Source organism: Panacagrimonas sp. (genome assembly GCF_965216805.1).
GTDB lineage: Bacteria > Pseudomonadota > Gammaproteobacteria > Nevskiales > Nevskiaceae > Panacagrimonas.
The window spans coordinates 1,700,005-1,755,317 of the sequence record NZ_CBDCGN010000002.1; the positions used below are offsets into that span (position 1 = coordinate 1,700,005).

General features: G+C 66.4%; 57 protein-coding genes and 1 pseudogene (2 of these 58 only partly in view). 21 read left to right on the forward strand and 37 right to left on the reverse strand.

Annotated elements, in window-relative coordinates:
• Positions 1-1,102, reverse strand: the 5' portion of a protein-coding gene (thiC, locus tag ACOOHP_RS08070; RefSeq protein WP_420465937.1) for a phosphomethylpyrimidine synthase ThiC. It extends 791 nt beyond the left edge of the window; the window shows 1,102 of its 1,893 coding nt (coding positions 1-1,102); it begins with the start codon at positions 1,100-1,102; the stop codon falls past the left edge of the window.
• 393 nt (positions 1,103-1,495) lie between these two features.
• On the opposite strand from thiC, the gene ACOOHP_RS08075 reads away from it, so the two are divergent.
• The 4 genes from ACOOHP_RS08075 to ACOOHP_RS08090 all read left to right on the forward strand — a co-directional run bounded on the left by ACOOHP_RS08075 (position 1,496) and on the right by ACOOHP_RS08090 (position 5,133).
• On the forward strand, positions 1,496-2,548 hold the full coding sequence (locus tag ACOOHP_RS08075) for a S1C family serine protease (protein ID WP_420466959.1): 1,053 nt from the start codon (positions 1,496-1,498) through the stop codon (positions 2,546-2,548).
• A 205-nt stretch (positions 2,549-2,753) separates the two neighbouring features.
• Positions 2,754-4,064 (forward strand): ammonium transporter, encoded by a 1,311-nt coding sequence (locus tag ACOOHP_RS08080; protein WP_420465938.1) that lies wholly within the window; start codon positions 2,754-2,756, stop codon positions 4,062-4,064.
• Entirely contained in the window at positions 4,064-4,753 is a 690-nt protein-coding gene (locus ACOOHP_RS08085; RefSeq protein WP_420465939.1) for a hypothetical protein, read from the forward strand. The genes ACOOHP_RS08080 and ACOOHP_RS08085 overlap by 1 nt, the downstream gene beginning before the upstream one ends.
• A gap of 35 nt (positions 4,754-4,788) precedes the next feature.
• Positions 4,789-5,133, forward strand: coding sequence for an MGMT family protein (locus ACOOHP_RS08090; protein WP_420465940.1), 345 nt, complete (start codon positions 4,789-4,791; stop codon positions 5,131-5,133).
• A gap of 441 nt (positions 5,134-5,574) precedes the next feature.
• Here the strand turns inward: ACOOHP_RS08090 and ACOOHP_RS08095 are convergent, their stop codons facing one another.
• The 4 genes from ACOOHP_RS08095 to ACOOHP_RS08110 are packed head-to-tail and all read right to left on the reverse strand — an operon-like array spanning position 5,575 to position 9,402.
• Complete coding sequence (locus ACOOHP_RS08095) at positions 5,575-7,629, reverse strand: M13 family metallopeptidase (protein ID WP_420465941.1); 2,055 nt, start codon at positions 7,627-7,629, stop codon at positions 5,575-5,577.
• A gap of 47 nt (positions 7,630-7,676) precedes the next feature.
• Complete coding sequence (locus ACOOHP_RS08100) at positions 7,677-8,219, reverse strand: NUDIX hydrolase (RefSeq protein ID WP_420465942.1); 543 nt, start codon at positions 8,217-8,219, stop codon at positions 7,677-7,679.
• Positions 8,220-8,840, reverse strand: coding sequence for a carbonic anhydrase (locus ACOOHP_RS08105; RefSeq protein ID WP_420465943.1), 621 nt, complete (start codon positions 8,838-8,840; stop codon positions 8,220-8,222).
• 10 nt (positions 8,841-8,850) lie between these two features.
• Positions 8,851-9,402 (reverse strand): cytochrome b, encoded by a 552-nt coding sequence (locus ACOOHP_RS08110; RefSeq protein WP_420465944.1) that lies wholly within the window; start codon positions 9,400-9,402, stop codon positions 8,851-8,853.
• Between the two features lie 117 nt (positions 9,403-9,519).
• Between ACOOHP_RS08110 and ACOOHP_RS08115 the strand changes: the two genes are divergently transcribed.
• Positions 9,520-10,449: a DUF808 domain-containing protein gene (locus tag ACOOHP_RS08115; RefSeq protein WP_420465945.1), complete on the forward strand. Its 930-nt coding sequence runs from the start codon at positions 9,520-9,522 to the stop codon at positions 10,447-10,449.
• 342 nt (positions 10,450-10,791) lie between these two features.
• Here ACOOHP_RS08115 and ACOOHP_RS08120 read toward each other — a convergent pair whose 3' ends face one another.
• Entirely contained in the window at positions 10,792-12,435 is a 1,644-nt protein-coding gene (locus tag ACOOHP_RS08120) for a flavin-containing monooxygenase (protein WP_420465946.1), read from the reverse strand.
• 303 nt (positions 12,436-12,738) lie between these two features.
• Here ACOOHP_RS08120 and ACOOHP_RS08125 point away from each other — a divergent pair, with 303 nt between their 5' ends.
• A complete protein-coding gene (locus tag ACOOHP_RS08125; RefSeq protein ID WP_420465947.1) occupies positions 12,739-14,469 on the forward strand; it encodes a sigma 54-interacting transcriptional regulator in 1,731 nt (576 codons plus the stop codon).
• Between the two features lie 235 nt (positions 14,470-14,704).
• On the opposite strand, the gene ACOOHP_RS08130 is transcribed toward ACOOHP_RS08125, so the two are convergent.
• The gene (locus ACOOHP_RS08130) at positions 14,705-15,952 is read right to left on the reverse strand and encodes an acyl-CoA dehydrogenase family protein (RefSeq protein ID WP_420465948.1); all 1,248 of its coding nucleotides are present in this window, start codon (positions 15,950-15,952) and stop codon (positions 14,705-14,707) included.
• Positions 15,953-16,106: 154 nt separating this feature from the next.
• On the opposite strand from ACOOHP_RS08130, the gene ACOOHP_RS08135 reads away from it, so the two are divergent.
• Together ACOOHP_RS08135 and ACOOHP_RS08140 are read left to right on the forward strand one after the other, a co-directional pair.
• Entirely contained in the window at positions 16,107-17,054 is a 948-nt protein-coding gene (locus ACOOHP_RS08135; RefSeq protein ID WP_420465949.1) for a helix-turn-helix domain-containing protein, read from the forward strand.
• 163 nt (positions 17,055-17,217) lie between these two features.
• Positions 17,218-17,955 (forward strand): Crp/Fnr family transcriptional regulator, encoded by a 738-nt coding sequence (locus ACOOHP_RS08140; RefSeq protein ID WP_420465950.1) that lies wholly within the window; start codon positions 17,218-17,220, stop codon positions 17,953-17,955.
• Positions 17,956-18,271: 316 nt separating this feature from the next.
• Here the strand turns inward: ACOOHP_RS08140 and ACOOHP_RS08145 are convergent, their stop codons facing one another.
• From ACOOHP_RS08145 to ACOOHP_RS08210, 14 genes and pseudogenes are all read right to left on the reverse strand, one after another.
• Positions 18,272-19,564, reverse strand: a complete 1,293-nt coding sequence (locus ACOOHP_RS08145) for a PQQ-dependent sugar dehydrogenase (RefSeq protein ID WP_420465951.1) — start codon at positions 19,562-19,564, stop codon at positions 18,272-18,274.
• A gap of 138 nt (positions 19,565-19,702) precedes the next feature.
• Positions 19,703-20,578, reverse strand: coding sequence for an OmpA family protein (locus ACOOHP_RS08150; RefSeq protein ID WP_420465952.1), 876 nt, complete (start codon positions 20,576-20,578; stop codon positions 19,703-19,705).
• Positions 20,575-21,003, reverse strand: a complete 429-nt coding sequence (locus ACOOHP_RS08155) for a DUF4398 domain-containing protein (RefSeq protein ID WP_420465953.1) — start codon at positions 21,001-21,003, stop codon at positions 20,575-20,577. Before ACOOHP_RS08155 ends, ACOOHP_RS08150 begins: the two co-directional genes overlap by 4 nt.
• Before the next feature lie 58 nt (positions 21,004-21,061).
• On the reverse strand, positions 21,062-21,628 hold the full coding sequence (locus tag ACOOHP_RS08160) for a YSC84-related protein (RefSeq protein WP_420465954.1): 567 nt from the start codon (positions 21,626-21,628) through the stop codon (positions 21,062-21,064).
• A 194-nt stretch (positions 21,629-21,822) separates the two neighbouring features.
• Positions 21,823-22,692, reverse strand: a complete 870-nt coding sequence (locus ACOOHP_RS08165) for a MipA/OmpV family protein (protein ID WP_420465955.1) — start codon at positions 22,690-22,692, stop codon at positions 21,823-21,825.
• Complete coding sequence (locus ACOOHP_RS08170; RefSeq protein ID WP_420466960.1) at positions 22,680-23,429, reverse strand: class I SAM-dependent methyltransferase; 750 nt, start codon at positions 23,427-23,429, stop codon at positions 22,680-22,682. Before ACOOHP_RS08170 ends, ACOOHP_RS08165 begins: the two co-directional genes overlap by 13 nt.
• A gap of 72 nt (positions 23,430-23,501) precedes the next feature.
• A pseudogene (locus ACOOHP_RS08175) lies at positions 23,502-24,800 on the reverse strand (polysaccharide deacetylase family protein); the annotation flags it as partial.
• A 101-nt stretch (positions 24,801-24,901) separates the two neighbouring features.
• Positions 24,902-25,630, reverse strand: a complete 729-nt coding sequence (fabG, locus tag ACOOHP_RS08180; protein ID WP_420465956.1) for a 3-oxoacyl-ACP reductase FabG — start codon at positions 25,628-25,630, stop codon at positions 24,902-24,904.
• The gene (locus ACOOHP_RS08185; RefSeq protein ID WP_420465957.1) at positions 25,627-26,232 is read right to left on the reverse strand and encodes a DUF3261 domain-containing protein; all 606 of its coding nucleotides are present in this window, start codon (positions 26,230-26,232) and stop codon (positions 25,627-25,629) included. Before ACOOHP_RS08185 ends, fabG begins: the two co-directional genes overlap by 4 nt.
• Positions 26,229-28,526, reverse strand: coding sequence for an MMPL family transporter (locus ACOOHP_RS08190; RefSeq protein WP_420465958.1), 2,298 nt, complete (start codon positions 28,524-28,526; stop codon positions 26,229-26,231). The genes ACOOHP_RS08185 and ACOOHP_RS08190 overlap by 4 nt, the downstream gene beginning before the upstream one ends.
• A 43-nt stretch (positions 28,527-28,569) precedes the next feature.
• Positions 28,570-29,181 carry an outer membrane lipoprotein carrier protein LolA gene (locus ACOOHP_RS08195; RefSeq protein WP_420465959.1) on the reverse strand — a complete coding sequence of 204 codons (612 nt, stop codon included), beginning with the start codon at positions 29,179-29,181 and terminating at the stop codon, positions 28,570-28,572.
• Entirely contained in the window at positions 29,178-29,972 is a 795-nt protein-coding gene (locus ACOOHP_RS08200; protein WP_420465960.1) for a glycosyltransferase family 2 protein, read from the reverse strand. The genes ACOOHP_RS08195 and ACOOHP_RS08200 overlap by 4 nt, the downstream gene beginning before the upstream one ends.
• Complete coding sequence (locus tag ACOOHP_RS08205; protein WP_420465961.1) at positions 29,969-30,817, reverse strand: lysophospholipid acyltransferase family protein; 849 nt, start codon at positions 30,815-30,817, stop codon at positions 29,969-29,971. Before ACOOHP_RS08205 ends, ACOOHP_RS08200 begins: the two co-directional genes overlap by 4 nt.
• Positions 30,814-31,752, reverse strand: a complete 939-nt coding sequence (locus ACOOHP_RS08210; RefSeq protein WP_420465962.1) for a hypothetical protein — start codon at positions 31,750-31,752, stop codon at positions 30,814-30,816. The genes ACOOHP_RS08205 and ACOOHP_RS08210 overlap by 4 nt, the downstream gene beginning before the upstream one ends.
• Before the next feature lie 293 nt (positions 31,753-32,045).
• Here ACOOHP_RS08210 and ACOOHP_RS08215 point away from each other — a divergent pair, with 293 nt between their 5' ends.
• The 9 genes from ACOOHP_RS08215 to ACOOHP_RS08255 all read left to right on the forward strand — a co-directional run bounded on the left by ACOOHP_RS08215 (position 32,046) and on the right by ACOOHP_RS08255 (position 38,753).
• Positions 32,046-32,324 (forward strand): phosphopantetheine-binding protein, encoded by a 279-nt coding sequence (locus ACOOHP_RS08215; RefSeq protein ID WP_420465963.1) that lies wholly within the window; start codon positions 32,046-32,048, stop codon positions 32,322-32,324.
• Entirely contained in the window at positions 32,324-33,073 is a 750-nt protein-coding gene (locus tag ACOOHP_RS08220; protein ID WP_420465964.1) for a class I SAM-dependent methyltransferase, read from the forward strand. The genes ACOOHP_RS08215 and ACOOHP_RS08220 overlap by 1 nt, the downstream gene beginning before the upstream one ends.
• Entirely contained in the window at positions 33,070-34,518 is a 1,449-nt protein-coding gene (locus tag ACOOHP_RS08225) for an AMP-binding protein (RefSeq protein ID WP_420465965.1), read from the forward strand. Before ACOOHP_RS08220 ends, ACOOHP_RS08225 begins: the two co-directional genes overlap by 4 nt.
• Positions 34,511-34,810 carry a hypothetical protein gene (locus tag ACOOHP_RS08230; protein WP_420465966.1) on the forward strand — a complete coding sequence of 100 codons (300 nt, stop codon included), beginning with the start codon at positions 34,511-34,513 and terminating at the stop codon, positions 34,808-34,810. The genes ACOOHP_RS08225 and ACOOHP_RS08230 overlap by 8 nt, the downstream gene beginning before the upstream one ends.
• Before the next feature lie 239 nt (positions 34,811-35,049).
• The gene (locus ACOOHP_RS08235) at positions 35,050-35,964 is read left to right on the forward strand and encodes a lipid A biosynthesis acyltransferase (RefSeq protein ID WP_420465967.1); all 915 of its coding nucleotides are present in this window, start codon (positions 35,050-35,052) and stop codon (positions 35,962-35,964) included.
• Positions 35,942-37,123, forward strand: a complete 1,182-nt coding sequence (locus ACOOHP_RS08240; RefSeq protein WP_420465968.1) for a beta-ketoacyl-ACP synthase — start codon at positions 35,942-35,944, stop codon at positions 37,121-37,123. The genes ACOOHP_RS08235 and ACOOHP_RS08240 overlap by 23 nt, the downstream gene beginning before the upstream one ends.
• On the forward strand, positions 37,120-37,926 hold the full coding sequence (locus ACOOHP_RS08245; RefSeq protein ID WP_420465969.1) for a beta-ketoacyl synthase chain length factor: 807 nt from the start codon (positions 37,120-37,122) through the stop codon (positions 37,924-37,926). The genes ACOOHP_RS08240 and ACOOHP_RS08245 overlap by 4 nt, the downstream gene beginning before the upstream one ends.
• Positions 37,923-38,369: a phosphotransferase gene (locus ACOOHP_RS08250; RefSeq protein ID WP_420465970.1), complete on the forward strand. Its 447-nt coding sequence runs from the start codon at positions 37,923-37,925 to the stop codon at positions 38,367-38,369. Before ACOOHP_RS08245 ends, ACOOHP_RS08250 begins: the two co-directional genes overlap by 4 nt.
• A 105-nt stretch (positions 38,370-38,474) precedes the next feature.
• A complete protein-coding gene (locus ACOOHP_RS08255) occupies positions 38,475-38,753 on the forward strand; it encodes a collagen-like protein (RefSeq protein ID WP_420465971.1) in 279 nt (92 codons plus the stop codon).
• Positions 38,754-38,839: 86 nt separating this feature from the next.
• Here the strand turns inward: ACOOHP_RS08255 and ACOOHP_RS08260 are convergent, their stop codons facing one another.
• Positions 38,840-39,583, reverse strand: coding sequence for a Crp/Fnr family transcriptional regulator (locus ACOOHP_RS08260; protein WP_420465972.1), 744 nt, complete (start codon positions 39,581-39,583; stop codon positions 38,840-38,842).
• A gap of 203 nt (positions 39,584-39,786) precedes the next feature.
• On the opposite strand from ACOOHP_RS08260, the gene ACOOHP_RS08265 reads away from it, so the two are divergent.
• Positions 39,787-40,179, forward strand: a complete 393-nt coding sequence (locus ACOOHP_RS08265; RefSeq protein WP_420465973.1) for an HU family DNA-binding protein — start codon at positions 39,787-39,789, stop codon at positions 40,177-40,179.
• A 65-nt stretch (positions 40,180-40,244) separates the two neighbouring features.
• Here ACOOHP_RS08265 and ACOOHP_RS08270 read toward each other — a convergent pair whose 3' ends face one another.
• The 15 genes from ACOOHP_RS08270 to ACOOHP_RS08340 all read right to left on the reverse strand — a co-directional run bounded on the left by ACOOHP_RS08270 (position 40,245) and on the right by ACOOHP_RS08340 (position 52,274).
• Positions 40,245-40,424 (reverse strand): rubredoxin, encoded by a 180-nt coding sequence (locus tag ACOOHP_RS08270; RefSeq protein ID WP_420465974.1) that lies wholly within the window; start codon positions 40,422-40,424, stop codon positions 40,245-40,247.
• A 25-nt stretch (positions 40,425-40,449) separates the two neighbouring features.
• Positions 40,450-41,346: a fatty acid desaturase gene (locus ACOOHP_RS08275; protein ID WP_420465975.1), complete on the reverse strand. Its 897-nt coding sequence runs from the start codon at positions 41,344-41,346 to the stop codon at positions 40,450-40,452.
• A gap of 50 nt (positions 41,347-41,396) precedes the next feature.
• Entirely contained in the window at positions 41,397-42,029 is a 633-nt protein-coding gene (locus tag ACOOHP_RS08280) for a TetR/AcrR family transcriptional regulator (RefSeq protein WP_420465976.1), read from the reverse strand.
• A gap of 150 nt (positions 42,030-42,179) precedes the next feature.
• Positions 42,180-42,500, reverse strand: a complete 321-nt coding sequence (locus tag ACOOHP_RS08285; protein ID WP_420465977.1) for a helix-turn-helix domain-containing protein — start codon at positions 42,498-42,500, stop codon at positions 42,180-42,182.
• Entirely contained in the window at positions 42,497-42,841 is a 345-nt protein-coding gene (locus ACOOHP_RS08290; protein WP_420465978.1) for a toxin, read from the reverse strand. The genes ACOOHP_RS08285 and ACOOHP_RS08290 overlap by 4 nt, the downstream gene beginning before the upstream one ends.
• Positions 42,842-42,871: 30 nt before the next feature.
• On the reverse strand, positions 42,872-44,023 hold the full coding sequence (locus tag ACOOHP_RS08295; RefSeq protein ID WP_420465979.1) for a thiolase family protein: 1,152 nt from the start codon (positions 44,021-44,023) through the stop codon (positions 42,872-42,874).
• Positions 44,020-44,421 (reverse strand): Zn-ribbon domain-containing OB-fold protein, encoded by a 402-nt coding sequence (locus ACOOHP_RS08300; RefSeq protein WP_420465980.1) that lies wholly within the window; start codon positions 44,419-44,421, stop codon positions 44,020-44,022. The genes ACOOHP_RS08295 and ACOOHP_RS08300 overlap by 4 nt, the downstream gene beginning before the upstream one ends.
• Entirely contained in the window at positions 44,418-45,893 is a 1,476-nt protein-coding gene (locus ACOOHP_RS08305) for a carboxyltransferase (RefSeq protein WP_420465981.1), read from the reverse strand. Before ACOOHP_RS08305 ends, ACOOHP_RS08300 begins: the two co-directional genes overlap by 4 nt.
• Positions 45,890-46,393: an acetyl-CoA carboxylase biotin carboxyl carrier protein gene (accB, locus tag ACOOHP_RS08310; protein ID WP_420465982.1), complete on the reverse strand. Its 504-nt coding sequence runs from the start codon at positions 46,391-46,393 to the stop codon at positions 45,890-45,892. The genes ACOOHP_RS08305 and accB overlap by 4 nt, the downstream gene beginning before the upstream one ends.
• A 135-nt stretch (positions 46,394-46,528) precedes the next feature.
• Positions 46,529-48,004, reverse strand: a complete 1,476-nt coding sequence (locus ACOOHP_RS08315; protein WP_420465983.1) for a class I adenylate-forming enzyme family protein — start codon at positions 48,002-48,004, stop codon at positions 46,529-46,531.
• The gene (locus ACOOHP_RS08320; RefSeq protein ID WP_420465984.1) at positions 48,001-48,321 is read right to left on the reverse strand and encodes a 2Fe-2S iron-sulfur cluster-binding protein; all 321 of its coding nucleotides are present in this window, start codon (positions 48,319-48,321) and stop codon (positions 48,001-48,003) included. The genes ACOOHP_RS08315 and ACOOHP_RS08320 overlap by 4 nt, the downstream gene beginning before the upstream one ends.
• 14 nt (positions 48,322-48,335) lie before the next feature.
• Positions 48,336-49,622 (reverse strand): cytochrome P450, encoded by a 1,287-nt coding sequence (locus ACOOHP_RS08325; protein ID WP_420465985.1) that lies wholly within the window; start codon positions 49,620-49,622, stop codon positions 48,336-48,338.
• A gap of 32 nt (positions 49,623-49,654) precedes the next feature.
• Positions 49,655-50,074, reverse strand: a complete 420-nt coding sequence (locus tag ACOOHP_RS08330; protein WP_420465986.1) for a nuclear transport factor 2 family protein — start codon at positions 50,072-50,074, stop codon at positions 49,655-49,657.
• Positions 50,075-50,122: 48 nt separating this feature from the next.
• Positions 50,123-51,103 (reverse strand): phosphotransferase family protein, encoded by a 981-nt coding sequence (locus tag ACOOHP_RS08335; protein WP_420465987.1) that lies wholly within the window; start codon positions 51,101-51,103, stop codon positions 50,123-50,125.
• A 7-nt stretch (positions 51,104-51,110) separates the two neighbouring features.
• Complete coding sequence (locus ACOOHP_RS08340) at positions 51,111-52,274, reverse strand: hypothetical protein (protein WP_420465988.1); 1,164 nt, start codon at positions 52,272-52,274, stop codon at positions 51,111-51,113.
• A gap of 206 nt (positions 52,275-52,480) precedes the next feature.
• Here ACOOHP_RS08340 and ACOOHP_RS08345 point away from each other — a divergent pair, with 206 nt between their 5' ends.
• The 3 genes from ACOOHP_RS08345 to ACOOHP_RS08355 all read left to right on the forward strand — a co-directional run.
• Positions 52,481-53,383 carry a helix-turn-helix domain-containing protein gene (locus ACOOHP_RS08345; protein WP_420465989.1) on the forward strand — a complete coding sequence of 301 codons (903 nt, stop codon included), beginning with the start codon at positions 52,481-52,483 and terminating at the stop codon, positions 53,381-53,383.
• Between the two features lie 38 nt (positions 53,384-53,421).
• A complete protein-coding gene (locus tag ACOOHP_RS08350) occupies positions 53,422-54,786 on the forward strand; it encodes a TrpB-like pyridoxal phosphate-dependent enzyme (protein WP_420465990.1) in 1,365 nt (454 codons plus the stop codon).
• A gap of 118 nt (positions 54,787-54,904) precedes the next feature.
• A protein-coding gene (locus ACOOHP_RS08355; protein WP_420465991.1) for a molybdopterin-containing oxidoreductase family protein crosses the window boundary here: on the forward strand, positions 54,905-55,313 show its start. Its footprint extends 1,721 nt past the window's final position; the window shows 409 of its 2,130 coding nt (coding positions 1-409); its start codon is at positions 54,905-54,907; its stop codon lies off the right edge, out of view.

The following is a 55,313-nucleotide window of genomic DNA, read 5'->3' on the forward strand; positions in this document are numbered from 1 at the left end:
GGAACGATTCCTGGTGATGTGCCAGGCACCACTTGGCCATGATGCTGCCGCCGCGGGAGACAATGCCGGTCAGACGGTTTGCGGTGAGCGGGATATAGCGCAGCAGCACGCCGGCGTGGATGGTGAAGTAGTCCACACCCTGTTCGGCCTGCTCGATGAGGGTGTCGCGGAAGATCTCCCAGGTCAGTTCCTCTGCCTTGCCATTGACCTTCTCCAGCGCCTGATAGATCGGCACGGTGCCGATGGGCACCGGGCTGTTGCGCAGGATCCACTCGCGCGTCTCGTGAATGTTCTTGCCGGTGGACAGGTCCATCACAGTGTCGCCGCCCCAGCGGGTGGACCACACCATCTTTTCGACTTCCTCGGCAATGGAAGAGGAGACGGCGCTGTTGCCGATGTTGGCGTTGATCTTCACGCGGAAGTTGCGGCCGATAATCATCGGCTCGAGTTCCGGGTGGTTGATGTTGGCCGGAATGATGGCGCGGCCGCGCGCAATCTCGCTGCGCACGAATTCCGGCGTGATCGCGCCGTGCGGAATCGCAGCACCGAGGCTGTTGCCCTTGTGCAGGCGGCGCAGGTAGCCGGCTTGTTCGTAGCTTTCGCGCAGTTCCTCCATGCGCGCGTTTTCGCGAATGGCGACGTACTCCATTTCCGGCGTGACGATGCCGCGACGCGCGTAATGCATCTGGGTGACGTTCGCGCCAGTCCGGGCTTTCCGTGGCGCGCGGATGTGCTCGAAGCGCAGGTTCGCGGTCTTGTCGTCGGCGGCGCGGATGCGGCCGAAGATCGAGGACGGCCCGCGCAACTGCTCGGTGTCGCCGCGCGCGTCGATCCATCGCTCGCGAATACCGGGCAGCCCGGCGCGCAGGTCGATGGTCGCGGCTGGGTCGGTATAGGGCCCGCTGGTGTCGTATACGGTGACCGGCGCGTTCGGTTCCAGGCCGTCGGCGCCGCGGGTGGCGCTCAAGGAGATCTCGCGCATCGGCACGCCAATGCCGTGCGGCCCCTCCACGTAAATCTTGCGCGAGGCGGGGAAGGGCTTGCAGACATCCGCCGACAGTTCGTCGGCCTGACGGAACAAGGTCTGAGGTACGGCGTTCATGGCAAGGCTCCTGCATGCCGCACGAACGTCCGCACGGTGGATCATTGCTCCACCCGGGCCTTCCGTTCGCCGGCGTCTCCCAGTGTGGGCGGCTACGTTCCAAGGGTTTGATCTCAGCTTTGCTGTGCACAAAGCACCCCCGGCCAAGTGCACAGGTTACGCGCTGCTTGGGGCAAACCCCAAGTACGATCTTCGAGATTTGTGTGCCACCTCCAGGGCTTGCGCACCACCGTTGGCAGCCATCGCGGTTTGCGTCAGATTGCGCGCATGAACCGTTCCCGACCCAATCCGATCCAGCGCTTGCATTGGCGGCGCGTCGTGCCCCGGTACCAGCGTGGGCGCATGCTGCCGATGGCCGTGGCCGGCTTTGCCGTGGGCGCTCTGTTTTTCTGGATGGGCCGGCAATCGCAGGACCAGACGCCGGTAGCGTCGACCGTGGTTGCGGAGGCGCGCGCCATTGTGGCGCGTGGCGATCTGAGCGCCGGCGAACAGGCCAATATCGAAGTGTTCCAGCGGGTGTCGCCCTCGGTGGTGAACATCGCCAGCGTCGAACACCTGTCCGGCCTGTTCTCGAGACGGGTGATGGAGGTGCCCCGCGGCACCGGCACCGGCTTCATCTGGGACGCAAACGGCCACGTGGTGACCAACTTCCACGTGATCCAGGGCGGTACCAGCGTGCGGGTAACCCTGGCCGATCAGACCACGCACCCGGCCGAGGTGATCGGTGTGTTCCCCGATCGCGACCTTGCCGTGCTGCGCATCGACGCCAGCGCTGCGCAGTTGCCGCCGATCATGGTCGGGACCAGCAGCGATCTGCGGGTGGGGCAATCGGTGTACGCCATCGGCAATCCCTTCGGCCTGGACCAGACGCTGACCACCGGCATCGTCAGCGCACTCGATCGCGAGATCGATTCGATCACCCGGCGGCCAATCCGCGGCGTGATCCAGACCGATGCGGCGATCAATCCGGGCAACTCCGGCGGCCCGCTGCTGGATTCTGCGGGCCGTCTGATCGGCGTCAACACCGCCATCTACAGTCCCAGCGGCGCCAATGCGGGCATCGGCTTTGCCATTCCGGTGGACGAGGTCAATCGGGTGGTGCCGCGCCTGATCCGCGACGGCCGGCTGGTACGCCCGACCCTGGGCATCTCCGGCGCACCGCCGGATCTGAACCAGGCGCTGGGGCTGCCGCCCGGCGTGGCGATCGTGGCGTTGGAGCCGGGCGGTGCGGCCGAGCGCGCGGGGCTGCAGGCATTTCGTCGCGAGCGCAGTGGTGCCATCGTGGCGGGCGACATCATCACCGCCATCGACGATCAGCCGGTCACCAGCTTCGATACCTTGCTGGATCAGCTGGAACGCCATCAGCCGGGCGATACGGTGGCGCTGACCGTGCGACGCGCCGAGCGCGAGCGAAAGGTCGAGGTCCGGCTCGGGTCACCTGAGTAAGGCCTGTTTGCGCTACGCCGTTCGCCGCCCGCACCGGTGCAGGCGGCGACTCGCCCGAGCCCTTCGTTCCGCGGACCTTCCGCGGCGAGACGCTCGGCGTTCGGGCCGTGGCGCGAACCCATCCATGCACCCAAGCGGGGCGAGCCTGGACGTCTTTGGCCCCCTTCTTGCAGCCGCAGGCCCGACGCCCCTTTTGTGTGCACGAATGAGAACGAAAAACGCGCATCGCCTCCCGACCCTGGCACTGCTGGCGCCCGGATTTCTGCTCGCCACTCCGGCCAGCGCACAGGGCACGCTCGAAGCCCCGGCGGACATCGCCTGGGTGGTCGTGGCGGCGGCCCTGGTGTTCTTCATGCAGGCGGGTTTCGCCCTGTTGGAAGGTGGTCAGTCGCGCGCCAAGAACAGCGTCAACGTGATCATGAAGAACTACGCCGATCTGTGTTTCGGCGTGCTGGCGTACTGGTCGGTCGGTTTCGGCCTGATGTTCGGGGCCAGCGTTGCCGGGTGGTTCGGCGCCAGTCATTTCTTTCCGGAACTCGACACCGGGCCGGATGCGACGTTCTTCTTCTTCCAGGCCATGTTCGCCGCCACCGCAGCCACCATCGTGTCCGGCGCGGTGGCCGAGCGCATGCGCTACAGCGGCTACGTGCTGGCTTCGCTGGTGATTACCGGTCTGATCTATCCGGTGTTCGGCGCCTGGGCCTGGGGCAGCTTCTACAGCGGCGAAGGCTGGTTGCGACAGATGGGCTTCGTCGATTTTGCCGGCTCCACTGTCGTGCATTCGATCGGCGGCTGGTGCGCTCTGGCCGGCATCATGGTGCTGGGTCCGCGCCTCGGGCGCTTTTCCGCATCCGGCGTTGCTCGCCCCATTCCGGGGCATAACCTGCCGCTGATCGCGCTGGGTGGCTTTATCCTATGGCTTGGCTGGTTCGGTTTCAACGGCGGCTCGACCCTGGCGGCCAACGGCGATGTCGGCATCATCAGCGTCAACACCCATCTGGCCGGCTGCGCGGGATTCGTCGGCGCGCAATTGGCGCAGCGCATCCTGCGCCAACCGCTGCTGATGACCACCAGCGTCAACGGCAGCATCGCCGGGCTGGTGTCCATCACCGCCGGCTGCGCCACCATGTCGCCGGGATTCGCCCTGCTCAGCGGTGTTGTCGGCGGGGTGCTGTCGGTGGTCGGGGTGAACCTGCTGGAACGCTTGCGCCTGGACGACGTGGTCGGCGCGGTGTCGGTGCATGGCATCTGTGGCGTGTGGGGCACTCTTGCCGCCGGCCTGTTCTATCGCGGCGATCTGTTCGATCCGGTGCGTGTGGGCATCCAGCTCGTCGGTATTTCCGCCGCCTTCCTGTGGGCCTTCCCGGTGGCTTGGCTCACCTATTGGTTGTTGTCGCGCATCGTCGGCATCCGCGCACCGACCCTGCATGAACAGCGCGGTCTGGACTTCACCGAGCATTACGAGATCGGCTATCCGGAGTTCCAGAAAGACCTGACGCACGGAGGCAAGAACTGATGGCTGCCGACCCGGCGCGCCGCCGCGAGGCGCTCAGGATCGGGTTGCAGGGCCTGAAGCTGCCCGAGTCGCAGGTCCTGGCGGCGCTGAACCTGTGGGACCAGGACTACGCGGTGACGCAGCCGGCAGCGCTGGCCGAATACGTCAAGGATCTTTCGCAGCGCCTGGCCTATTCCATCGAGGAGCGCCACCAGTTGCGCGTGGCGCTGTACGTGGCAATCGCCCGCCACGACGGCCGCATGATTCCCAGCGCGCCACCGCCGATGCCGGCGCCGCGCAACGGCACGCCACCTGCGACGGCCGCCGCGCCGGTGGCCGCGGCCAGACCGCCGTCGCCGCCGGCGTACACCGTTTTCGCGTTCATGGCCGGCGAGATGCTCAAGGCTGTGAACCGCGATGGGCTAGGCTCGGTGGACGATTTCACCCTTGCGCTGGAACAGCATTGCAGCGCACAGCGCCTGCCGGTGGATATGGTGGTGGCGCTCAATCGCTGGTCGCGCCAGGTGGCCGGTCTGGAAACCCTGAGTACGCACCCAGCAGGCGGCTTCGGCGCTGCCATGCACGCCATTTACGCCGCGGCCGCCGAGGCGATCGGGCCGACCGAGGCCGATCGCCAGTTGGCGCGCGCCGTCAACAGTGCCGAGACGCTGCCGGAAGCGCAGGCATTTTCGCCGCGCCGGCTGTTGTAGGCTGTTGCGGGCCCTGTTCCCGCCGTCGTCGTGTCATGCCTCCACTGCCCGTCACCACCGATCAGGCTTACCCGCTGATTTTCGCGGTGGTACGTCGCATCCCGCGCGGCAAGGTGGCCAGCTATGCGCAGGTGGCGTTCGAAGCGGGTCTGCCCGGGCGTGCGCGCCTGGTGGGGCGCGCGCTGGCCGATGCCGGCGACGGCAAGCTGCCGTGGCACCGCGTGGTCAACGCACAAGGTCGCATTGCGCTGCCCAAATCCAGCCTTGATTACGTGGAGCAGCAAACGCGGCTGGTTGCCGAAGGCGTGATCTTTGACGGCGATCGCGTGAGCTTCGCGCGCTACGGCTGGAAGCGCAGCCCGGCGCCGGTGATCGATTGAACCCGCTGAAGCAATTGCCATGGATTGGCGGACGACACGGATCGAAAATCCGCCGCTGGCGCGGGCTGGCCGGGTCACCGGATCGGTTTAGCGACGATCCCCAAGTTGTGCCTAGCCCGCATTTCTCACAGGTGGATCGAGCGATGGCCGTAGGTCGAGGACGTGCAGGGCGCCGGGGTGGAGCGAACCCCATAGTGGTTCTATGGGGTGAGTGAGCCCCAAGCTCTGCGCGCCGCAGACAGGCCAAACGCGCCGAGAATCCTCCGACGGTCTGTTTCTGAAGCAAGCGTGAAGAACGCTGTGAGTATAGAAACTGGCAAGGGATTCTCCGGCGACCTGTGAGAAATGCGGGCTAGATCCGTGCTTGTCGGTGTTCATGTTTATACGTGTCATCCGCGGCCAACGGCCGATGCCAACCTTCCGCTACGTCGCTCCCCGGATCTACCAGATCTTGATCCGCATCTGCGGCGCGGAGTAGAGGCCATCGCCGGGCTGCACGCCGAAAGCTTCGTAGAAGGGCGGCAGATTGGTCACCACACCGTTGCAGCGGAATTCGCTCGGCGAATGCGGGGCGGTCTTGAGCAGGGTGAGCAGGTTTTCTTCTCGGTACAAACGACGCCAGACCTGCGCCCAGCCCATGAAGAAGCGCTGATCAGCGGTCAGACCGTCGATGACCGGCGGCTCGGCGCCCTTGAGCGACAGGTGGTAAGCCTGATGCGCCACGGTGACGCCGCCGAGGTCGGCGATGTTCTCGCCCAGGGTGTAGCGCCCGTTGACCTTGTAACCGGGCACCGGCTCGTAGTCACCGTACTGTGCTGCGAGTTGCGCGCCCAAGGCCTCGAAGCGTTCGCGGTCCTCGGCCGTCCACCACATGCGCAGGCGGCCATCACCGTCGTACTGCGAGCCCTTGTCGTCGAAGCCGTGGCTGATCTCGTGACCGATCACCGCGCCGATGCCGCCGTAGTTGACCGCGTCTTCGGCCTCCACGTTGAAAAACGGCGGTTGCAGAATGGCCGCGGGGAACACGATCTCGTTCTTCTCGGCGTTGTAGTAGGCATTGACCGTTTGCGGGGTCATGCCCCACTCCTGGCGGTCGATGGGGCCGCCGAGCTTGGCGATATTGCGGTCGTACTCGAAGATCGTCGCGCGGCGGCGATTGCCGTAGAGGTCGTCGGCCTTCACGTCCAGACTGGAGTAGTCCCGCCAGCGATCCGGGTAACCGATCTTGTAGGTGAACTTGGACAGCTTTTCGCGGGCCGCGAGCTTGGTCTGCGGACTCATCCAGGTCAGCTCGTCGATGGCGATCGCATAGGCGCGGATCAACTGCTTGACCATGGCTTCCATGCGCCGCTTGGAGTCGGCGGGAAAGTGCCGTTCCACGTAGATCTGTCCCACCGCCTCGCCTAGCGCGCTTTCCACCGCGCTCACGCCGCGCTTCCAGCGCGGACGGTTTTCCTGGATGCCGTTGAGCACGGTACCGAAGAACGCGAAGTCCTCGTCGACGAAAGCAGGTGGCAGGATGTCGGCATCGCTGTGCAGCACCTTCCAGCGCAGCCAGGTCTTCCACTGCGTCAACGGCACGGTCTGCAGCAGCCGGTCCAGGCCTTGCACATAGCTGGGCTGGCTGATCAGTACGGTGTCCAGTTCGCCGTAACCCACCGCTTCCAGATAGGCCGGCCAGTCGATGAAGGCCGCCAGGCCGGCGAGCTTGGCGCGCGGGTACGGGTTGTAGCGTTTGACTGGATCGCGCAGTTCCACCTTGTCCCATTGCAGTCTGGCGATCTGCGTTTCGAGATCGAGGACGGTGTCCGCAGCAGCGTCGGGCCGGTCCAGCTCGGCCAGGGCGAGCATCTTCTCGACGTGGTCGCGGTAGGCCTGGCGCAGCGCGGCGAACTTGTCGTCCTCGATCAGGTAGAAGTCGCGGTTGGGCAGGGTCAGGCCGGCCTGGTAGAGGTCGCCTGCGTAGCGCGTGGGATCCTGTGCGTCCTGATGGACCCAGGACGCCAACGGCATGCCGATGCCCTTGCGATCCAGCTCCGCCATCAACAGCGGCAACCGGCGCGGATCGTCCAACGCGTCGATCGCGGCCCAGTCGCCGTGCAAGGGCGCAAGGCCGCGCGCATCGATGGCGGCCTCGTTCATGTAGGCGGCGTAGTAGTCGCCGACCTTCTGCTCCACGCTGCCGGGTTCTTTGTCGGTACGCGTGGCAAGGGCCTCGACGATGCTGCGCAACTGCGCTTCAGCGGCGTCGGCGAGCTGGGTGAACGCGCCGTAGTTGGACTTGTCGGCGGGGATTTGGGTCCGCGCCAGCCAGCGACCGTTGGTGGCGCGGTAGAGATCGTCCTGCGGACGCACGGCGGGATCGAAGTGACTGCGATCGATCCCCGACTGCGGGGCCGGTGGCAGCGTCGGCGGGCGCCGCTCGACCGGACCGCTGACGACGGCCAGCAGGGTCACCACGGCAAGTCCAACGATGATCGTCAATGCGGGTTTCACCAGCTCGCTCCTGCTACGGGTTCAGGTGTGGCGGCGCGCCTGAGGGCTCAGGGCCGCCGCAGAAAATACAGTGCGATGTAGATGCGCGGGTCGACCATGAGCTCGCGTGTCGCGGCCTGTTCGCCCAGCCAGCGCTCCACGTCCTGCAGTGCCACGCGGTGCACGCGGATGTTCTCGCCGTCCACGCCGCCGCCGTCGCCGACGCGCACCAGGTCGAACACGCGAGTGAAATGGCCGATTTCGTCGGTCATGCCCGCGGCCACCGGCCCGCTGCACAGCACTTGCGTGCGACTGCCGCGATAGCCGGTCTCTTCTTCCAGCTCCCGCAAGGCGCTGGCCTCGGCCGATTCGTCGGCGGTGGCGGCGCTATCGGCGATGATGCCGGCCGGCAGCTCGATCACCTGCCGCTGCAAGGGCAGGCGGTACTGCTCCACCAGCAGCAGCTCCTGTGCGTCGGTCAGCGCCACGATGAATCCGGCGCCGGTGGAACGTCTGCGTTGCGCGTACTCCCAGTGGGCGTGGCGCAGCAATCTGAGGAACTCGCCCTCGTGCAGGACGCGCACCTCGGTCGACGGCACGTTCCTGCTCATCTACGAAACGTCATCCAGAAAATCCACCACGCCGGACTCCAGCGAGTACTCGGCGCCGATGATGCGCAGGCCGCCCTGCGCGCACAGGCGCTCCAGAATCTCCGAACCGTGGCGCAGCTGGTTGACCGACGCGCGCACGTTGGAGCGGATCGCCTGATGCATCAGCGCATCGGGGTCGCGGCTCAGCTCGGTATGCACCAGCGATTCCAGCGCCGGGCGGATGCGTTCGACGATGGCGCGCAGGTTGGGCGAACGCTGCTCGGTCGGCCGCACGATCTCCGACAGGGTCGCCTTGACCGCGCCGCATTGCGTATGCCCCAGCACCACCACCAGCGGCGTGCTGAAGGATTCGGCGGCGAACTCCACGCTGCCGATCTGCGAGGGCGCCACGATGTTGCCGGCGATGCGGATCACGAACAGATCGCCGATGCCCTGATCGAATACCAGTTCGGCCGGCACCCGCGAATCCGAACAGCCCAGCACGATGGCGAACGGATTCTGGCCGGTGACCAGTTCGCGTCGCCGCTCGTGACTGCCGGCGCCGTCAAAGCCGGCGTCACCGGCGGCGAAGCGGAGATTGCCTTCCTGCAGTCGCTGCAGGGCCTGTTGCCAACTCAGCATTGCATCGTCCTCATGGGGTGCGCGCAAACCACATGCGTCGCAGCGTGTTGTCGCGCAACACGTAGTGATGCGCCAATGACACCAGCGCGTGTGCGCCGATCAGGTAGTAGCCGAACTCTCCGACGGTGCCGTGCCAGTACTTGATCCGGTCGCCCAGTGCCTCGTTCGGTTCCAGCAGCGCCGGCAGGGGGATGCCGAACCACGACAACTCGGCGTCCATGGCGCCGAACATGGCCCAACCGGCCAGCGGCATGCCGATCATCAGGCCGTACAGCGCCAGATGCATGAGCTGCGCCGCACGTCGCTGCCATGGCCGCGGCGGCGGCCGTATCGCCGGGGTGGGCGCCCCCAGGCGTGCCAACACGCGTACCGTCACCAGCGCCAGCACCGTGATGCCCAGGGTGAAATGCCAGCCCTTGAGCGCGTCGCGCGGCGCGCTGTCCTTGGGAAAGAACTCGCGCAATTCGATACAGGCGTAAACCGCCACCAGCAGCACCAGCATCAGCCAGTGCAATGCGACCGACAGGGCGCCGTAGGCTTGCTCGTTGTTTCGCCACTGCATGAGGGTAGGGAGGTTCGAACCGGCCTGCAGTCTGTCGTCTTGCACCGCCTGCGGGCAACCATCTGCCTGGCCGCGGCGCGGATTACACTGCGGCTCTTCTCACTTTCGCCCGATGCCATGGCCGCCAGCAGCCTGTTGACCCTGATCGACGACATCGCCTCGATCCTCGACGACGTCGCCGCGATGACCAAGGTCGCGGCGCGCAAGACCGCCGGCGTACTCGGCGACGATCTGGCGCTCAACGCGCAGCAGGTGAGCGGCGTCAACGCCGATCGAGAACTGCCGGTGGTGTGGGCGGTGGCGAAAGGTTCGGCGCTCAACAAGCTGATCCTGGTGCCGGCGGCGCTGGCCATCAGCGCAGTGTTGCCCTGGGCGATCACGCCGCTGCTGATGCTGGGTGGCGCGTTCCTGTGCTACGAGGGGTTTCACAAGATCGCGCACCGCTTTCTGCATCCGCCCGGCGAACCGGAGGCGCACCACGCCGAGCTGATCGAGGCGGTGGCCAATCCGGCGGTGGACATGGTGGCGTTCGAGCGCGACAAGATCCGCGGCGCCATCCGCACCGATTTCATTCTTTCCGCCGAGATCATCGTGATCTCGCTCGGCACGGTGGCCGCAGCCGGCTTTGCGCGCCAGCTCGGCGTGCTCACCGCAATCTCATTGGTGATGACCGTGGGCGTCTACGGACTGGTCGCCGGCATCGTCAAGCTCGATGACGCCGGCCTGTCCCTGAGCCGTGCGCGCGACGCGTTCCGACGCCAGCTCGGACGCGCCATCCTGGTGTTCGCGCCGTGGCTGATGAAGACCCTATCGGTGGTCGGCACCGCTGCCATGTTCATGGTCGGTGGCGGCATCGTGGTGCACGGCATCGCGCCACTGCAAGGGGGCGTCGACGCCGCCGCTGCCGCCGCCGGCGGCATCGTAGGGGCGCTGGTTCCGACCCTGCTCGGCGCGCTCGCCGGCATCGTCGTCGGCGCGCTGTGCGTGGCGGCGGTGATGCTCGGACAGAAGATCGCGAAAGGGTTGCGCGGCGCCGCGAAAGCCTAGCCCGCATTTCTCACAGGGGGATCGAGCGATGGTCGTACGTCGAGGACGTGCAGGGCGCCGGGGTGGAGCGAAACCGATGGTAGCTCCATCGGTTGAGTGAACCCCAAGCCCTGCGCGCCGCAGACAGGCCAGCGCCGATCCAGCCGGAGAATCTTCCGACGGTCTGTTTCCGAAGCAAACACGAGGAGCGTCGTGAGAATGGGAATGGCATGGGATTCTCCGGCGACCTGTGAGAAATGCGGGCTAGCTCGGCCGGTGGCCGCCCTTCACACGAACGGCGCCATCGTGACCGTCGGCGGCGGACACGCCATCCAGTTGGACCGAACCTCGCCGCGAGCGTGATCAGCTCAGCGCGAAACCCTCGTAGCCGCGCGCGACCACCTCCTCGCAGCGGTCCCGGTACGAGCGGAAGCCGCCCAGGTAGGGCAGCACCGCGCGGGGCTTGCCGGGGACGTTGCAGCCGAGGTACCAGGAGTTCGCCTGCGTAAACAGGGTCTGATGGCCGATGTCGTTCACCAGGGTGCTCCAGTCCGATTCGGCCTCCACGGTCGTCTCGATGCTTGCGCACCCGCTACGTTCCAGATCGACGATGGCGCGCGCGATCCAGTCCACGTGGTACTCGTTGCCCAGCACCATGTTGTAGAGCACGGACGGACTCCCTGGGCCGGTGGTGATGAACAGGTTGGGGAAGCCTGCCGTCATCAGGCCGAGGTAGCTGCGCGGCCCGGTACTCCAATGCTCGCTGAGCTTGCGGTTCCCGCGCCCGCGGATGTCGATGTTGAGCAGCGCGCCGGTCATGGCGTCGAAGCCGGTGGCGAAGATGATCACATCGAGTTCGTGCTCGGTCTCGCCCACCTGGAGGCCCTTGGGGGTGATGCCGCGGATGGGCGTGGTCCGCAGGTCCACCAGCTTCACGTTATCGCGGTTGTAGGTCTCGTAATAGCCGGTATCTGCGCACAGCCGCTTGGCGCCGAAGGGATAGCCGCTGGGCACCAGCAGTTCGGCCACGGCGGGGTCGTTGATCTTCTGCCGGATCTTCCGGCGTGCGAATTCCGCCACCGTCTCGTTGGCCACGGGGTCACGCATCAGATCCACATAGCTGCAGTAGAAATACAGGCCGCCGGCTTCCCAGCGACGCTCGTACTCCTGCTCGCGCTCCTCCGGCGTCATGTCCATCGCCTTGCGGGATTCGGGATCGAGCAGCGCGCAGATGCCGACGTCAGAGTCGTGCTCCTTGGCGCGCAGCGCGGCGTAGTTGGCCTTCACCTTGCGCTGGTAGTCCGGATCCATCGGCCGGTTGCCGGCCGGCACGCTGAAGTTGGGGGTGCGCTGGAACACGGTCAGATGCCGGGCCTGCTCGGCGATGATGGGGATGCACTGAATGCCTGAGGAGCCGGTGCCGACAATGCCGACGCGCTGGCCCGAAAAGTCCACCGGCTCCTTGGGCCAGTACGCGGTGTGCAGGATGCGACCCTGAAACGCGGACGCGCCCGGATATTCGATCGGCTTGGGCGCGGACAGGCAGCCGGTGGCCATCACGCAGAAGCGGGCACTGATGCGATCGCCGCGGTCGGTCGCGATCTGCCAGCGCGAACGGGATTCGTCGAACAGCGCCTGCGTCACCCGCGTCGACAGCTGGATGTCGCGACGCAGCTCGAAGCGATCGGCGACATGGTTGATGTAGGCCAGGATCTCCGGCTGCCGCGCGAAGCGCGTGGACCAGGTCCACTCCTGCTGCAGCGCTTCCGAGAACGAGTAGGAGTACTCCAGGCTCTCGATATCGCAGGCCGCACCGGGATAGCGGTTCCAGAACCACGTGCCACCGACGCCGTCGCCGGCTTCGTAGACGCGTGCGCGCAATCCCATGCCACGCAGGCGGTGCAGCATGTAGAGGCCGGCGAAACCGGCGCCGACGATCACCGCGTCGTAGGTCTGCTCGGTCGCGTCGTTGGGCGCGGGCATCGCCTGCTGGACTGGGCTATTCATGTTTCTCCTCCTGAGATCGTGCGTCGAGGCACGGGGTCCGGTCCCGCGTGTAGCGGGGTCCTTAGTGGGAGCGTCGCTCAGAATTCTGCTGCGGCAAGCGCTCTTGTAGCCGTTATTGCAAGGCCCGGGCCATCACCAAGATAGTTATTCAAACTATTGATAGCGATATATATATTGGAGATATCAGATCGAACATATCAGTTTTCTTTGACTGAATTGCAGAAAAAACGGAAACGTCACACGATCTGATTTACTAATATTCTGGAATCGAATTCCTCTCTTTTCCCTCAAGGGCGCGCGCGCATGAGCGATCAAACCCCCAGGCGTCGCCCAGCCCGGGCGGGCAAAACCGCTAATGACGAATCCGCCCGGCAGGCGCGGACCATCGCCGAGCACCTGCGCTTCTCGCCTGACGCCGGCCATATCCAGCTGTTCGGGCAACGGATGCTGCTGATGCACGCCAACGCCTTCGCCGAACTGCGGCGCGAACTGGTCGAGCGCGTGGGCATGGGCAAGGCGCGCGAGCTGCTGATGCGCCTGGGCTACCAGCAGGGTTTCGAGGATGGCCGGCGCCTGCGGGCGCTCTATCCGGACGATCCGGCGCGAGCCCTGGCACTCGGACCGCGGCTGCGCGAGACCGAAGGCTTCGTCGGCATGCGTCCGCAGGACGAGATGCGCTTCGACATCGACCGCGGCGAGTTCTGGGGCGACTTCATCTGGGCGGCGTCGTGGGAGGCCGAGGCGCACGTGCAGCAGATCGGCATCGGCGGCGAGCCGGCCTGCTGGATCATGTCCGGCTACGCCAGCGGCTGCACGACCGCGATCATCGGCATGCCCGTGCACTGGCGCGAGGTCGAATGCGTTGCGATGGGTCACGCGCAGTGCCGCGTCATCGGAAGGCCGCTATCGCAGTGGGAAGACCTGGGCGAGGCCGAGACCGGCTTCCTCAAGATCGACAGCTTCGTGGATGCACCCCCATCGACGCCCGTGGCCACCGCGCTCGATCCGGCCTTTGGCGATTTCGTCGGCGTCTCGCCCGGCTTCAATGCGGTGGCGCACCTGGTCAGACGCGTGGCGCCCACCGACTCCACCGTGCTGTTTCGTGGCGAGAGCGGTGTCGGCAAGGAACGCTTCGCCCGTGCCTTGCACTCGATCAGCCCGCGCTCGAGCAAGCCGATGATCTCCATCAACTGCGCAGCGATCCCACCCGAGCTGGTCGAGGCCGAGCTGTTTGGCGTCGACAAAGGCGCGTTTACCGGCGCGGATCAGACACGCGCGGGCCGCTTCGAGCGCGCCGATGGCGGCACACTGTTCCTCGACGAGATCTCCAGCCTGTCGCTGCCGGCGCAAGGCAAGGTGCTGCGCGCAATCCAGGAACGCGAGATCGAAAGAGTCGGCGGATCGCAGGTGCGCAAGGTCGACGTGCGCATCGTGGCGGCGGCCAACTGCGACCTGCGTGCCGAAATGGAGGCCGGGCGCTTCCGGCCCGACCTGTTCTACCGCCTCAACGTTTTTCCAATCGAGATTCCGCCACTGCGCGAGCGGCGCGAAGACATTCCCTTGCTGGTGTCGCTGTTCGTCGAGCGCTACTCGAAGCGATTCGGCAAGGCGGTTGGGGGCCTGACGCCACGCGCGCATGACGCACTGTGGGACTATCACTGGCCAGGCAATGTGCGCGAGTTGGAGAACATGGTTCAGCGTGCCGTGATCCTTGCCGAAGCCGGTGGCGGCATCGACGTGCAGCACCTGTTTGCCGGTGGCGAGAAGCTGCGCGCTGCGTCATTCAACCTGGGCCCGCATGGCGCGCTGATCCCCAGCGATCCCGGCGCCGGCGAAGGCCCCGACACCAAGCGTCGGCTGGCCCAGGACCTGCTGGAACTGGTGCCCTCGTTCAAGCAGATCGAAGCCCTGCTGGTGGATATTGCGATGGAGCACAACGCGGGCAATGTCTCCGCGGCGGCACGCAGGCTGCAGATGCATCGTGGTCAGCTCGAGTATCGCCTGAAGAAGCGCGCCGCGAACCCGACGGCGTGAGCGCGCCGATGACGCCGCCAGTTTCGAGCCGCACCCGGATCAACGGCGAGCAGGGTTCGGGCAAGAGCACCGCCGCGGCGTTCCTGGGCGACGAGCCGTCCTCCGTACCTGCCCTGCGGGCTGCGCTCACGCAAGGATCACCGGCTGCCCATCGCGAGCCGGTGGAAGGCGGCCGTGTCATGCGGGATGAGTCTAGCTGCAGCCGCGGGCCGCCCTACACCCCTTCAGCGATGAGTTAACGCCCTTCGGCCGAGGCCATCGGCTCGTAGCCGGGTTCGCGGAACTTGCGATGGAGCTGACGGCGGCGCACGCCCATGTTGCCGCCGTCATAGAGCGGGAAGCACAGCGCGTCCTGCATCAGTCCGGCCAGCGGGGTCAGTTCGGTGTAGCTGTCGACGCCGACCAGGCGCATGGCGTCGTAGACCACCTGCACGCACAGTTCGGAGGCGTAGATCTTGGTCATGATGGCGAGCTCGTCGCTCCTGCGATCGGTGACGTCGAGCTGGTGGCAGGCTTTCCAGGTGAGATACCGCGCCGCTTCGATGCGCATCTTCAGGTCCGCGAGCATGTAGCCGACGTTCTGATGTTCGATCACCGGCACGCTGCCGGAGCGTTTGTCGGTCTTGGCGAATTCGAAGGCGACGTCAAAGGCTGCACGCATCACGCCGGTACACGCCGCGCCAATCAGAGCGGCGGTCCACGAAAAGGCGTGCCTGCAAATGGCGCCGCCGTCGCCCGGCTTGCCGAGGATATTGCCGGCCGGTACGCGGACTTCGTTGAAATGGATACGCGGCGATACCACCGCGCGATGGCCCGAGGTGTCCAGGTAGTCCACTACTTCCACCCCCTTGGTAGCGCCAGGCACCACGATGACCGCCAGTGATTCGCTTGGTGGCTTCTTCAGATCGGTGCGGCAGACCACCGTGAGCAGCTGCGAGCCCTTGCCGTCCCAGCCGCTGCCGTTGGTGGTGTAGTGCTTCTTGCCAGTGATGACCCATTCGTTGCCATCGCGCCGCGCCACGGTCTGCACGCCAGCATCCGGGTCGGGGCAGTCGAAGTTGGCGCCCCCGGTGACTTCGGTGAAGGCAAATGCGGCGAGGCGCTCACCCGGGCGTTCCAGAATCTCGCCGATCCACTTGCGCTTCTGCTCGTCGGTGCCGAAGCCGAGGATGGGCTCCATGCCCAGGCCGGTACCGAGCAGGGTGGTGGGCACGTTGATATCCACTGCGGTTAGTTCTTCGGCTGCGAGTGCAAAGTCCAGGGTGGGCATGCCGGTGCCGCCGAATTCGCGTGGGAACAGGGCGTGTACGAAGCCGGCCTCGGCCATCTTTTCGTAGAACGGGAAGGTGGCGAAGAAGCGTCCTTCCGGCCGCGCGATGGGCTCGATGGTCTTGCGCACCTGGCTGAGGACTTCGCGGGCGAATCCGCGGGCGCCGGCCTGCAAGGCCTGCTGTTCGGGGCTGAGGGTGAAGTCGATGGCCATGAGATCTCCTGGTGAGCGTCTGAAAGACGGCGGCGCGGCGGGGTAGCTTGGTACCTGCACTGTAGCTTGCAGCAGCGCGCCGATCGCGGACAATCGCGCACGGCATTTCGACTTATCCGGCAATTTTCCCGCGCCGCGACTCGCGGAGACACCAATGAAAACCTGGGACACCGGCACGTTGGCGCCCACGCAGCAGTTCGGCTACTGGCGCGAGGTGCTGTGCGAGGCCTTCACTGCGCTCGACTCGGTGCCGCAAGCGCCGCGGAACTACCGCAGCACCGTGGTTCTGCACGAACTGGCCGAGGTCAACGCGGTAGAGCTGTCGTCCTTCGCTCAGGAAGTCCGGCGTGGTTCGGCAGAAATCCGTCGTCGGGCGGACGAGTACCTCTTCGCCAATCTGCAGTTGTCCGGCCGCAGTACGGTGGAGCAGGACGGCCGTCGCATCGAAGTCGCGCCCGGCAGCTTCTATCTGGTGGACACCACGCGACCCTATCGCCTGTACTTCACCGAGGATTTCTGCGCGCTGTCGTTTCGGTTGCCTCACGCACAGTTGCTGCCGCGACTGCGTCAGCCTCGCCGATGCACCGCGGTGCGTGTCGACGCCGCGTCCGGCCTGGGCAGTCTTGCGGCGGCGCAGATGCAGGGGCTGATGCGCTGTGCACCGCAGCTCGATGCCGACGCGGCGCAGCGTCTGTCATCAACCCTGGCCGAACTGATTTCAATCTCGGTGAGTGGCACGATCCCCGCGCAGGAACAATCCCGTGACGAACTGCGCCGCGCCTTCCGGCAGATGATCGTCCGCCAAGTGCGTGAGCGCGCAACCGACCCCGGACTGGCGGTGGAGGGTGTAGCCGCACATTTCCGGATCTCGCCGCGTTACCTGCACGGGGTGTTCGCCGAGCACGGCACCAGCTTCACCCAGTTCGTGCTGGAGCACCGGCTGACCCTGGCTACGCAGGCCCTGGGGGATTCGTCTGCAGCCGTGACCGAAGTCGCCCTGGCCTGTGGCTTCGGCGATCCGTCATATTTCGGGCGGGTGTTTCGACGACGCTTCGGCTGCTCGCCGCGGCAGTGGCGGCAATCCGGCTGCCGTCGCGACTGAAATCGCCGCGCAATCCCAGCCTGAAGCCGCAACCTGCGGTTGCCGGCTGTGTGGGATATCCAACGGACGCGCCGCGCATGCCTGTCCCATGCTCAGGCCCCCGGTCGGTGCCAGCGCCTGCCTGGGGCCGTCCCACTGCCTTTTTTGCGCTGCGGGACCAATGATGCCCAAGGCAACTCCGATACCGGTCGTCAATCGTCTGATCGAGGCCTTGCCAAGCAAGGATCGCAAGCGACTGCTCGGTCGTTGCGAGAACGTCGACCTGGTGTTCGGCGACGTCCTGTGCGAGCCGAACCAGCCGCTCCGTCACCTGTATTTTCCGATCACCGGTTTCATTTCCCTGGTGATCAGGGTCGGCGAACATGCGCCGCTGGAGATGGGCCTGATAGGCAACGAGGGCATGCTTGGCGCCACTCTTGTGCTGGGCGTCAACGAGGTGCCGCTGCGCGGCGTCGTGCAGGGTGCCGGCACCGCCCTGCGTGTTGCAGCTCCGGCTTTCCGACGTGAGCTGCGCGGTAGCCCTGCGCTGCAACTGGGCCTCAACCGCTATCTGTACGTGCTGATGGCGCAGTTGGCGCAGACCTCGGCCTGCACCCGTTTTCACGAAGTGGAAGCCAGGCTGGCACGGTGGCTGCTGATGACGCACGACCGCGCACATGCCGATCGCTTTCATCTCACCCACAAATTTCTGGCTGACATGCTGGGCGTGCGCCGCAGCGGTATCACCATCGCCGCCGGCGCTCTGCAGCAGCGCCGACTTATCCAGTACACCCGCGGGGAGATTTCCATCCTCGATCGCATCGGTCTCGAAGGTGCTTCCTGCGAGTGCTATGACGCCGTCATGAAAGACTACGCGAGGCTGATGGTGCCACCGAAATTCGAACCGGGCTCCGTTCGGTAACGGACAGACGCGGTGGCGAACTCCGCTTAGTCTGGACCCTTCGATCCTGTTGGCCTGAATCCGGGCTCTCTCTCCATCGATCGATCCTCCCAGTCCCGTCCCCCCAACGGGATAAGGCGTCGAACCGGATTCAGTTTTATCCCGTTGCTGCGGGTAATCGCACCGACGGGCTTTTTTTGGATGGGTGCGTAGCGGGCCGAGGTTTTCGACGGCATCGCCGCGCAGCTCGGGGCGCAGCGGCAGCGCCTCTTTGCGTCGCGGTGAGGTGAGGTGCCCGGTCTCACCGGGTCAGCGAGCCGGCTTCGCCCGGCGGTTCCTAGTTCGCGGCCGAGGCAATAGCCGGTTCATCAGCGCGCACGCGCCACACCACGCCACCGACGTCATCAGCCACCAGCAGTGCGCCGGTCAGGTCTAGCGTCAAACCCACCGGCCGGCCTTGCGCCTGTCCGTGTTCGTTGAGGAAGCCGCTCAGCAGGTCCACTGGCACCCCGCTGGGCCGGCCGCCGGCGAACGGGATGTGGATGACCTTGTAACCGCCGGAACCATGCTGGCCGACGAACATACCGCCCACAAATGGCGCAGGCAGGCGGCTGGCCGCCGACGATGCCAAGCCCAACGAGACGGTGTGCGCTCCCAACACGTAGTCCGGCATGATCGACCGGACCACGTGCGCCGGTTGCACGCGGTGATCCAGGCGCTGGCCGAGATAGCTGAACGGCCAGTCGTAGAAGCCGCTGTCCTGCACCGAAATGAGGTAATCAGGCACCAAGGCGCTGCCGCTGGCGCCGTACTGATTGATCACCGCCCACAGCGCGCCACCGGTCGGTTCCCAGGCCATGCCGCTCGGATGATGCAACCCCGAGGCGAACAACCGCTGCTTGCCGCTGGCAGTGTCCACCTCCCAGACTGCGGCGTGCCCGTTCCCGGCCGCCGGGTCCGCCTGTGCGCTCGTGCCATCGGCGCCCATCGACACGTACAGACGCCTGCCTGTGATGTCGGTGATCAGGTTTCGCGACCATTGATGGTCGAGCTCGCCGACCGGCAACTGCATCACCATGACCCCGGGGGCGTGAATGGTCATTGCGCCGGGTTCGTACGGAAACCGCAGCACCGCGTCGGAGTTGGCAACGTAAAGCTCGTTGTCCAGCAGAGCCATGCCGAACGGCGAATTCAGGTTGTGCAGCAGCGTCGAGTAGAGATCGGCGACACCGTCACCGTCGGTGTCGCGCAGCAGGGTGATGCGGTTGGCGTTTTGCGCGACCTCGGCATCGAGCGTGATCCGTGCGGAACTCCAGCGACGCTCACGGCTGCGAGGCGCGACTTTGGGCAGAGCGTTGGTTTCGGCCACCAGCACGTCGCCGTTGGGTAGCGCGAGCAGCCAGCGCGGGTGATGCAGCCCGCTGGCAAATGCGACGACGCGCGTGCCCGGCGCGGAGGTCGGCTTTTCGTGGCGCGCCCAGCCCACGATCGGGACGCCATCTGCCGCGGGGACCGGCAGCGCTTGCGATGCCACCGGTTCGGTTTCCGCGCCGGTGCTTGCCGAAAGCGGTGCGCCGACGTTTTCGCTGCATCCGGGCAGCGCCAGCAGCGCAACGGCGATGACCGCCACCGACGAAACTGTCCGACATGGCCGCGCTCCTGTCAGGCGCGCAGCAGCCCCGCCGAGGCGCCGCGGCACCCAACCCGCCGCAGGGCGGGTGGGGTGGGCAGCTTCGGTGCGGTCAGACATCGCGCGCGGCTGGATGGATCAGCTGTTCGAGGCCACCGCCTCGGAGACGATGACTTCGACCCGACGATTCTGCTGGCGACCGGTGCCCGACTCGTTGCCGGAGACCGGCGAACTTTCGCCCATGCCCGAGGCGGTGAGGCGATTCGCCACCACGCCTTGGCCCACGAGGTAGGCCTTTACTGCGTTGGCGCGCAGTTGCGACAGGGTCAAGTTGTAGTCGTCGGCGCCGACGCTGTCGGTATGCCCCTCGATGACCGCGGTGCGATCCGGATATTTCTGAAGGAAGCCGGCGAGCTTGTTCAGGGCGAGCGTGGCCGCGCCAGCACGAACCTGCGATTTGCCGGTGGCGAACAGCACGTCGCCGAGGGTGATGACCAGACCGCGATCCGTGACCTTTGCATTGAGCTCGTCGAGTTGCCGTTGCAGCTCATCGGATTGCTGCTGCGCCAGCACCGTATCCGTTCGCGCAGCGTCCGCCTCGCGACGGGCCACACCGGCGTCCTGGCGTGCCTCGGTGGCGTCGTCTCTGGCCGCGTCAGCTTCCAGCGTACGCGCTGCCAGACGTGCGCTTTCGCGCTCCTCGCCCAGCGCTTCGCGCTGCTCCACCAGCAGGCGGCTCTGTGCCCGCGCCGCGGCGGTGTCGACCTTGCGGTCGGCCATGCCGACCAGGTGACGGCCCAGGGCGTCGTCGTTCTGGACGACTTCTGCCGCCTTCACCGCGCTTTCGGCGTCCTGGAAGTCCAGCGGCGCCAGGCGCACCAGGCGCGGGTCAGACTGCAGTGCGGTCAACTTGCTGCGAACGGCGTCGGCGCCATCAGGCCGGGTGGGATTGGCGGAGCAGGCCACCAACAGCATCAGGGCGGTAACGGTTAGGCCTTGGGTAGTGCGGTTCACTGGCTGACTCCTTCGCGGCGCTGCATTTCCAACTTCAGGGTATCGAGGTTCTTCTGCATTTCTTCATTGACGGTCCGCGCCGCGAGCAGCTCGGAACGGGCCGAGGCCAGTTCGGCGCTGGCGCGCGACTCGTCGGCCAGGCGGGCCGCCACGACCATCTGTTCCTGCTCCACTGCGAGGCGCGCGGCGGTGAGCTTTTCGCGGGCGTCGCTCAGTTCCGGCGAAGACTGATCGGTGATGCGGGCAGTGTCGGCGTTCCCGATGGCCAGTTCGGCCGCCTGCAGCTTTGCCGTGGGTGGCGCCGGCACAGTTGCACAGGCGCTCAGGACGAGTGCTCCTGCAAGACCGAGCACGGCTGCGCGCGCCGCCGTCCAGCGGTGGTGATGGAGTCCGGGTGAATGAGAGGTGGGGAGCGGATGGTTCATCTGGATATTCCTGCTGAAAAAGTGGACGACCGTGAGACTCGGGTATGGCGTCGCGCCACTAGCGCTTGATGCGCGAAATCTTGGTGCCTTCGATGCTCAAGCTGCCCATCAGGCCTTGCTGATCGAAGGTGAAGGCATAGGCATCGTCCTTGAGCGTGGAGGTGCTCAGGTTGCGGGCCACGCCCTCGTTGACCACCACCACGGTGGGGCCGACGCCCAGTTCCCAGCCGTCGGACTTGTCGAGATAGGTCAGCGCCTGGTCGCTCATCAGAAACACCGCGTAGGCGTAGGACTGCGCGCCCGCCTGCAGGCCCCAGGATGCCGAGATGGAGTTGTAATAGCCGGCGACCACAGTGCCTTTCTGCAGCACGCCCTCGCCGTAGGAGCCGCCGAATACTAGGCCGGCCTTGACGATGTTGGGAAACACCAGCACCGCTTTGGCATTCTTGGAAATGGCCAATGCCGCTTCGTTTTTCTGATACAGCGTCTGCAGCGCCTGAGCGGCTTCCGTGTTCAGTTCTTCGGCAGTGGAAGCGGCCTGGGCGATACCGCTGGCGACACCGAGCCACAGTGTCGCAGTGGCGGCCAGTGTCAGCGCGAGCAGGCGTTTGGAGGGGGATTTCATGGGGGTGCTCCGTGGGTACGATCAAACGCGCCGGCGAAGTCGGAGCGCGGTCGATGAACGTCTTCGGGCACTACGAATCCAGCAAACCGGACGCTGTTCTGGGATGGATTTGCAACCGCCAATGTAGCGACCGACATGCGCGCAGTCGGTGCGGTGGCGCGCATTGCTGCGCGCGATGGCCGGTGGTGTCGTCGTTATGACTGCGGTTGCAGGGCGGCCGCGGGAGCGCGCTTTTTCGGCTGAGTCCATTCGCGGACCCACATCGAGTAGAAGACACCCAGGGCGATGACCGTACCGTGCCCGGTTTCGACCAAGGGGCTGTCTCGCATGACCGCGCCGCTGAGCACGTCGTGGGTCACGCCCAGGCCCACGCGCCAGGCGCCGTGACGCAGTCCCAGGTAAGCGGTGGCGCGCGAACCGCTGTAGCCGCTGCCGACGTCGTAAGCCGGTCTTTCCGGCGTCGCGAAGCGTGGATCGACCCGGTAGAAATAGCGGTGATATTTGCGCGAAGCCCACAGCGGCCCGGCACCCAGCGCGGTCTCCAGTTCCCAAGCGCCGAGGCGCAGGCCGTCGCGGCTGTAGCGCAGATGCGGATAACTGAGCCAGCCGATGCCTTCGAATTCGTCGAAGTCCGCGGCTGCGACCGCGCGCACCGGCAGGCGCAGATCCCAGTCGCCGCCCGACTCGCTCACCCGCCAGTCCAGCGACGGACCGATCTCGAAGGTCGGCAACAACTTCGGCATGCCCTGACGCACGGAGTCCTGACTGTCGTCGCCTGGCAGCGAACCCGATCCGCTCAGGCCCAGCCGCACACTGTCGGTGTTGAACAAGCGTGCGGCCAGACCATCGCGAGACAACTCCAGGCGCTTGCCCCGATACGAAACATAAGGCACCGGCAGCACCGTGGTACGGGTCTGTGCGGAGCCGCGGTAGTCGGGGTTGGACAGCAGCCCGAGGCCTGCGCCCAGTTCCAGTCGCCGCGAATCCGACGCAGTTTCCTGCGCCGCCGCCGCGCCCGTCGCCAGCGCCAGCGCGCACAGCAGCGCGCTGATCAGGCTGCGCATGACTTGCGACATATCAGGATGATTTCGGCTACTTCGAGCTCGTCGATAAATCCGGGCTTCCATGCCAGTTCCTTTTGAAAGTGCAAGCCCAGCGGCATCAGCACCCGGTTGTACCACCACATGGCCCGTGCGCGGCGATGCAGCAGAAACCACAGGCCCAGGTCGAGCAGGCGCGAGGACTTTGGCTGCATGCCGTAGATCGCACTCCGTTCCACCATGAATCTGTGCCGACGCAGTTTGTGCTGCAGCGCCTGCGGTTCGTAGCGGCGACGGTGACCCACGAAGTCGTCGAATGCGGTCCATTGCGCCGGATGCAGCGGCACCGACAGCAGCAGCGTTGCGCCCGGCGTGGATACGCGAGCCAGTTCCGACAGAGCGCCTTCGTCGTCGTCCACATGCTCGATGATGTCGAGCGCGCAGACCAGGTCGAACGCACCGTCGGGCAGCGGCAGCGCGCCGATCTGGCCGATCACGCCAAGTCCGCCACCCCTGCTCAGCCGTGCCAGCGCCGGGGCGCTGATGTCGACGAAATGCGTGTCCTTGATCGGCAAGCGGGGCCGCAGGCCGGGTGCAACCTCAAGGCGTCGCTGCGAGGCGGCGACCAGCGCGCACACCAGTGGCCAGGTGTTGAAACTTTGCGGAGCGACCAATTGCGCATCGCGCCACAGCGGATCGTAGAAGCTGCGGTTGGCGTGCAGCAGTTGGGCATCCGTGCGCGGCAGGGCTGGCGCGGTGATGCCGGTTCGATCCATGTCGGCGGGGACCCGGCGCTGCGCAGGCAGCCAGCGCGCGTGGAGCAGGGCCGCCAACCATCCGAGTGCGCTGCCGGCGTAGACGTCGACGGCGACGTGCTGGCGTGTTGCCAGCGTCGAATACAGGATCCCCAGCGCCCAGGCCGCGCTGGCGATGCGCGGCCAGCCCGGCGCGTCGGCGCGGCACAGCAGGCGGTCCAGCCATATGGCCGTGTACACGGCAAACGCGGCGTGCAGCGAGGGCAGGGCGTTGCCGGCGTCATCAGCCGCAATCACCGGCCCAAACGGTGGATACAAATGCCAGTCGACGTCGGCGCGGGGGCTTGCGCTGGGCCACAGCAGGAACACCGCCATCCCCGCCGCGCTCAATGCCAGCATCGCCAGGTAGTAGTTCAGCAGTTCGCGGCGGTCGGTGAGCAGCCCCGGTGGCAGCGCCACGTAGAGCCACAAGGACACGTACAGCCATAGCGCACCCGGCCAGAACGCAATCCAGTGGTCGAGTGCGGTCACCGGCATCAGCGTGACCGGAAACTGAGGAAATTTGAGCAGCAGAAAATAAGCCGCGAAGAATCCACCGGCGATCAGCCAGCCGGCCAGCATCTTCAGGCCGAAATGGGCTTTGAATCCGTCCCACAGCGTGAGCGCCCAGGCCGATTTCTTCTCCGCGCCGCGCAGGCGCAACAGCTCGGAGACGGTCACGCACTGCAATCCCTTTTCGCGCAGTCCTTGCAGAATTCGCGGCAGCGCCTGCGCGCAAGCGGGGCGATGCCGGCCGGGCAGGTCGTGGCCGTCGTGCATCAGCACGATGTCGCCGGGGCGGATGCGTGCCAGCACGCGCCGCGCGATGCGTTGCGGATCCGCGCTGCGGGAGTCGTGGCTGTGCAACGACCACGCGATCACGGTCAGCTGCAGTGCCCGCGCCGCGCGTGCGAACGGCGGGCTCTTGAGTCCGATCGGCGGGCGGTACAGCGGCGCATCTTCGCTGTGTGTGATGGCGGTGATGGCGCGCGCGCCGCGCCCGATCTCCTGCCGCTGGCGCGCCTCGCCAAAGAAGTTCTGCCAGCGCGAATGACTCCAGGCGTGATTGCCCAGTTCGTGCTGCTCCGCGGTGATCCGGCGTCCGAGCGCGGGGTGCGCGCGCAGCGCGCGCCCGATGGTGAAGAACGTGGCGCGTGCGCCATGCTGCGCCAGCGCATCGAGTACCGCGGGCGTGACTTCAGGATCGGGTCCGTCGTCGAAAGTCAGCGCCACGTAAGTGAGCTGTCGCGAGCCGTGCGTCCGGGTCGGATACAGCAGGCTCGATCCGGGCCGCGCAATGCCGTCGGCCAGCAGCACCAGCAGCAGTGCGGCGGCCATGCCGGCCGCCAGTGGCGACCACCAGAACGCCAGCGCGAAAGCGAGCGCGGCCGCCGCGCATCCAAGGATCGGCCGGTAAACGCGCGCCGCTTCGTGGCCGGTCACGTCAGCATCCCGCCGTTGATGGCGATCACCTGGCGGGTGATGTAGGCCGCGCTGTCCGACATCAGGTAGGCGACCAGACCGGCAACCTCGTCCGGCTCTCCGAGGCGGCGCGCGGGAATGTGCTGAATCATGGCGTTGACCGCAGCGTTGGCGGTCATGTCGGTTCGGATCAGGCCCGGCGCCACGCAATTGACGGTGATGCCGCGACTCGCCAGTTCCAGTGCCAATGCCTTGGTCGCGCCGATGATCCCGCCCTTGGCCGCACTGTAATTGACCTGACCACGATTGCCGGCAAGCGCCGCCATCGACGACAAGGTGACGATACGGCCTGGCCGACGACGCCGGATCATCGGCAGCACCAGCGGTTGCAGCACGTTGTAGAAGCCGTCGAGATTGGCGTGCACCACGCCGTCCCAATCCTCCGCGGTCAACGCTGGAAACACGCTGTCGCGCGTCATGCCGGCATTGCACACCACGCCGTAGGGCGCGCCGTGCGCAGCTATGTCCGATTGCAGCGCCGCCGCTGCCGCCGCGCGATCCGCCAGATCGAAATGCAGGATGCGGGTGGGCGCGCCGGTCATCTGCGCGGTTTCCTGCAGCGCCGTCGACAGGCTGCGGCCGTGCAGTATCAGACCGTAGCCGGCGGCAGCCAGGCGCAGCGCGATGGCGCGGCCGATCCCGCGGCTGGCGCCGGTGACCAGCACCCATGAAGGCTCGGTGTTCATTGCAATGGCCGCGATTCAATGGTGAGCGCGTAGCCCGATTCGAAATTGCTCAGCCACAGCGTGCCCTGCCAGGGATCGGCGCTGGCGTAACGCACCTCGCTGATCAGGCGACCCTGCCGTCGCAACCGGCGCGTCGCCGGAGCCGGTTGGCTGACTTCCCAGGCGCTGCCGGCAAAAGCGTTTTGCAGGGCCGCGAGCGGCCACAGTGCGAGCTGCAGGTCGGCCACGACGCGCCGCGGGTCCAGCACCCCGGGTGCTTGTACGGTCGACTCCGCCTCCAGCCCGCGACCGTCATCGCGCAGGCTGAACCAGCGTTGGCCCTGGGCGCTCAGCCCGACGATGCTCAGGCGCTGCGGGTCGACATCGACGACGCACTGGAAGACCAGATCGCGTTCATGAAAAGCACCGTGCACGATCTGCAGCACACTGACCGTGCGCTCCAGACTGGCGGGTGTCAGCAGCGGCGGCGGCTCGGGCATGGTCTGCGCGGGCAGCAGGCTGCAGGCGGACATGGCCAGTGCCACGGCCAGCAGCGGCAGGTGTGCTCGGGCGCGCTGCGCGGTTCTCAAGGCAGCGCGCGCTTTACGCGCAAGGACGTTCACGAGTGCTCCTGTGGGATGGTGGCGGGTCGCTGCAGCAGCAGCGCAAGCAGCCAGGTGAGGCCGACGCCGATCAGCAGGGTCAGGCCGATGGCACGGATGAACGGCGTGGCGCTGAACGAGAGCAGGCCGTAGGAGAGCATCGCGCCGAGTGTCGACAGGCTGATCGCCAGTACCGTGGTGGCGCGTGACGCCAGGCCTTCACGCAGAAATACCGCGTAGTCCACGCCCAGCCCCAGCACCACGAACAGGCCCAGTACATGGAACAGATTCAGCACCCCGCCGAGTCCTCCCAACAGCGCAATCGTCAGCAGGGCTGCGCACAGCGGCGCCGCCATCAGTCGCGCGGCATTCCGGGCGCCGTAACGCAGGGCCATGGCGACGCCGATCAGCACATAGGCGGCAGCCAGGAGCAGCAGCGCGAATTTGCGATAGCGCTCCAGCAGTGCAGATACCGTGGCGACCCGGTCGACGAACTGCACGCCGGGTATCGCCACCGCCAGTTCGCGCAACACCGAAACGTCTTTGATGCCATTGAGGCTCACGATGGAGCCGTACCCCTGATCGAGCGATCCCAGCCACAGGTCGCGCCAGGGCAGGGACGCGGCGCTCGCCAGCCAGGCCGCGGCAAGCAGCGGTGGTGTGGCGATGGAAAATTCGTCCAGGCGCCGTGTCACCAGCTCGGGTGGAAATCCGAGGCCGTTCATCAGTTGGGGAGCAATCCCGCCTTCGCGATAGACCTGCGCCGCGAGCAGCGCACGGTTGTCCTGCTGCCGCTGCTGCGAGGGCAGTGCCAGGCTGAGCGCGCGATAGCCGTCGATTGCGCCGTCGCGAACTTCGGCATCGAGGGCCTCGCGCAACTGCTCTTCGGTCCGCAGCACCGCGTCGGGTGTGGCGCCGTGGACGACGAAGAACTGGCTGTCAGGCACCGTGCCCAGCAGTTCGCGCACGCGCAGATCGTCGGCGAGCAGCGACGGGGCCGACTTGCTGAGCAGTTGGACGTCATCGGCAAACTCGACACGCGCCAGGCCCAGCAGCGCGATGACCGCAACGCCCGCAGCGGCAATCTTCGCGCGCGGTCCGCCGATCCGGGCCACCGCGCCATCGAGCGCCAGCGCCCAGCGCAGCGGCAGTGGCTGGCCAGGGCCACTGCGCGCGGCCAGCAGCGGGTACCAGCACAGCACGCAGCCGCAGGCCACCATCAGCCCGGTGGCCGAGAACACCGCCATCTGGCGCAGACCGGGCAAGGGTGTCAGGCCCAGACTCAGGTATCCCAGCACGGCGCAGCCCATGCCCATGGCGATACCGGGACCGACATGGCGTAGCGCCCGCCACGGCGTCCAGTCGGCCGGACTGCGGAACTGGTCAGCGAGAAAATGGATGGAGTAATCCACCGCAACGCCGATTAGGGCGCTACCGAAGACCAGCGCAATCAGGGTGACCTTGCCGAACAGGAGTTGGCACAGGCTCAGCGCCGCCAGCGCGCCACAGCCGAGGACCAGTGCGCCGAGCACCAGTGGCCGCAGTGAGCGAAACGTCACCAGGATCATCAGCGCAACGCCGATTATCGATAACGACCCCACCCGGCCGATCTCGCTACGCGCCTGCCGGGTTGCCGCTGCCGCGTGCAGGACCACGCCCGACGACAGCACCTGCGCACCGGCGTCGCGTGCCTGCGCTTCTGCCGCGCGGATCGCCGGCACGATGCGGTCCTGGACCTCCACCGAGAACGCCTCCTGTGCGGTCTGCGCAGTGATCAGCACATGATGGAGACCGTTCTTGTGCAGCATCAGCAGACCCTGTTCCGGGCGCAGGTCTCCGAAGCCCGCCGCCTGTTGCGCGATGAACGTGCCGAGAAAGTTGAACGGGTCCTGCGCCACCGGCAAGGCCCGCGGCAGCAAGCCGGGGCCATGGACATCGCGTAAGGCCCGGGCCAGCACTTGCGCGTGCTGGCCCTCGCGCAGCGCCAGTCGCTGCGACTCCGCCAGAAGACCGTGGCGATGTTCGCGGTACAGGCTCGAATCGGTAGCCGCGACCTCGGCTTCCAGCGCCACCGATGCAAACAGACGGCTCGCGCGCAGCTTGCCGGCGAACTGCGTGGCGATCACGCGCGCCTGTCCGGCATCGGCGGTCCCCAGCAGAAAAAGCAGCCTGCCCGACAGCGCCGCCGCTTGTTGCTGCTGTGCGGCGGCGATCACGGGTTCAACTTCCTGCGCGGGCAGTAATGCAAACAGATCGGTTTCGATCTGAAGCTGCGGCGCCACGCGCAGTGCATACAGCAGGACCAATGCGGCCATCGCGGCGGTCCACAGCCAGAAGCGCAAGCGGACGCGGTCGTGTTCACGGCCCAAAGCGCAGCCGGTCCGACGGCGTGAGGCTGGACAATGGCTGCGCCTCGGCAATGATGTCGATCTCGGTGCGGTCGCCCGTCGCCTCCAGCAGGTTCACCTGCTGCAACTGCCCGGCCCCGGCGAGCGTGATCTGCGTCAGCCAATCCGCGAGCGCTGCGTCGCGCGGACGCAGTCCGAGCTGCCATGGCGAAGCGGGCGCTTCGGGGCCGATCCCGAACAACTCGAAACGACGCGCGAGCGCGTCCACCTCCAACGCGAACAGCGCAAAGAATGTGGACGCTGCGATGTCCATGGCGGACGCCGGGCCGCTGTCCCGGCGCCACATCAGCTCCGCATCCAGCGGCACCTGGGTGTGCCACCAGATTCCGCGGTCGCGTATCAGCAGGAACTCGCCGCTGGAGGTCAGCGGCCGCGGAATCTCGCGCAGGAATTTGCGCTGGACATAGCGGCCGCGCAGAACCTGTACCTGCCCCAGATCCGGCATCGCCGCGTGCAGGAAAGCCTGCGCCTGCTGCGGCGTCTGCGGGTGCTCGAACACTTCGCCAGCCAGCAACGGCGTGGCCAGCAGCAGGGCAATCAATCCACAGCACACCGGTTTCATTGGCGCCGCCGCCCCAGTGTCAGCCGCGGTGCGCGCAGGCCCATGCCCAGCAGCAGCCGCAGGTGCATCCAGGTCAGGCGCAGATTGTCGCGCAGCATGCGGAAGTGCGAGACGCCGTCTGCCGGATAGGTGACCTTGGTCGGCACGCTCAGCACGCGGACGCCGCGCCAGAACATGTGCACCATGATCCCGGTGTCGAAATCCATGCGCCGGCCGACATTGCCCTCGTTCCAGACCGAGATCGTGGTGGCCAGGGGATACACGCGAAACCCGCACATCGAGTCACGGATCTCGAACGAAAGAGTTTCCACCCAGACCCAGAAATAAGTCAGGTAGCGGCCGTAGAAGCGCACGCGCGGCACCGAGGCGTCGAACACCGGAATGCCGGTGACCAGTGCGTGCGGCTGCGCACGCGAGCACTCCAGCAGCCGCGGCAGGTCAGCAACGTTGTGCTGGCCGTCGGCATCGATCTGCACGGCGTGGGTATAACCCCGAGCCAGCGCGCAGGCGCAGCCGCTCATGACCGCCGCACCCTTGCCACAGTTCTGCGCGAGCTGATGCAGGTGCACCCAGGACGCTTCGCGCGCGGCAATGGCGTGCAGCGCGCCACGACTCTGCTCGCCGCTGCCGTCGTCGACGATCCAGCAATCCAGCCCGAACGGTTTGAGGCGATCAATCACCGCGGTGATCGCCTGTTCATGCCGGTAGAACGGAATGACGATGCACGGCCGGTACGGTGCAAGCCGGACCCAGGTGTCCGCATCAGGCGACACTGCATGAGACGTGCTCATCGCGCGGCCGGCGCGACGAGCGTCGCCGCCGCGGTGGCCAGTGCCACGGCCGGCATCGGCGTCGGCATCTGCAACATCGTGGTCCCGCTGAAGTACGCGACCAGATGCGCGGTCACGCGGCGCGCGTTGTGCGATTCGCTTGCGCCCGGGGTGATCAGCGAGTCCAGGCTGATCGGCTCACCCACGCGCAGCCGCCAGTGTGGGCGCCGAGACGGCACGCGGTACCAGACGTCGGCCTTGGTCAGCGAACTCGGGCAGCACAGGATGGACACCGGCAACAGATCGCAGCCGGAAGCCAGCGCGATGTGCGCGGCCCCGCGCTTCATTTTCAGCGCCTGGCCCGGCGCGCTGCGCGTGCCTTCGGGAAATACCAGCATCGAGTTGCCGGCGCGCAGCGTCGCCACGCAATGCTTGATCAGATGCTGCGGTGCATTGTTGGGGATGTAGTCGGCCCAGCGCAGCAGGGTGCGTAGAAAGGGTTTGCGCATCAGTCCGTCCTTTACGATGCAGTCCATCTGCGGCGTGTGCGCGCCGATGAAGAGCATGTCGATCAGGCTGGGATGATTGGCCACCACCAACTGGCCGGGCACCTGCAACCGCTCGAAGCCGTGTAGTTCGTAGCTGATCACGCCCAGCTTGCGACCCATGCCGATCAGAAAGCCGCAGCCCAGTTGCAGCAGGCGCCGCACGCGTCGACGCATCAGCGGCCGGTCCGGCGAGATCAGACGGATCAGCGGCAGTGCGGTCACACACGCGAGCACGCAGGCCAGTCCGAACGCGGTGAAGCAGACCGCGCTGCCGATCACGCGCCACAGCGCATCCAGTCGTTGGCGGGTCCTGGTCACGCCTGCTCCGGTCGATAGGTGCGCAGCGGTGCGGCCGTGAACAGGCCTTCGATCTCCAGCAACAGATCGCGGCGGCAGATGTCCCCGCACAGCCACAGCAGCGGTACGTCGACACCGAACAGTTCGGTCACGCGCTTCTTCAGCACCTCCTGGAGCACCGCGTGGCGAACATAGATGCGCAGCGCGGCGGCGCCGAATGCGCCCGCGGCGGGCTGCCGCGCCGCGGCCTGCTGCAGCAAGGTCCGCAGATTTCTGAAGGTCTCGTCAAGCTGGGCCAGCGGATCGCCCGGATGCAGCGAGCGATGGCCGACGATGCTCGCCGTGCCTGAGACGAACAGGTGCATGCCATCCGGCCAGTGCTTGAGCATGGCGCGCGAAAAGCTGGGGCTGCGCGGCCCGTAGCTGGCCGGATAGTGGAAGGCGCTGACCTGCCGTGGATTCTCGACCTGTTCGCCGGGCGTGCGCGCGGCCAGGAAACAGACTGCGATGCTGCCATCGTGGGTGCCGATCGCGGTAGCCGCGGGCAGTACGCCTTCAAAGCCGGATTTGCGCGCGAGCGCGTCATGACGGCCGCGATTGAACTGACGATAACGTTCGGCGTCGCCTTCGCCGCGATGGATATGCGGCAGAAAATTCCACATGCGCAGACGGCAGGGATATCCCAGCCAACGCTGGAGCCGTTCGATGCGCAGATAGGCCCGGGTCGCGGCGGCAGTCAGATCAGTGCTGTCGGCCGCCGCCATGCACAGATGGCCGAACAGCACCTCGCCGTTGTGCGCATAACCGACTTCATCGGCCCAGCCGTGTTGCACCGGCAGACGGCTGCGCCAGACCTCGCACATGGGCGTGGCGCCGACCTGGGCCAGCGCGATGCCCACCTGGCGCGGGTCGGATGGTGGCGCCGGGATGACGCCGAAGCGCAGGCGTGCGAGCACGTCACAGTCCAGATCCGCTCCGGAATCGGTCTCGTAGGCCAGCCGATAGGAGCAGCGATAGGTGTCGGGATCGGGCGCGATGAGAGGCTCGGGGACCGCCGCGGAGGTGTGCAGAAATCAAAAAGGCAATGAGTAATGCCGCTCTCGCACCGTACCCGTCGCAACGGGCGGCGTCTGTTCGCTGCCGTACATACGGGCAGCGCGGGGTCTGCGTCTAATGTCTGTGCGGTCGCACACCGACGACGACGCTTCCCCCGGCTGAAGCTGCCGCGGCCTATCGAGGAACTCCGTGCATGTCCGTATCCATCACCCCAGAGCGGGCGCTGGCGCAGCTTCTGATCAGTGCACTCAACCTGGAAGAGCTCGACGCCGGAGGCATCGATCCGGAAGCGCCCCTGTTCGGTAGCGAACCCGGCAGTCTGGGTCTTGATTCGATCGATGCGCTAGAGATCGTGCTCGCCATACAGCAGGAATACGGCGTGGAGTTGCGGGCCGCCGACGAGTCCAATCGCCAGGTGTTTCGCTCCCTGCGCGCTCTCAGTGCGCATGTACAGAGTCTGGTTGCCGGGTAATGGCCGTTCCCCCGCACCCGGTTCTGCATCACTGGTACCGCGATGAGGCGGAACGCCGGCAGCGGGTCAATGCGCTGTTCGACGCTTCCGCCGGACAGTACGACGGCATCAACCGCATGATGAGTCTGGGCTCCGGACGCCGCTACCGGCGCCAGGCGCTGCTGCGCGCCGGCCTGATTGCCGGACAACGCCATCTGGACGTCGGTGCCGGCACCGGCGTGATCGCGCTGCTGGGACAGGACATCGTCGGGCCATCGGGCGAGGTCGTGGCACTGGACCCCAGTCCCGGCATGCTCGAAGTGGCGCGCGTCGCCGGTGTACGCCAGCCAGTGCCCGGCCGTGCCGAAGCGCTGCCTTTCCCGGATGCCGGTTTCGATCTGCTGACGATGGGTTATGCGCTGCGCCACGTCACCGATCTGGATGCGACCTTCACCGAATTCCTGCGCGTGCTGCGGCCTGGCGCGAAGGTGCTGATCCTGGAAATCACCCGTCCACCGCCCGGCCTCGGATATCACGCGCTGCGCTTCTACCTGCGTTCGCTGGTGCCCTTGCTCACGCGCCTGCAGGGCTCGCACGAGGCGCAGACGCTGATGCGCTATCACTGGGACACCATCGAGCACTGCGTGCCGCCGGCGACGATTATTGCGGCACTGCAGACGGCCGGCTTCGAGCAGATACGCCGCGATGTCGTGCTAGGCCTGTTCAGCGAATACAGCGGTGTGCGTCCATCCGCGCAGCCCCAGTCATGAGGACGCCGGCCATTGAGTTGGAGCCCCTGCTGGCTTGCGCGCGCCTTGCTGCGGTGTCACGCCCGCTGCCGGAACGGTCGACCGCGCCCGCCGCCGCGACGGCACTTGCCGGCTGCAGACGTTTGCCGCTGATCCAGCCGGATCTGCCGCACCGCATCCTGGCGTGGCGCGGCGCGCGGGGCGTGACCCAGGCGCAGTTCCTGGGCGACGTCCACGCCCTGGCTGATCGCCTGCCGCAGGCATCACACGCACTCAACCTGTGTGCGGACCTCTACCACTTCATGACGGCGTTTGCGGCCATCTGTCTGCGTGGCCAGACCAATCTGCTGCCGCCCAGCCAGGCATCCAGCGTCATCGGCGAAATTGCGGACGCCTACCCGGGCTGCTACGCCGTGGTCGACGGCAGGACCGCCTACGCCGGGCTGCCCCGGGTCGTGGAGGGCGACGCTGGTGCGCCTCCGCACCCGCCGGTGCAGACGATTCCAACTGTGCAGGAAGCACATGTCGCTGCGCTGGTCTTTACCTCCGGCAGCACCGGCGTGCCGCAGGCCCACGCCAAGACCTGGCGCACCCTGGTACACACCGCGCAGCTGGCCGCGCAGCGTTTCATCGGCGCTGATGCAGCCGGTGCCAGTGTCGTGGCCACGGTTCCGCCGCAGCACATGTACGGGCTCGAGACCACGGTGATGATGGCGCTCGCGGGAGGCTGCGCGGCCTACGCCGGGCGCACGTTTTTCCCGGCGGAACTGCGCGAAGCGCTGGCGCAGGTGCCGGCGCCGCGGGTGCTGATCACCACGCCGATCCATCTGCGCGCCTGTGTTCCCGCGCCACAGCCGTTTGTGCCACTGCATCTGATCATTTCAGCCACAGCACCGCTGGAGTCCGTACTGGCTGCGCTCGCGGAAAGCGCTCTGGGCGCGCCGGTCCATGAAATATATGGCTGCACCGAGGCCGGCAGCATGGCGTCGCGGCGCACCGTTGAAACCGCCATGTGGCAGCTGTACCCCGGCATGCGGCTGAGCCGCCGCGACGGCGCCGACGCTGTTCAGGGTCAGCACCTGGACCTGCCGGTCACGCTACCGGACGTGCTGGACGATCTGGGTGACGGCAAGTTCCTGCTACGCGGTCGTAGTGCGGACATGATCAAGGTCGGCGGCAAGCGCTCATCACTGGGCGAACTGACGCGTGCGCTGCTGCGGATCCCCGGCGTGCAGGACGCGGTGGTATTCGTTCCCGCGCCGGTGGCGGGCCGCGAAGTACGGCCGGCAGCACTGGTGGTCGCACCGCACCTGAGTGCCGAGCAGATCCGTGGCGCCCTGGAGACGATGATCGACCCGGTGTTCCTGCCGCGTCCGCTGATCTGTCTTGCCGATCTTCCGCGCAATGCAGTGGGCAAGTTGCCGCGCGCAGCATTGCTGGCCGAACTGGAGCGCCGCCGTGCCTGAGCACCGCGTGGAGGCAGAGATCCTGCACACACATCCCTGCCTGCCGGGCCACTTTCCGGGGCGCCCGGTGGTGCCCGGCGTGCTGCTCCTGGGACGCGTGCTGGATGCGCTGCAGGCGTGGCGCGGAACCCATTGGCGCCTGCAGCAAGTGCATGCGGTGAAATTCCTGCAGCCGCTGCTGCCGGGTGAGCGCTTCGAGATCGTGCTGCACCTGAGCGGCACCCGGCTGGATTTCTGCTGCGAACGCGGCGCGCAGGTGCTGGCCCAAGGTAGCTGGGAACTGGGCGCTTAGAGCGTGTGGACACAACAAGCGCCACCCGAATTTCTGACGCGGATTTCGCGGTTGAGTGCGAATGAGCGCGGATTTGCGCCGAAAGTGGATCGAGAGTCGCCCCTCGGCTGCACTCAATTCCGTTGGTTTGCCGGTTTTGATCCGCGAAATCCGCGTCAAAAACCGTTCTTGCCGGGTTTGGTCTACACCCGATTAGAGCAATCGCGACGGCATTCTGCCGAAGCCTGCAGGAAGCCCTCTTGACCAAGGCTACGGGCCGCCGCGCCGAGCGCAGCACAGCGCGAACGATGCGCTTGGGAATCTGGCTGGCGCTGACGCTGGGTCGCGCACTGATGCGCCTGCTGCTGATCCCCATCGTTGCGTATTTCCTGTTGACCGGCCGCGAGCCGGCACACGCGGCGCGGCGCTTCCTGCGTCAGGCGTTGGGACGCGAACCGGGCTGGATCGAGCGGATGCGTCATTGGTACACCTATGCGGCGGTGCTGCTCGACCGCATCTTTCTGCTCGCCGACCGCCATCACGACTTCGCGGTGCAGATTGAACAGCACGCAGTCGTGACCCAGGCGATGCAGCAGGGCCGCGGCGTGCTGGTCCTGGTGTCGCACTTCGGCAGCTTCGAGGTAATGCGCGTGATCGGCCGCCAGGCGCGCCAGCTTCCGATCCGCATCGTTCTCGACCGTAGCCAGGGCGCGATGTCGACTGCGCTGCTGGAGGCACTCAATCCCGGGCTCGCGGCTGCGGTCATCGACGCCTCGCAGCGCGGGCCCGCCTTGGCGCTGGCGCTCAAGCAGGCACTCGACCAGGGTGATCTCCTGGGCATGATGGCGGACCGTGTGCGCAGCGGGCAACGCACGGTCGCCGTGCAGTTCATGAACCGTCCGGCGCATCTGCCGGAGCACCCGTGGATCCTCGCCAGCGTGCTGCAGGTGCCGGTGATACTGGCCTTTGGCATCTACCAGGGCGGCAACCGCTATCGCATCCGCTTCGAGCACCTGGCCGAACAGGTGGTTCTGCCGCGGGCAACCCGCCGCGCCGCGGTGCAGGTTTACGCGCAGGCCTACGCTGATCGGCTGGAGACGCAGGTGCGGGCCGCGCCATACAACTGGTTCAACTTCTACGATTTCTGGGCCGATGAAACCGCTGCGGATCACTGACTACACACTCACGTCGGCGGTGGGCGAGGGCCGGGCGGCGCACTTGGCGGCGCTGCGCACGCAGCGCACGGGCCTGAGTGAGGTGGCGTTCGAAACCTGCAGTCTGGCGACCTGGCTCGGCCAGGTTGCAGGACTGGCAACACCGATCAGTGGCGAACTTGCCGACTGGGACTGCCGCAACAACCGGCTGGCGCTGCTCGCCCTGCAGCAGGACGGATTCCTGCAGTCGGTGGAGCGATTGCGGCGGCGTTATGGGGCGCACCGGGTCGGTGTGTTTCTAGGCACCAGCACCTCGGGCATACACCAGACCGAACTGGCGTACCAGGCGCGCGAGCACGGAATCGGCGACGACCTGCCGCATAGTTTTGACTTCGGCAAGACGCAGAACATCTTTTCTTGCGGCGATTTCGTGCGCCGCCACCTGCGACTGGACGGCATTGCGCACGTCACTTCCACCGCCTGCTCGTCTTCCGCCAAGGCCTTCGCGTCGGCTTATCGTGCCCTGCATTGCGGGCTGTGCGACGCAGCGGTGGTCGGCGGCGTCGACAGTCTGTGTCTGACCACGCTGTATGGCTTCAACGCGCTGCAACTGCTGTCGGCCGATATCTGCCGACCCGCGGACGCACAGCGCTCCGGCATCTCCATCGGTGAAGCAGCCGGCTTCGCCATCGTCGAGTTTGCGGACACGCCCGGCCTTGCGTTGCTGGGCTATGGCGAAAGCAGCGATGCCCATCACATGTCCACGCCGGATCCCGCCGGGCGCGGAGCGCTCGCCGCGATGATTGCCGCGCTGCACCGTGCGGGACTGGCGCCTGCAGACATTGGCTACGTCAATCTGCATGGCACGGCTACGCCATCTAATGATCTCGCCGAAGACAAAGCGGTTTGCGCGCTGCTTGGTACACGCACGCCCTGCAGTTCCACCAAGGGCTGGACCGGGCACACGCTGGGAGCCGCCGGCATCGTCGAGGCTGCGATCAGCCTGCTGGTGATTGAACATGAGCTGCTGCCGCGCAGCCTCAACACGCGTCAGCGCGATGGGCAGATCCGCGGCGCCATCCTGATGGAGAACCGCGACACACACGTCGCCAGCGCCATCTCCAACTCGTTCGGCTTCGGTGGCAGCAATTGCAGCCTGCTGTTCGGTGTGCAGCGATGAGCCGGCCTGGAATGACCCTGTATATCGAAGCGGTCGGCTGCTGCGCGCCGGGACTCGATGGCTGGACGCAGGCGCAGCCGGTGCTGCGCGGCGAGCGCGCGCACCTGCCAACCGAACTGTCCTCGCATCCCCCGCAAAGATTGCCTGCCATTGAGCGTCGCCGTTCGCCGCTGGCAGTACGCCTCGCCTTTGCCGTGGCCGAGGACGCATTGAGCGCCAGCACCCTGCGGCCGGATGCGCTGGCCACCGTGTTCGCGTCGTCCGACGGCGACACCCATATCGTGCATCGGCTGTGTCTGGCGCTAGCGCAGCCACAGCGCGTGGTGTCGCCGACAGATTTTCACAACTCGGTTCACAACTCGGCCGCCGGGTACTGGAGCATTGCCGCGGGCGCCAGGCTGACGTCGACCAGCTTGTCAGCCCGACATGCGAGTTTTGCGGCTGGCCTGCTGGAAGCCAGCGCCCTGGTGCAGGCGGAGGATCGCGACTGCCTGCTGGTGGCTTTCGACGTCGGCCCGCCCGCGATCCTGCTGGCCGCTTGTGGCACCAGCCAGACCGCGGCCGTCGCCCTGATCCTCACGCCGCGCCGCCAGCCCGGATCACTCGCGGCCTTGCATCTCCAGACGATTGCGCAATGCGCCGAAACCGCTATGGCCGATCCCGCGCTGGAGCGCCTGCGCCGGAGCAACCCGGCCGCACGCGCGCTTCCCCTGCTGGTCCATCTGGCGCGTCGCGAACCCGCAACGGTGCTGCTCGACGGCGCTGGCGGACATAGCCTGCATTTGGAGTTGCAGGTGCCATGAGTGCAGAGATCGTAGGCGCCTTCAGCCTGCGCGAGCTCATCCCGCATGCACAGCGCATGTGTCTGCTCGACACGATCCTGGACTGGGACCAGCACACCGTACGCTGCACGACCTCCAGTCATCGTGACCCGCTCAATCCGCTGCGCAGCGGCGGCAGGCTCGCTGCCTTGCACCTGTGCGAATACGGCGCGCAGGCAGCGGCGGTGCATGGCGGGCTGCTCGCCCGGCAGGCCCACGGCGGCAGCGCAGCGCCCGGCATGCTGGCGGCGTTGCGCGCGGTGCACCTCGCAGTCGAGCGCATCGACGATATCGAGGACGAGCTGATCGTGGACGCACGCCAGAGGGTTGGCGGACCGGGGGGCTGGCTCTACGAATTCGAGATCCGCGTCGGCAGCCGCTGGCTCGCCCGTGGGCGCGCTTCGGTGATCTTTTCGCACGGCTGAATCCGGTCGTTGCTAAGTGTCCGAGCGAACAGAGGAACGCGGCGCGAGTCTTCACAATGGCGCAAGCCGCCGCACTGGCGCGCTTTACCGAAGAGTGAAACGAACATGAAATTTGCAACCTCCGCCGCAATTCTGGTCATGGCCCTGGGTCTGGGCGCCTGCGAACGCAACGTGCCGGTGCCAGGCCCGGCTGGTCCGCAGGGTGAAGCCGGCAATCAAGGCAACACCGGCAACACGGGTGATACCGGCGATACCGGGTCGAAGGGCTCCACCGGCAGTCAGGGCAGCACGGGCTACACCGGGGCGACCGGCGATACCGGCGAGCAGGGCGAGGCCGGTGCAACCGGTGGCGACACCATTATCGTCGTCCCGCCGGCCGAATAATCCGGGCTGACAGAGCGCCGCGTGGCTGCTGCGGCAGCGCGCGGCGCTTTTTTTTGGCGTGCTGCCCCGACGATCAGGCCGCTCTGTCAGGCAGGCCTGCCGGGCGCAAGCGCAGCCGCAGCCGTACGGGCGAGCAGGCGGTCCTCTTCTTTTTTGACCACGGCGTAGCACTCGCAGGTCAGCGCTTCCAGTCGCGGGCGGTCGAGCACCGTGATCTGGCCGCGGTTGTAGCTGATCGCGCCGAGCTTCTGCAGCTTTCCGGCCGCGTCGGTGACGCCTTCGCGGCGCACGCCGAGCATGTTGGCGATCAGCTCCTGGGTCATGGTCAGACGGTTGCTGGATAACCGGTCCAGCGACAGCAACAGCCAGCGGCACAGTTGCTGGTCGATGGTGTGATGGCGGTTGCACACGGCGGTCTGCGCCATCTGGGTGATCAGTGCCTGGGTGTAGCGCAGCATCAGCACCAGCATTTCGCCGTGACGGTTGAACTCGTCCTTGAGTCGTTGTCCAGGCAGGCGATACGCGGAACCTGCGCTCTGCACGACGGCGCGGCTGGGTGTCGACTCTCCGCCCATGAACAGCGAAACCCCGATCAGGCCCTCGTTGCCCACTACCGAGATCTCCGCCGACGCGCCGTTCTCCATCACGTACAGCAGCGACACGATGGAGTCTGTAGGGAAGTACACGTGGCGCAGCGTGTCGCCGGACTCGTACAAGACCTTGCCCAGGGGCAGCGAGATCAGCTCGAGATCAGGGAACAAGCGGTGTTTGACCTCTTCCGGCAGCGCCGCCAGGAGTTGGTTTTTCAGCGGGGAAATTAGTGCGGACATGCAAACCCCGGATTGGGCCGAAATGAAGTTGGATCGAAATGCGGCCCCGAGACGATACGGAATTCCGCTACCTTACATATGTTCGATATCGCACACACGGAATCGAACCGCGGGGCACCGGGGCCTTCTTTTCAAGGGCGGGAAGCCATTCAGCGCTCGCGCGGGTAACATATCCGGATCATCCACCACCGGCGTTTCGATAAATGGCAACTAAGAAAGCAGTCGCAAAGAAAGCTCCCGCAACCAAGGCCAAGGCCGCGCCGGCCAAGGCCGCAGCACCCAAGCCCATCAAGGAGACCCTCAACAAGACCGGTCTGGCCGCTTACCTGGCCGACGCCAGCGGCGTCGACGCCAAGGCCGTGCGCAAGGTCATGGCTGCACTGGAGGCCGCGATCGCCTCGTCGGTGAGCAAGAAAGGCGCCGGCTCGTTCGTGCTGCCGGGTTACCTGAAGATCAATGTGATCAAGGTGCCGGCCAAGCCCAAGCGCAAGGGCATCAACCGCTTCACCGGGCAGGAGCAGATGTTTGCGGCCAAGCCGGCGTCGCTGAAGGTCAAGGTGCGACCGCTGAAGAAGCTCAAGGACGCGGCCGCCTGAGCGCTTGATGCCAAGGGAGGGCGGGGACCTGCAGGTCTTCGTCCTCCCTTTTTACTGCCCGGCGTTTATTCGTCGAGATCGTAGTCCGACTTGGCGGCGCCGCATTCCGGGCAGATCCAGTTTTCGGGGATGTCGGCAAAGCGGGTGCCGGGCGCAATGCCGCTGTCAGGATCGCCCAGCGCTTCGTCGTAGACGTGCGAGCAGTAGCGGCAGCGATAGCGTTTGGGGTCGGGTATGGGCGGCATGGTGATCGCTCCTGCCTGCACGCGCTCAGGATCGCGGCGCGGCGTAGATGGTCGGGTGAAGGTCAAAACCGTGCTGCACCGCGAGTTCGCGCTGGCGCAACTGCCCTTCGATGAGCTGCCACACCTTGCGGTTGTTGTAGAACGGCGTCATCGGATACAGGTGATGGATCAGGTGATAGTTCTGGTTCTGCAATAGCGGACCGAGCAGCCATTCATGTCCGATGCGTACTGCGGTGGCGCGGGTGAGGTTGTCCTCCTGGCGCGTATCGTGCGGAACGTGCGGCAGCCAGAAAAAACTGAAACCCAGGGTCAGGAAGATCACCCGCGAAGGGATGAACCACAGCATCAGCACGTGCCAGCCGTAGCCGGTGGCGATCAGTGCGCCGAACACCAGCGCGGTGAATGCCGCCATCCACAGCGAAGATCGCAGGTAAGGACCGGACACCTTGTCACCGTGTCTGAGCGTGTGGATCAGGTACAGCACGTCGATCACCAGCCAGCGCAACGGCAGGGTCCACCAGGCGCCGTGCAGCACGATGTCCGGATCTTTCGGCCCGGTGGTGAAACGGTGATGAAGAATGTGCGCCCAGCGGAACAGGCGCAGATCCACGTAGGGCGCGCCCAGCAGTACCGCGCTCTGGCCAATCCAGTCGTTGACGCGGGTGTTGGTGGAAATGGCGCGGTGAATCGAGTCATGCACCACGGTAAAGGCGTAGTAGCCGATCACGCAGTTGATCAGCATGGCCACCCACAACGGTAGTAACCCCATGAACGCAAGCACGTCGGAGCCGATGTAGACCGTCATCACCATCAGCCAGATCGCGATGGTGGGCCAGGACAGGCGCGGCGCCGAGGTGAGGCGCTTGAACTCTGCTTTCTGCGCTGGGCCCAGGGCAGCCAGAGAAACGGGGGCGTTGCTCATGGCGATTTCCGCTTGCGGAAAGGGGCCTGGCAAAGGGATCAGGGCAGGGGTCATGCGGCCTTCCTGCGCTTGCCGGGCGCACCGGCCGTGGGGGCGCCGGTGAGCATGCGCTGCACCAGCGGTTCGACCAGCTCACCCAGCTTGCGGCCGTGCACCAGTTGGCCGGCGACGTGCAGCGTGATCAGCCCGTGCAGCGACACCCAGAACAGGTGCGCCAGTTCCAGCGCGTCACCCTGCAACTGGCCCAGGTCGATTGCCTGCTGAATCACCTCCACCGCGTGATCGAACAGGCCTTGTCGCGCCGCCAGCAGCTCGGGGTACTGGGCGGGCGAAGGCTGACCCATGGCGAAAATCATCTGGTATTCGCCGGGATGTGCTTCGACGTAGGCGACGTAGGCGGTGGCGATCTGTCGTATCCGCAGCAAGGGCGCCGCGGCGGCTTTTTCGCGGCCGCGCACGAAGCGCTCGAAGCGCTCGGTGCATTCCACCCGCAGCGCCACCAGCACCGCTTCCTTGTTGGCGAAGTAGCGGTAGGGCAGGGTGTGGCTGGTGCCGGCGGCGTCGGCCAGGCGCCGCAGCGACACCGCGTCCAGCCCTTCCTGCAGGTACAGGTCCAAGGCGTGCGCGGTGAGTCGTTTGCGCACGTGGCCGACTTCGTCTGCGGTGAGTTGGGGGCGGGGCATGGAATAATTTAACAGCGTATATTAAACACTGTCAATAGTACGGTATGGCCGAACGCGGTGCGATCAGCCGGGCAGCAGTTGGGAAGGCTTGTGAGAGTAAGGAGTCCCCGGGCGACGCCAGGGTCTTGCACTTGCCAAGCGCAACAGTGGCTACACCGCCGCCAGCCGATCCATCGTTTCCGGGTAGCGATCCACCAGGCGGATCAGCAACGCCGCCTGCGCGTTGGGCCGCGCGCGCCCTTGCTCCCAATTTTCCAGGGTGCGCGGATTGGTGCGCAGACGCGCCGCCAGCACCGCTTGCGACAGGTTCAGCCGCTTGCGCAGCGCTATCAGTTCGCGCGCCGTCACCTCCGGCGCGGGCTCCGGCTCCATCGTGTGAGTGCGCAGCGTCACCTTGTTGGCGCGCACCGCCTTGAGGGCATCGAATCCCTCGACGACTTCCCCGAAAACATTCCGTTTGGCCTTGCTCATGACTTTCTCCGCGCGCTCAGTTCCCGTTTGAGCAGCTTGCGCACCGCTGCGCGCTGCTCGGCCGTCAGATCGGCTGCCTCGTGTTTGCCATAAAGCGTGAACAGCCAGAACTGGTGCCCGGCGGACCACCAGAAATAAATCACCCGCAGGCCACCACGCTTGCCTTTGCCCCGCCGGACATCCGCAAACCGCAGCTTGCGCAGACCACCGGTGTCCTCAATCACATCACCGGCCTCTGGCGCAGACATCAGCCGCTGTTGCAGCGCGGCGAACCCGGCGTCATCCAGATAATCGGCCCGAAAACGCGCGAAGGCAGGCAACTCCACAAAGACCGCTTTCATGCCTGCAAGTATACGCAATCTGCGTATAATTTAGCCGTGTAGCGCCAGCAAGCTCACCACCGACGCATTGCCCTCCATGCCGGCGGCACCGCCGCCCATGGTCTCCACCATGCCGATGCGGGCGTCGGGCACCTGACGGTCCCCCGCGGTGCCGCGCAACTGCCAGACGATCTCGGCGATCTGCGCAGTGCCGGTGGCGCCGAGCGGATGACCCCGCGACAGCAGGCCGCCGCTGGGATTGACCGGCTGCGCGCCGCCCATACGGGTATGACCGCTCGGCGCCAGTTGAGCCCCTTCGCCGGGTTGGCACAGACGCAGTGATTCCAGGGTCAGGATCTCGCCGATGGTGAAGGAGTCGTGCACTTCCAGCACATCGACTTCGGAGGGGCGAACGCCGCTCTGCGCATAGGCGGCATCGGCGGCGCGGCGCACCGGCGCCTCGCCCCAGAAGTCGGTGGAGCGATGGTCCCACAGCCCGCCCGAGGCCAGTGCCGAGGCCAGCACGCGCACCTCGCCGCGGCGACCCTTGGGCCGTCCGACGATCGCGGCGCCGGCGCCGTCGCTGACCGGGCAGCACTGCAGGAAGGTGAGCGGATCGGCGATCTTGCGCGAGGACATCACCTGTTCCAGGGTCGGTGCGCTGGCGCGCAGTTGCGCGCGTGGATTGCGCAGACCGTTGGCCTTGTTCTTCACCGCGACATCGGCGATCTGTTCGGCGGTGGCGTTGTACTGCTCGATGTAGCGCTGCGCCTGCAGGGCGTACAGACCCGGCAGCGGCAGGCCTGCACGACCCTCGCAGTCGCTGGCCTCGGGCACGATGGCGCCGCTGGTGAACAGCGAGGACAGATGCTCGATGCCAAACACCAGCACGCAGGAATAGCGGCCGAGTGCGACCGCCTCGACCGCCTCGTGATAGGCCGCGGTGCCGCTGGCGCAGGCCGCTTCGATGGTCAGCACCGGCACGCCGCCGATGCCGATGCCGCGCAGGGTGCGGGTGGCGATACCCGGCGGGCCGAACACGCTGCCGACGAACACCGCCTCGATCTCGCCGGTCTCTGCACCCGCGTCCTGCATCGCTTCGAGGATCGCGTCCCAGGCCAATGACTCCACCCGGCGTTCGGGAAAGCGTCCGTAATCCGAGGTGCCGACGCCGCGGATCACCACCTCGTGTCGTGCGTTCATGACTGGGCCTCCGCTGTCACGATCAAGTCCCCACCTTCATCGCCGCCGCCGATGCGCACGCGGGCGCCCATCGACAGGCTCTCGGCCTGCTGCAAGTGCGCGAGCACACGCGGCCCGTCATCCAGATCGATGTAGGCAAGCGCGTACGGCGGCTTCCAGCGGCCAACCGGAATGTGTACGAGGGTCGAAGACCACACGGTGGCGCCGGGCCCGAATTCTGCGGGCTGCTGTTCGCGATGCTGGCAGGCCGGACACCAGGGCGCGGCCGGCGCGCTGGGATAGCCGCAGGCCGCGCAGCGCGCGCCGCACACCCGATCGCCCCGCACCGCGGGCCGCGGATCGGCGACGAATGCGCCGCCCATGACTTCGCCGGCGCGGCGCTTGCTAATGCCGCTCATGCCGCACCCCGTTCCAGCGTGATCGAAAAATCCTCACTCTGGAAATCGATGTAAGTCCCTGCCGACTGGCTCATCAGTTTTTCGATCAACGCCACCGACGCGCTCTGCTGGCCGCGGATCTGGTAATCGCGCTTTGATGGCCCGGCGGCACGCATCGCCGCGATGTCCTTCTCCGGCACCAGCAGGCGCAGGATCAGCTCGTCGTCGGAGACATTGCCACCGAGGTCCTTGCGCAGCTCTTCAAGGCTTGGCTGGGGCGGCGTCCAGTTGATGAAATCTTTCGCCCGCGGCGTCGAGAGAATTCGATCACGCACGTTCTCGTCGAGCGGCCCGACGGGTTTGCCGTAGTGGCCGAGCACGTAGGTGATGATCTCGTCCGGCGCAAACTTGTAGCGCTCGCCGGGGGTCATCAGGTTCATCACCGCCTGGGTGCCGATGAGCTGCGAAAACGGCGTGGCCATCACCGGGTAGCCGAGTTCGTGGCGGATGGTGGCGATCTCTTCCAGGATGGCCGGCAGACTGGCCTCGATGCCGCGATCCTTGAGCTGGTTCTTCAAGGTGCCGGTCATGCCGCCCGGTAACTGGTGCTCGTAGTGGAACAGGTCGTACTCCGCCGGTTGGCCGATGGGCAGACCCTCCTGCTCGGCAATGGCCTTGAGCATGGAAGAGATGCGTTCGACCGTCGGCAGGCTCACGCGCGAGCCCCAGCCCTTGCACTGGATGTTGCGCAGCATCGCCTCGGTGGACGGGTGCGCCACGCCATTGGCCAGCGGCCGGCAGATGGTGTGGATGGTGTCCGCGCCCTGCTCGATGCCGGCGATGTAGTTCAGCGGCGCCAGACCGGTGTTGTTGTGGAAGTGCAGTTCCAGGCGCTTCCTGCCGATGGCTTTCTTCACCACCTTGCACAGGCTGCGCGTGCGCTCCGGGGTGAGCACGCCGCTGGCGTCCTCGATCTCGATGCCGTCGACGTCCAGCGCAGCCAGTTCCTTGGCGCGCTCCGCGTAGTAGGCGTCGGTGTGGTAAGGGCTGGAGCTGAACAGCATGGTCGGCACCGCTTCGCAGCCGGCACGCTTGGCGACCTTGGCCAGCCGCGCGATCTTGTCCACGTTGAACAGGCCGTCGTAGATCCACAGGCTGCGGATGCCGTTGGCAGCCAGGCGCTGCACCCACAGATCCATCACCGCATCCGGCGTGAGGTTGAAGGTGACGATGCCATTGGAGCGCGTGCCCGCGCGCAGCTTGGTTTTGGGCATCGCCGCCGACAGCAGCCGCAGGTTCTCCCAGGGATCTTCCTTGCAATGCTTGACCTGGATCTCGAACAGCGACGAGCCGGTGATGTCGAGCTCGTCGTAGCCGGCGCTGTCGAGGTCGGGCGCCAGTGCCATCGAGATGGCAAAGGGCATACGCATCCCCCACCAGCTCTGTTGGCCGTCGCGCAGGGTCTGATCGACGAAGCGAATGGTGCGACTCATGGCGTTTTCTCCGGCAAGGGTTCGATATACAGCAGCACCTGGTCGAACTCGGCCAGATCGCCGTTGCCCACGCACAGCCGTGCAATGCGACCGGCGACGCCGGCCTTGAGATAGTTCATCAGCTTCATCACTTCAAGAATTCCCACGGTGTCGTCTGCCGTCACCGCCTGTCCGACGGTGACGAAGGGCGCGGCGCCCGGCTTGGGCGCGGCGTAGAAGGTGCCGAGCATGGGCGCCTTGACCGCGGTCCAGTTGGGGTCGAAGCGCTCGCCCGCTGCGGACGCCACCACGGTCACCGCCGCTGCCGGTTGTGCGGCAGCCGTCTGCGGCGTGCTCAGCGCAGGTGCGGGCGACGCCGTTGCCGGTCGCGCCGCCGCAGGTGCCCGGCCGCTCTTCGACACCACCAGACTGCGTGAGCCGCTGCGCAATTGCATGTCCTGCCAACCGGATTTCTGGAACATCTCCAGGACCTGCAGCAGTTCTTCTTCACTCAATGGCATCGATGGTCTCCGACTCGCCGTAGCCTGGATGAAGGCGGCTTCATCGCCGAAATCCGGGGCGCTTTAGAGGTCGGCCTGGACCCCGGATTTCGCTGCGCTGCATTCGGGCTGCGCGGGCCGCGGGCGTTTGAACGCTCATGATTTCGTTCCCTCGATGACGATGCGGCGTGCTTCGCGCCGCAGAATTTTCCCGACCGGGCTTTTCGGCAGATCGGCGAACACGCTCACCCCACGCGGGCGCTTGTAGCCGGCCAGGCGTTCGGTGCAGAACGCCAGCACCTCGGCTTCGCTCAACGCGCTGCGCAGTGCGATCACCGCATGCACGCGATCACCCCAGCGCTCGTCGGGCAGACCGACGACGGCCGCCTCGGCAATTGCCGGGTGCGCGAGCAGGACATCTTCGACCTCACGCGGGTAGACGTTGAAGCCGCCGCTGATGATCAGGTCGTTCTTGCGATCGACCAGGTAGAGGAAGCCGTCCGCGTCCAGATAACCCATGTCGCCGGTACGCAGCCAGCCATCGGCGGTGAACTTCTCGGCGCTGTCCTGCGGACGCTGCCAGTAGCCCTTCATCACGCAAGGCCCACGCGCCAGCACTTCGCCGGTTTCGCCTGCCGGCAGTTCACGGCCGTCCTCGTCGCCGATACGCACGCCGACCAGGGAGTAGGCGCGGCCCGCCGAACCCAGCCGATCATGATCCTCCGGCTGCAGGCAGGTGATGCACATCGGCGCCTCGGCCTGGCCGTAGATCTGCACGAACACCGGGCCCAGCATGTCGAGCCCGCGTTGCAGCACCGTCGGCGCAATCGGCGCCGCGCCGTAGACCAGCCGTCGCAGCGCAAGCTTCCTGCGCGCCAGGCTGGGCTGGTCGAGCAGCATGGAGATCATGGTCGGCACCAGGAACGTGGCAGTGGCACGCTCGCGGTCCAGTGCCTCGACAAACGATTCCGGATCGAACTTCGACAGGATCACGTTGCGCGCGCCGCGCAGCAGGTGCGGCAGCAGATAGCCGCCGCTGCCGTGCGTCACCGGCGCGCCGTGCAGCATGGTGTCGCCACGGCGGATGTCGGGCAGCACGTCGATCAGGAAATTGCTGATCTCGGCAATCTCGATGTTGGTCGTCAGCATCACGCCCTTGGGCTTGCCGGTGGTGCCACCGGTGTAGGCCAGGCGATACAGGTCGTCGAGTTCGCGGGCGACGCGGCACGGCCCGCCGTGTGCGCTTTGTTCCATCTTGCGCAGCGCATCGAGGGTGACGACGCGCTCGGCTTGCGGGCCTTCGCCGGCTTCACGCAACAAGGCAACCGCACCCGAGTCCTGGATCTTGTATTCGTGATCGGCGCGGGTCTCGCGCGGGTTCAGCGCCACGCGCACCAGGCCGGCCTTGGCCAGCGCGTAGTAGGCGATGACCGACTCGCTGTTCTGCGGCAGCAGCACGGCGACGTGATCGCCGGGCTTGAGTCCGGCGGCGAGCAGGCCATGGCCGACCTTGTCGGTGGCTTCGTCGAACTGCTTGAAACTCAGCGAGCGCCGGGCGTCGACCAGGGCGATGTCGTCGCCGTACCGGATGGCGGCGCGGCGGATCAGATCTCCAATTTCCGCGCCGGTCAATGCTGTGACGCGGCGATGTGCACGATCAAGCCATCGAGCGCTTCGGTCAGCGGCACCTGGCAGCTCAGGCGGCTGGTGGGCTGGACCTCGTTGGTGCAGGCCAGCATGTCTTGCTCCAGCACGTCCGGTGGCGCCAGGCGCCCATACCACTGCGGGTCCACGTGGCAATGACAGGTGGCGCAGATGCAGTTGCCGCCGCAGGAGGCCTCGATGCCGGGCACCAGGGCATCGACGGCCACCTGCATCAGGCTCTGACCGGCGCTGGCCTCGACGGCGTGCTGTTTGCCGGTGGGATCGACGAAAACGATCTTGATCATGGGGCTAGGTGCGCTCAGGGACGTTCGGCATGGCGCAGCCAGGCATCGACGCCGGCTCCGCGAGTGGCCAGCCGCGGCTTGCCCGGTTCGAACACGATGGGCACGCGCGACATGCCTTGCACCTGGCCCTTGGTCCAGAAGCGCGGTGCGTCCATGTCGATGTGGTAGTCGGGGATGCGCGACAGGAACTCGTTGAGCACCACCCGCGCTTCCATGCGGATCAGGTGCTGGCCCAGGCATACGTGCAGACCGGTGCCCAGTGCCAGATGCTTGTTGCGCTCGCGATCCGGAATGAAGACGTCGGGATGCGGGAAGGTGCGCGGATCGCGATTGGCCACCGGCAGGTTGATCATCACCTGCTGACCGGGCTTCATCGTGCAGCCACCGATGGTCACTTCGCGGCGCACGGTGCGGCCGATGGGCGCGGGCGTGTAGTAGCGCAGGAATTCGTCCACTGCGGTGTTCATCATCGCCGGCGTGCGTACCAGGCGTCGGCGCAGCTCCACGTCCCAGCCCAGGCGCCACAACGAGGTGCCGATGAGCTTGGCCGAGTTCTCGATGCCGCCGATCAGCAGCACCGTCGAAAAACCCAGCAGTTCCTTGTGACTCAGGCGCTCGCCGTTGACTTCGGAATTGATGACCTGCGACAGGATGTCGTCGCCGGGCTCCTTCTTGCGGCGCTCGATATTGCGCTCGAAGTACGCGTACATCTGCTCGATCTTCGGGATCGCCGCGGCGCGATCGTTGATGAATTCGTGGGTGAGTGCGGTGGTCCAGCTATCGAACATCGGACCGTCTTCGGGCGGAAAGCCCAGCATCACCGCGGTGAGTATCGACGGCACCGGATCGGCCAGGATGCGGCCGACATCGGCGCGGCCGCTTTCGATGAAGCCGTCCATCAGCTCATGCACCGCAGTATGGATGGCGTCGCTCAGGGCGGTGACGCTGCGCGGCATGAAGGCCAGATTCACCAGACGCCGGGCGCGCATGTGTTCCGGCTCGTCCTGCTCGGCCAGCATCAGCGGCTCGGTAACGGCGTACTTGGGGAAGATGATGCCGTCGTTGGAGAAATTCTCGGCGTCGCGGTCGATGCGCTCGCAGTCGGCGTAACTGGTCACCACCCAGAAGCCGCCATGCTTTTCGCTCCAGCCCACCGGGCGGTCGGCCGCCAGCGCAGCATCGCGAAAGGCTTCGTAATAGGCGAAGGGCGTGCCGTCCGGCCCCAGCGGCGTGTCGAGATGATCGTATTCGGCGTAGAAGGACTCGACGTCGGCGACCAGTTGGGGGGTGGGTGCATTCATGGCGTTTCTCCGCTTGGCAACGTGAGCCGGCTTCAGCCGGCGGTCCGTAGCTGGTTCTGTACGGTGAGCAGGTCCCAGTAGTCGCGTTCTTCGACGACCAGTCCGTCGGCGTCGAAGCGGAAGACCGAGTTGCCGCGCACGCTGAAGCGTTTGCCCGGCGTGGCCTGGCCGACCGAGAACAGGTCGAGTTCGCCCATCACGCCCTGCCAGGTCCACTCGACCACGCCTTCGCGCTCGTTACCCAGGTAGGCGCTGGGGATGAACGGGTGGCTGCCCGCGGCGGGCACGAAGAAACCGCCGAGGAAGCCGGCCACCGCGTCCCAGCCATTGAGGTCCAGTCCCAGCGGTACGTCCGCGAAGCGCACCTGCGGGTGATACATCTTGCGCAGTCCTTCGAGGTCGCAGCGGTTGAAGGTCTGATTCAGCCAGCGATCCGCCCATGCCATGTTCATTGCCTGCTCCTCCTGCCGAATCGGGTCGGCGTCGTTGTGTTGACCCCGTCAAGGCATCGCGACGCGACGCCTGGCGAGGTCCAGATACAGCGGCACCACCGCGCCCCAGCTCGCAAAGCGCGGGTCGGTGGCGCGGCCGGTGCGCGACAGGTGGAATCCTAGCGCGATGATGGCGGTGACCTTGCATAGGGCAAGCGCTTCATAGCGGCGCATATCGCGGGCCACCCGATGGGTGGCGTGCTGCCATTGGTCGATCACCCGCGCTCGCGACCACCAACCGTCCAGCTCGAAGCCGGCGTTGGCAAAAGACACCTCGCCCTGGTCGTAGAACTGCAGCATGTAGCCGAGATCGGTGAGCGGTTCGCCGACGCCGGCCATCTCCCAGTCCAGCAGGGCCTGCAGCTGCGGGCCGCGCCACAGGCAGTTGCCCTGCTTGGGATCGCCATGCACCGGCGTCATCGGCCCCGACGCGGCGGGCGGATGTTTGAGCAGCTCATCGAGCAGTTCGATCAGCCCGGGCTCGCTTTCGGCCTGCACGGCGACGTCGCGCCAGTGCCGGATCTCCTGCTCGACGCTGCGCGAGCCCGGCGGCATCAGCGCCGCGGGCAGCCGGTGCAGGGCGTAGACCGCGCCGGCCCACTGACTGCACATGGAAGCGACCGTGTCGGCGCCGGCACGCTTCATCCAGTCCGGTGCCACGTGATCGAAGGCCTCGCCATCGAAGCGCTGCATGAGGAAGAAGGCATCGCCGATGACGTCGGTATCGGTGCACAGCTCGTACACCCTGGGCACCGGCGGGCCGTCGGCCGCCTGGCCGACCGCGTCGAGGATGGCGTGCTGCTGCGCCATGTCGTAGGGCGGCAGCAGGCCTTCTTCCGAGGGCGGCATGCGCAGGACGCGGTCCAGGCCCTCGATCAGGTAGGTCTCGTTGGAATGGCCGGTGGACAGCGCCACGATGCGCGTGATCTGCGCGCCATCCTTGAGATAGCCGCGCAGGCCACGGGTCATCTGCTCCAGATCGCGCGACATGGTCGCCTCAGATGAACGAGTTCTCGCGCGTCAGCCCGTACTCCGGCCATTCGCCCACGACCTCCGACTCGAAGATGCCGTAGCCGGTGGCGTCGCCCTCGCGCAGTCGGATCACGCAGTCGCGCACCTGATGAATGCGTTCCAGGGTTTTGCGGTCCAGGGTGTCGGGCACGTGCTCGCCGTCCAGGAACAGGTCGCCGCGATACATGCCGTGCTTCTTGCCGTCCAGACCCAGATACAGCGCGCAGCCCAGGTGAAAGCCGCTCTCGCCCATCACCTCGACCTCGACCGTGCGGTTCTCGCCGTTGAGCAGGTCGAAGTGGATGCGACCGCCCTGCAAGCGTCGCGTGTAGTCGTCGTACTTGAGTTCCGGGCGGATGCGCGCGATGCGTTCCTGCGAGCCATCCTGATGGTTGCGATAGCCTGAGAAATAGAAGGGCTTGCGATCGCGCATCTGCAGATAGAAGTGGTACTCGTAGCGCTCGCCGTCGGGTCGCTCCATGAACATCGGCGACCAGTTGAGCAGGAAGTCCATGTGCGCCATGTCCTTGTCGCCCCAGTCGCGCGCGGGCTTGAGGTCCACCGGCGAGGCGCCGACGTCGAGGCGCACGCCCCAGGAGTGGTCGCGGAACGCGATCCAGTCGCGGGTGGTCACGTCCTGCTTCTTGCCCTCCACCGACAGCCAGCCCTTGACTGTGCCGGCCTGGTGGTAGCGCACGATGTCGGATACCGCGCGATAGCCGTGCTCGTCGTGCTGCAGATGACGGTCCTCGCAGAACGGCGGGTTGAGCGCCGAGAACTCCACCTCGAACGCCACCGGCTGGACGTCGTTCTCGTCCAGGCGCACGCGCAGCTTCTTGAGCGGCTCGACGATCTCGTAGCTCAGCGGACCGACGCCCATCGTCACCGGGTCGCTAGACAGCAGGCGCGAGCCGCGCACCGTCCACTGCTGGCGTCCGCGGGAGATGCCGCCAAAGCCGTCGAAGATGTTGCGGTTCTGGTACTTGCCCAGACCGAAATCGATCTGGATCGAGCCGTCCTTCTTCGGTATCGAGAACCAGATCTTCTCGGTCCAGCCGAGGTCGGACTCGTTGACGCGTCCCATCAGGTTCGCGGTCTGGTGGTGCAGCAACTCGTCGGCGGGCAGCGGGCGGCCGAGGTTGGGGGTCATTTCGAGCCTCCAGGATCAGGTAGGGAAGCCCCATTCAAGATCGCCGGCGCCTGCGGGTCTTTCGAAATCGTCGCGCCGTTTTCGAATTCGACTACGCACGTCTTTCGCGGATGGAATACGGGCGCGGTCTTGCCGCCGCCGCCCGGGAGGTGTAGACAGACGTATCGTCCTGAACCCAAAGCAGGTTCGGGCGAAAGCGAGGAGACATGCAACCATCTTCACCGCCGATCACCGCATCGCCGCCCGGACGCTTCGCCGCCTCGGGTCGCGCCATCGTCCGCTCGGTCGGTTTTGCCCCGGAACTGTCGAGCGAATCGGCCGGTTGGAACAGCTTGGCGCTCTACGCCTGGCGTGGGCAGTGTCAGGAGGCCGCGTTCGAGCCGTTCGAGGAGCCGGTCATCGTCTATCACGTCGGTGGCGCGCAGACGGTGCCGGTGCGGGTGGGCGGCAAGTGGGACCGGCAGACCCATCCCGGCCTGGTGACCATCATTCCGCCAGCCACGCGCATCGGCTGGGACATCCGCGGCGAAGTGCATTCGCGCTCGGTGCACCTGGGTTCGCGTTTCTTCTCCGCGGTTGAGGGAGTCGGCTCGTCGACCTCGTCCATCCGGTTTCGTTGCGGCGTACAGGACCCGCTGCTGATTTCGGCCATCGCGGCGCTGGAAAGCGAGCTGCGTCAGCCGCAGCAGCACGGCACGCTGTATGCCGACTCGGTGTCCGACTGCATGGCCCTGCACCTGCTGCGCGAATGCGCAGGCGCATCCATTCCCAAGCCCAACCGGCGCGGCGGATTGTCCGCTCCGCTGTTGCGACGCGTGCTGGAACGCCTGGAATCCTGCATCGAAACCGGGGTGTCGCTGCAGGCGCTGGCCGACGAGGCGCGCCTGAGTCGTGCCTATTTCTCCGCCGCATTCCGTCAGGCCACCGGCTCGTCGGCGCATCGCTACCTCACCCAGCGACGCCTGGCCCGGGCGCGCGAACTGCTGCGCAACACCCGCCTGCCGCTGGCCGAGATTGCGCTGCGCTGCGGATTCTCCAGTCAGGCTCACTTCACCGAATATTTTCATCGCGAGGTCGGCGTGACGCCGAGTCAGTTCCGGCACGCTTGAAGATCACGCCCAGAAGAACCACTGCCCGCTTCAGGACCATGACGCCGCTCAGGATCGACCTCGCACCCAACGACATTCCAACCCACTGGTACAACGTCGTCGCCGATCTGGCCAACGCGCCGGCCCCGCCGCTGGGGCCAGACGGCAAGCCAGTCACGCCGGAGGCGATGGGCGCGATTTTTCCGGGCCCGATCCTCGAGCAGGAAATGTCGGCGCAGCGCTGGATCGCCATCCCCGACGAAGTGCGTCAAATTTATGCGCAATGGCGACCGTCGCCGCTGATCCGTGCGCTGCGCCTGGAGCAGGCGCTCGGCACGCCGGCCAAGCTGTTCTACAAGTACGAGGGCGTGTCGCCGGCGGGCTCGCACAAGCCGAACTCGGCGGTGCCGCAGGCCTACTACAACAAAGTCGCCGGCACCCAGCGTCTGACCACCGAGACCGGCGCCGGTCAGTGGGGCTCGTCGATCGCCTACGCCGGTCAGATGTTCGGCCTGCCGGTGCGGGTCTACATGGTCAAGGTCAGCTACCAGCAGAAACCGTTCCGGCGCTCGATGATGCAGACCTGGGGCGCGGAAGTGTTTGCCAGCCCCACCGATCGCACCCAGGCGGGTCGCAATGCGCTGGCCGCCGATCCCGATTCGCCCGGCTCGTTGGGACTCGCGATTTCGGAAGCGGTGGAGGAAGCCGCCGCCGATCCGGCGGTCTGCTACACGCTCGGCTCCGTGCTCAATCACGTGGCCTTGCACCAGACCGTCATCGGGCTGGAAGCCAAAAAGCAGTTCGACAAGCTGGGCCTGTATCCGGACGTGATCTTCGGCCCCTGCGGCGGCGGTTCCAGCTTTGCCGGTATCGCGTTTCCGTTTCTGGCAGACAAGATGGCGGGCGACAAGAGGGCGCAGCACCTGCGCTGTGTGGCGGTGGAGCCCACGTCCTGTCCAACCCTGACTCAGGGCGCCTACGCCTACGACTATGGCGATGCCTCGGGTTACACCCCGATCATGAAGATGTACACGCTGGGCCACGACTTCATGCCGCCCGGCATTCACGCGGGCGGACTGCGCTATCACGGCGACTCGCCGCTGGTGTCCCAACTGCTGCACGAGCGGCTCATCGAGGCGCTGGCGGTGCCGCAGGTGGCGACGTTCTCGGCTGGTGTCGCCTTCGCCCGCGCGGAGGGGATCATTCCGGCGCCGGAGTCCTGCCACGCGATCCGGGCCGCGATCGACGAGGCGTTGCGCTGCAAGGAGCGCGGCGAGCCCAGGACGCTCCTGTTCAATCTGACCGGACATGGACATTTCGACATGGCCTCGTACGACAAATACCTCTCGGGGCAACTCGAGGACTACGCCTACCCGGTCGAGGCGATCCGGCAGTCGCTGACGCGCTTGCCGAAAGTCGGCTGAGCCGCGCGCCGCGTAGCGGTGGCTCGTCCCGATGGACGGGCCTGAGGCGGCTGACGCATTCTTGGCGGACCCATCACGCAGCTGCGGTGCCGACCGCGGCCACGAAACGAGAGGAACCATGCCGACCATGCTCCCACAAGACGCCACGGTGCTCGGCGCCTGTCCGCACGACTGCCCCGACACCTGTTCGATGCTGGTCAAGGTGCAGGACGGTCGCGTCACCGGCGTGCAGGGCAATCCGGTCCATCCGTTCACGCAGGGCCGGCTGTGTGCCAAGACCAGTCACTACCAGGAGCGCGTGTATCACCCCGAGCGCGTGCTGTATCCGCTGCGCCGGACCGGCCCCAAGGGCTCGGCGGAGTTCGAGCGCATCTCCTGGGACGAGGCGCTGGAGACCATCGGCGCGCGCTGGCGCGACATCATCGCCAGTGACGGTCCCAGCGCAATCCTGCCGTACAGTTACCTCGGCACCCAGGGGCTGGTAAACGGCCTGACCGTGGGCGATCCGTTCTTCAACCGGCTCGGCG

Coding starts and splice junctions, on each gene's coding strand:
- ACOOHP_RS08075 (WP_420466959.1), top strand. CDS start 1,496: ATGGGCCGGCAATCGCAGGACCAGACGCCGGTAGCGTCGACCGTGGTT.
- ACOOHP_RS08080 (WP_420465938.1), top strand. CDS start 2,754: ATGAGAACGAAAAACGCGCATCGCCTCCCGACCCTGGCACTGCTGGCG.
- ACOOHP_RS08085 (WP_420465939.1), top strand. CDS start 4,064: ATGGCTGCCGACCCGGCGCGCCGCCGCGAGGCGCTCAGGATCGGGTTG.
- ACOOHP_RS08090 (WP_420465940.1), top strand. CDS start 4,789: ATGCCTCCACTGCCCGTCACCACCGATCAGGCTTACCCGCTGATTTTC.
- ACOOHP_RS08100 (WP_420465942.1), bottom strand. CDS start 8,219: ATGAGCAGGAACGTGCCGTCGACCGAGGTGCGCGTCCTGCACGAGGGC.
- ACOOHP_RS08105 (WP_420465943.1), bottom strand. CDS start 8,840: ATGCTGAGTTGGCAACAGGCCCTGCAGCGACTGCAGGAAGGCAATCTC.
- ACOOHP_RS08110 (WP_420465944.1), bottom strand. CDS start 9,402: ATGCAGTGGCGAAACAACGAGCAAGCCTACGGCGCCCTGTCGGTCGCA.
- ACOOHP_RS08115 (WP_420465945.1), top strand. CDS start 9,520: ATGGCCGCCAGCAGCCTGTTGACCCTGATCGACGACATCGCCTCGATC.
- ACOOHP_RS08120 (WP_420465946.1), bottom strand. CDS start 12,435: ATGAATAGCCCAGTCCAGCAGGCGATGCCCGCGCCCAACGACGCGACC.
- ACOOHP_RS08125 (WP_420465947.1), top strand. CDS start 12,739: ATGAGCGATCAAACCCCCAGGCGTCGCCCAGCCCGGGCGGGCAAAACC.
- ACOOHP_RS08130 (WP_420465948.1), bottom strand. CDS start 15,952: ATGGCCATCGACTTCACCCTCAGCCCCGAACAGCAGGCCTTGCAGGCC.
- ACOOHP_RS08135 (WP_420465949.1), top strand. CDS start 16,107: ATGAAAACCTGGGACACCGGCACGTTGGCGCCCACGCAGCAGTTCGGC.
- ACOOHP_RS08140 (WP_420465950.1), top strand. CDS start 17,218: ATGCCCAAGGCAACTCCGATACCGGTCGTCAATCGTCTGATCGAGGCC.
- ACOOHP_RS08155 (WP_420465953.1), bottom strand. CDS start 21,003: ATGAACCATCCGCTCCCCACCTCTCATTCACCCGGACTCCATCACCAC.
- ACOOHP_RS08160 (WP_420465954.1), bottom strand. CDS start 21,628: ATGAAATCCCCCTCCAAACGCCTGCTCGCGCTGACACTGGCCGCCACT.
- ACOOHP_RS08165 (WP_420465955.1), bottom strand. CDS start 22,692: ATGCGCAGCCTGATCAGCGCGCTGCTGTGCGCGCTGGCGCTGGCGACG.
- fabG (WP_420465956.1), bottom strand. CDS start 25,630: ATGAACACCGAGCCTTCATGGGTGCTGGTCACCGGCGCCAGCCGCGGG.
- ACOOHP_RS08190 (WP_420465958.1), bottom strand. CDS start 28,526: ATGGCCGCATTGGTCCTGCTGTATGCACTGCGCGTGGCGCCGCAGCTT.
- ACOOHP_RS08195 (WP_420465959.1), bottom strand. CDS start 29,181: ATGAAACCGGTGTGCTGTGGATTGATTGCCCTGCTGCTGGCCACGCCG.
- ACOOHP_RS08200 (WP_420465960.1), bottom strand. CDS start 29,972: ATGAGCACGTCTCATGCAGTGTCGCCTGATGCGGACACCTGGGTCCGG.
- ACOOHP_RS08215 (WP_420465963.1), top strand. CDS start 32,046: ATGTCCGTATCCATCACCCCAGAGCGGGCGCTGGCGCAGCTTCTGATC.
- ACOOHP_RS08220 (WP_420465964.1), top strand. CDS start 32,324: ATGGCCGTTCCCCCGCACCCGGTTCTGCATCACTGGTACCGCGATGAG.
- ACOOHP_RS08225 (WP_420465965.1), top strand. CDS start 33,070: ATGAGGACGCCGGCCATTGAGTTGGAGCCCCTGCTGGCTTGCGCGCGC.
- ACOOHP_RS08240 (WP_420465968.1), top strand. CDS start 35,942: ATGAAACCGCTGCGGATCACTGACTACACACTCACGTCGGCGGTGGGC.
- ACOOHP_RS08245 (WP_420465969.1), top strand. CDS start 37,120: ATGAGCCGGCCTGGAATGACCCTGTATATCGAAGCGGTCGGCTGCTGC.
- ACOOHP_RS08250 (WP_420465970.1), top strand. CDS start 37,923: ATGAGTGCAGAGATCGTAGGCGCCTTCAGCCTGCGCGAGCTCATCCCG.
- ACOOHP_RS08255 (WP_420465971.1), top strand. CDS start 38,475: ATGAAATTTGCAACCTCCGCCGCAATTCTGGTCATGGCCCTGGGTCTG.
- ACOOHP_RS08260 (WP_420465972.1), bottom strand. CDS start 39,583: ATGTCCGCACTAATTTCCCCGCTGAAAAACCAACTCCTGGCGGCGCTG.
- ACOOHP_RS08265 (WP_420465973.1), top strand. CDS start 39,787: ATGGCAACTAAGAAAGCAGTCGCAAAGAAAGCTCCCGCAACCAAGGCC.
- ACOOHP_RS08270 (WP_420465974.1), bottom strand. CDS start 40,424: ATGCCGCCCATACCCGACCCCAAACGCTATCGCTGCCGCTACTGCTCG.
- ACOOHP_RS08275 (WP_420465975.1), bottom strand. CDS start 41,346: ATGAGCAACGCCCCCGTTTCTCTGGCTGCCCTGGGCCCAGCGCAGAAA.
- ACOOHP_RS08280 (WP_420465976.1), bottom strand. CDS start 42,029: ATGCCCCGCCCCCAACTCACCGCAGACGAAGTCGGCCACGTGCGCAAA.
- ACOOHP_RS08285 (WP_420465977.1), bottom strand. CDS start 42,500: ATGAGCAAGGCCAAACGGAATGTTTTCGGGGAAGTCGTCGAGGGATTC.
- ACOOHP_RS08290 (WP_420465978.1), bottom strand. CDS start 42,841: ATGAAAGCGGTCTTTGTGGAGTTGCCTGCCTTCGCGCGTTTTCGGGCC.
- ACOOHP_RS08295 (WP_420465979.1), bottom strand. CDS start 44,023: ATGAACGCACGACACGAGGTGGTGATCCGCGGCGTCGGCACCTCGGAT.
- ACOOHP_RS08300 (WP_420465980.1), bottom strand. CDS start 44,421: ATGAGCGGCATTAGCAAGCGCCGCGCCGGCGAAGTCATGGGCGGCGCA.
- ACOOHP_RS08305 (WP_420465981.1), bottom strand. CDS start 45,893: ATGAGTCGCACCATTCGCTTCGTCGATCAGACCCTGCGCGACGGCCAA.
- accB (WP_420465982.1), bottom strand. CDS start 46,393: ATGCCATTGAGTGAAGAAGAACTGCTGCAGGTCCTGGAGATGTTCCAG.
- ACOOHP_RS08320 (WP_420465984.1), bottom strand. CDS start 48,321: ATGATCAAGATCGTTTTCGTCGATCCCACCGGCAAACAGCACGCCGTC.
- ACOOHP_RS08325 (WP_420465985.1), bottom strand. CDS start 49,622: ATGAATGCACCCACCCCCCAACTGGTCGCCGACGTCGAGTCCTTCTAC.
- ACOOHP_RS08330 (WP_420465986.1), bottom strand. CDS start 50,074: ATGAACATGGCATGGGCGGATCGCTGGCTGAATCAGACCTTCAACCGC.
- ACOOHP_RS08335 (WP_420465987.1), bottom strand. CDS start 51,103: ATGTCGCGCGATCTGGAGCAGATGACCCGTGGCCTGCGCGGCTATCTC.
- ACOOHP_RS08340 (WP_420465988.1), bottom strand. CDS start 52,274: ATGACCCCCAACCTCGGCCGCCCGCTGCCCGCCGACGAGTTGCTGCAC.
- ACOOHP_RS08345 (WP_420465989.1), top strand. CDS start 52,481: ATGCAACCATCTTCACCGCCGATCACCGCATCGCCGCCCGGACGCTTC.
- ACOOHP_RS08350 (WP_420465990.1), top strand. CDS start 53,422: ATGACGCCGCTCAGGATCGACCTCGCACCCAACGACATTCCAACCCAC.